The organism is Acinetobacter sp. 1542444, from assembly GCF_000581835.1.
Lineage (GTDB): Bacteria > Pseudomonadota > Gammaproteobacteria > Pseudomonadales > Moraxellaceae > Acinetobacter > Acinetobacter pittii.
The window spans coordinates 1-57,671 of sequence record NZ_JEYA01000006.1; the positions used below are offsets into that span (position 1 = coordinate 1).

Annotated in this window: 51 protein-coding genes (1 of these 51 running past the window's edge); 20 read left to right on the forward strand and 31 right to left on the reverse strand. The window is 39.5% G+C overall.

What is annotated here, in order from left to right:
- From J580_RS23335 to J580_RS19200, 4 genes are all read right to left on the reverse strand, one after another.
- On the reverse strand, window positions 1–4,142 hold a 4,142-nt coding region (locus J580_RS23335; protein ID WP_032005334.1), incomplete at its 3' end, for an Ig-like domain-containing protein.
- 457 nt (window positions 4,143–4,599) lie between these two features.
- Entirely contained in the window at window positions 4,600–6,102 is a 1,503-nt protein-coding gene (locus J580_RS19190; RefSeq protein ID WP_002116022.1) for a cation:proton antiporter, read from the reverse strand.
- Window positions 6,103–6,340: 238 nt separating this feature from the next.
- Window positions 6,341–7,240, reverse strand: a complete 900-nt coding sequence (locus tag J580_RS19195; RefSeq protein ID WP_032005336.1) for a neutral zinc metallopeptidase — start codon at window positions 7,238–7,240, stop codon at window positions 6,341–6,343.
- A gap of 27 nt (window positions 7,241–7,267) precedes the next feature.
- Window positions 7,268–8,197, reverse strand: coding sequence for a DUF808 domain-containing protein (locus J580_RS19200; RefSeq protein WP_005072929.1), 930 nt, complete (start codon window positions 8,195–8,197; stop codon window positions 7,268–7,270).
- A 208-nt stretch (window positions 8,198–8,405) separates the two neighbouring features.
- Between J580_RS19200 and trpS the strand changes: the two genes are divergently transcribed.
- Window positions 8,406–9,419, forward strand: coding sequence for a tryptophan--tRNA ligase (trpS, locus tag J580_RS19205; protein WP_002116097.1), 1,014 nt, complete (start codon window positions 8,406–8,408; stop codon window positions 9,417–9,419).
- A 410-nt stretch (window positions 9,420–9,829) separates the two neighbouring features.
- On the opposite strand, the gene sucD is transcribed toward trpS, so the two are convergent.
- From sucD to sdhC, 10 genes are all read right to left on the reverse strand, one after another.
- Entirely contained in the window at window positions 9,830–10,720 is an 891-nt protein-coding gene (gene sucD, locus J580_RS19210; RefSeq protein ID WP_000114637.1) for a succinate--CoA ligase subunit alpha, read from the reverse strand.
- A 14-nt stretch (window positions 10,721–10,734) separates the two neighbouring features.
- Window positions 10,735–11,901, reverse strand: a complete 1,167-nt coding sequence (gene sucC, locus J580_RS19215) for an ADP-forming succinate--CoA ligase subunit beta (RefSeq protein WP_001048573.1) — start codon at window positions 11,899–11,901, stop codon at window positions 10,735–10,737.
- A gap of 148 nt (window positions 11,902–12,049) precedes the next feature.
- Complete coding sequence (gene lpdA / locus J580_RS19220) at window positions 12,050–13,483, reverse strand: dihydrolipoyl dehydrogenase (protein WP_017386755.1); 1,434 nt, start codon at window positions 13,481–13,483, stop codon at window positions 12,050–12,052.
- A 61-nt stretch (window positions 13,484–13,544) separates the two neighbouring features.
- Window positions 13,545–14,741 carry a 2-oxoglutarate dehydrogenase complex dihydrolipoyllysine-residue succinyltransferase gene (odhB, locus tag J580_RS19225; RefSeq protein WP_005064561.1) on the reverse strand — a complete coding sequence of 399 codons (1,197 nt, stop codon included), beginning with the start codon at window positions 14,739–14,741 and terminating at the stop codon, window positions 13,545–13,547.
- Window positions 14,741–17,581, reverse strand: coding sequence for a 2-oxoglutarate dehydrogenase E1 component (locus tag J580_RS19230; protein WP_025466613.1), 2,841 nt, complete (start codon window positions 17,579–17,581; stop codon window positions 14,741–14,743). Before J580_RS19230 ends, odhB begins: the two co-directional genes overlap by 1 nt.
- A 157-nt stretch (window positions 17,582–17,738) precedes the next feature.
- The gene (locus tag J580_RS0104445) at window positions 17,739–17,867 is read right to left on the reverse strand and encodes a hypothetical protein (RefSeq protein ID WP_002116082.1); all 129 of its coding nucleotides are present in this window, start codon (window positions 17,865–17,867) and stop codon (window positions 17,739–17,741) included.
- A 283-nt stretch (window positions 17,868–18,150) separates the two neighbouring features.
- On the reverse strand, window positions 18,151–18,861 hold the full coding sequence (locus J580_RS19235; protein WP_002116292.1) for a succinate dehydrogenase iron-sulfur subunit: 711 nt from the start codon (window positions 18,859–18,861) through the stop codon (window positions 18,151–18,153).
- 14 nt (window positions 18,862–18,875) lie between these two features.
- A complete protein-coding gene (gene sdhA / locus J580_RS19240; RefSeq protein ID WP_002116225.1) occupies window positions 18,876–20,711 on the reverse strand; it encodes a succinate dehydrogenase flavoprotein subunit in 1,836 nt (611 codons plus the stop codon).
- A 12-nt stretch (window positions 20,712–20,723) separates the two neighbouring features.
- Entirely contained in the window at window positions 20,724–21,089 is a 366-nt protein-coding gene (gene sdhD / locus J580_RS19245) for a succinate dehydrogenase, hydrophobic membrane anchor protein (RefSeq protein ID WP_000833672.1), read from the reverse strand.
- Window positions 21,089–21,490, reverse strand: a complete 402-nt coding sequence (gene sdhC, locus J580_RS19250; protein ID WP_075384165.1) for a succinate dehydrogenase, cytochrome b556 subunit — start codon at window positions 21,488–21,490, stop codon at window positions 21,089–21,091. Before sdhC ends, sdhD begins: the two co-directional genes overlap by 1 nt.
- A gap of 474 nt (window positions 21,491–21,964) precedes the next feature.
- Between sdhC and J580_RS23345 the strand changes: the two genes are divergently transcribed.
- Together J580_RS23345 and gltA are read left to right on the forward strand one after the other, a co-directional pair.
- Window positions 21,965–22,090, forward strand: a complete 126-nt coding sequence (locus tag J580_RS23345) for a hypothetical protein (RefSeq protein ID WP_014207478.1) — start codon at window positions 21,965–21,967, stop codon at window positions 22,088–22,090.
- A 343-nt stretch (window positions 22,091–22,433) separates the two neighbouring features.
- A complete protein-coding gene (gene gltA / locus J580_RS19255; RefSeq protein WP_002116327.1) occupies window positions 22,434–23,708 on the forward strand; it encodes a citrate synthase in 1,275 nt (424 codons plus the stop codon).
- Window positions 23,709–23,782: 74 nt separating this feature from the next.
- On the opposite strand, the gene J580_RS19260 is transcribed toward gltA, so the two are convergent.
- Window positions 23,783–24,268: a DUF1289 domain-containing protein gene (locus tag J580_RS19260; RefSeq protein ID WP_032005338.1), complete on the reverse strand. Its 486-nt coding sequence runs from the start codon at window positions 24,266–24,268 to the stop codon at window positions 23,783–23,785.
- Window positions 24,269–24,379: 111 nt separating this feature from the next.
- On the opposite strand from J580_RS19260, the gene J580_RS19265 reads away from it, so the two are divergent.
- A complete protein-coding gene (locus J580_RS19265) occupies window positions 24,380–25,312 on the forward strand; it encodes a rhodanese-related sulfurtransferase (RefSeq protein WP_002116523.1) in 933 nt (310 codons plus the stop codon).
- Window positions 25,313–25,435: 123 nt separating this feature from the next.
- On the opposite strand, the gene J580_RS19270 is transcribed toward J580_RS19265, so the two are convergent.
- On the reverse strand, window positions 25,436–25,960 hold the full coding sequence (locus J580_RS19270) for a YecA family protein (RefSeq protein ID WP_002116105.1): 525 nt from the start codon (window positions 25,958–25,960) through the stop codon (window positions 25,436–25,438).
- Window positions 25,961–26,034: 74 nt separating this feature from the next.
- Window positions 26,035–26,241 (reverse strand): PA3496 family putative envelope integrity protein, encoded by a 207-nt coding sequence (locus tag J580_RS19275; RefSeq protein ID WP_002116495.1) that lies wholly within the window; start codon window positions 26,239–26,241, stop codon window positions 26,035–26,037.
- A 358-nt stretch (window positions 26,242–26,599) separates the two neighbouring features.
- Here J580_RS19275 and rpoD point away from each other — a divergent pair, with 358 nt between their 5' ends.
- The 6 genes from rpoD to J580_RS19305 all read left to right on the forward strand — a co-directional run bounded on the left by rpoD (window position 26,600) and on the right by J580_RS19305 (window position 33,180).
- The gene (rpoD, locus tag J580_RS19280; protein ID WP_002116414.1) at window positions 26,600–28,486 is read left to right on the forward strand and encodes an RNA polymerase sigma factor RpoD; all 1,887 of its coding nucleotides are present in this window, start codon (window positions 26,600–26,602) and stop codon (window positions 28,484–28,486) included.
- A gap of 97 nt (window positions 28,487–28,583) precedes the next feature.
- Window positions 28,584–28,871 carry a YbeD family protein gene (locus J580_RS19285; RefSeq protein ID WP_002116017.1) on the forward strand — a complete coding sequence of 96 codons (288 nt, stop codon included), beginning with the start codon at window positions 28,584–28,586 and terminating at the stop codon, window positions 28,869–28,871.
- A gap of 203 nt (window positions 28,872–29,074) precedes the next feature.
- The gene (gene lipB, locus J580_RS19290) at window positions 29,075–29,728 is read left to right on the forward strand and encodes a lipoyl(octanoyl) transferase LipB (protein ID WP_032005340.1); all 654 of its coding nucleotides are present in this window, start codon (window positions 29,075–29,077) and stop codon (window positions 29,726–29,728) included.
- An 81-nt stretch (window positions 29,729–29,809) separates the two neighbouring features.
- Window positions 29,810–30,343 carry a hypothetical protein gene (locus J580_RS19295; RefSeq protein ID WP_005072911.1) on the forward strand — a complete coding sequence of 178 codons (534 nt, stop codon included), beginning with the start codon at window positions 29,810–29,812 and terminating at the stop codon, window positions 30,341–30,343.
- A 1-nt stretch (window position 30,344) separates the two neighbouring features.
- Window positions 30,345–31,529, forward strand: a complete 1,185-nt coding sequence (locus tag J580_RS19300) for an iron-containing alcohol dehydrogenase (protein ID WP_002116403.1) — start codon at window positions 30,345–30,347, stop codon at window positions 31,527–31,529.
- Window positions 31,530–31,794: 265 nt separating this feature from the next.
- Window positions 31,795–33,180: an APC family permease gene (locus J580_RS19305; RefSeq protein WP_014207482.1), complete on the forward strand. Its 1,386-nt coding sequence runs from the start codon at window positions 31,795–31,797 to the stop codon at window positions 33,178–33,180.
- A 37-nt stretch (window positions 33,181–33,217) separates the two neighbouring features.
- Here J580_RS19305 and J580_RS19310 read toward each other — a convergent pair whose 3' ends face one another.
- Window positions 33,218–33,778, reverse strand: a complete 561-nt coding sequence (locus tag J580_RS19310; protein ID WP_017386746.1) for a flavodoxin family protein — start codon at window positions 33,776–33,778, stop codon at window positions 33,218–33,220.
- Window positions 33,779–33,894: 116 nt separating this feature from the next.
- Here J580_RS19310 and J580_RS19315 point away from each other — a divergent pair, with 116 nt between their 5' ends.
- The gene (locus J580_RS19315; protein ID WP_002116344.1) at window positions 33,895–34,275 is read left to right on the forward strand and encodes a winged helix-turn-helix transcriptional regulator; all 381 of its coding nucleotides are present in this window, start codon (window positions 33,895–33,897) and stop codon (window positions 34,273–34,275) included.
- Window positions 34,276–34,318: 43 nt separating this feature from the next.
- Here J580_RS19315 and J580_RS19320 read toward each other — a convergent pair whose 3' ends face one another.
- From J580_RS19320 to J580_RS19330, 3 genes are all read right to left on the reverse strand, one after another.
- Window positions 34,319–34,951 carry a hypothetical protein gene (locus J580_RS19320; RefSeq protein WP_080759725.1) on the reverse strand — a complete coding sequence of 211 codons (633 nt, stop codon included), beginning with the start codon at window positions 34,949–34,951 and terminating at the stop codon, window positions 34,319–34,321.
- A 16-nt stretch (window positions 34,952–34,967) separates the two neighbouring features.
- Window positions 34,968–35,777: a DUF6502 family protein gene (locus tag J580_RS19325; RefSeq protein ID WP_016806290.1), complete on the reverse strand. Its 810-nt coding sequence runs from the start codon at window positions 35,775–35,777 to the stop codon at window positions 34,968–34,970.
- 85 nt (window positions 35,778–35,862) lie between these two features.
- Window positions 35,863–37,053: a cupin-like domain-containing protein gene (locus J580_RS19330; RefSeq protein WP_032005347.1), complete on the reverse strand. Its 1,191-nt coding sequence runs from the start codon at window positions 37,051–37,053 to the stop codon at window positions 35,863–35,865.
- Between the two features lie 101 nt (window positions 37,054–37,154).
- Here J580_RS19330 and J580_RS19335 point away from each other — a divergent pair, with 101 nt between their 5' ends.
- Window positions 37,155–38,738, forward strand: coding sequence for a PT dipeptide repeat lipoprotein (locus J580_RS19335; RefSeq protein WP_032005349.1), 1,584 nt, complete (start codon window positions 37,155–37,157; stop codon window positions 38,736–38,738).
- Between the two features lie 61 nt (window positions 38,739–38,799).
- Here J580_RS19335 and J580_RS19340 read toward each other — a convergent pair whose 3' ends face one another.
- The 7 genes from J580_RS19340 to rplU all read right to left on the reverse strand — a co-directional run bounded on the left by J580_RS19340 (window position 38,800) and on the right by rplU (window position 44,586).
- The gene (locus J580_RS19340) at window positions 38,800–39,273 is read right to left on the reverse strand and encodes a tRNA (cytidine(34)-2'-O)-methyltransferase (protein WP_002116042.1); all 474 of its coding nucleotides are present in this window, start codon (window positions 39,271–39,273) and stop codon (window positions 38,800–38,802) included.
- 43 nt (window positions 39,274–39,316) lie between these two features.
- The gene (gene cysG, locus J580_RS19345; RefSeq protein WP_005072889.1) at window positions 39,317–40,690 is read right to left on the reverse strand and encodes a siroheme synthase CysG; all 1,374 of its coding nucleotides are present in this window, start codon (window positions 40,688–40,690) and stop codon (window positions 39,317–39,319) included.
- 67 nt (window positions 40,691–40,757) lie between these two features.
- Window positions 40,758–42,029, reverse strand: a complete 1,272-nt coding sequence (gene serS / locus J580_RS19350; protein ID WP_005072887.1) for a serine--tRNA ligase — start codon at window positions 42,027–42,029, stop codon at window positions 40,758–40,760.
- Window positions 42,030–42,147: 118 nt separating this feature from the next.
- Window positions 42,148–42,948: an RsiV family protein gene (locus J580_RS19355; protein WP_032005351.1), complete on the reverse strand. Its 801-nt coding sequence runs from the start codon at window positions 42,946–42,948 to the stop codon at window positions 42,148–42,150.
- A 115-nt stretch (window positions 42,949–43,063) separates the two neighbouring features.
- Window positions 43,064–43,759 carry an outer membrane lipoprotein chaperone LolA gene (gene lolA / locus J580_RS19360; RefSeq protein WP_004789378.1) on the reverse strand — a complete coding sequence of 232 codons (696 nt, stop codon included), beginning with the start codon at window positions 43,757–43,759 and terminating at the stop codon, window positions 43,064–43,066.
- A 239-nt stretch (window positions 43,760–43,998) separates the two neighbouring features.
- On the reverse strand, window positions 43,999–44,256 hold the full coding sequence (gene rpmA / locus J580_RS19365; RefSeq protein ID WP_002116037.1) for a 50S ribosomal protein L27: 258 nt from the start codon (window positions 44,254–44,256) through the stop codon (window positions 43,999–44,001).
- 18 nt (window positions 44,257–44,274) lie between these two features.
- Window positions 44,275–44,586 (reverse strand): 50S ribosomal protein L21, encoded by a 312-nt coding sequence (rplU, locus tag J580_RS19370; protein WP_000271409.1) that lies wholly within the window; start codon window positions 44,584–44,586, stop codon window positions 44,275–44,277.
- Between the two features lie 441 nt (window positions 44,587–45,027).
- On the opposite strand from rplU, the gene sdsA reads away from it, so the two are divergent.
- From sdsA to J580_RS19410, 8 genes are all read left to right on the forward strand, one after another.
- Window positions 45,028–46,005, forward strand: coding sequence for an All-trans-nonaprenyl-diphosphate synthase (sdsA, locus tag J580_RS19375; protein ID WP_002116233.1), 978 nt, complete (start codon window positions 45,028–45,030; stop codon window positions 46,003–46,005).
- Between the two features lie 14 nt (window positions 46,006–46,019).
- On the forward strand, window positions 46,020–48,080 hold the full coding sequence (locus J580_RS19380) for a site-specific recombinase (RefSeq protein ID WP_032005353.1): 2,061 nt from the start codon (window positions 46,020–46,022) through the stop codon (window positions 48,078–48,080).
- Window positions 48,081–48,263: 183 nt separating this feature from the next.
- The gene (locus tag J580_RS19385) at window positions 48,264–48,890 is read left to right on the forward strand and encodes a phosphatase PAP2 family protein (protein ID WP_005064516.1); all 627 of its coding nucleotides are present in this window, start codon (window positions 48,264–48,266) and stop codon (window positions 48,888–48,890) included.
- A gap of 24 nt (window positions 48,891–48,914) precedes the next feature.
- Window positions 48,915–50,162, forward strand: a complete 1,248-nt coding sequence (gene adeI, locus J580_RS19390) for a multidrug efflux RND transporter periplasmic adaptor subunit AdeI (RefSeq protein ID WP_032005355.1) — start codon at window positions 48,915–48,917, stop codon at window positions 50,160–50,162.
- 12 nt (window positions 50,163–50,174) lie between these two features.
- Window positions 50,175–53,351, forward strand: a complete 3,177-nt coding sequence (gene adeJ, locus J580_RS19395; RefSeq protein WP_002116419.1) for a multidrug efflux RND transporter permease subunit AdeJ — start codon at window positions 50,175–50,177, stop codon at window positions 53,349–53,351.
- Complete coding sequence (gene adeK, locus J580_RS19400) at window positions 53,351–54,802, forward strand: multidrug efflux RND transporter outer membrane channel subunit AdeK (RefSeq protein ID WP_002116015.1); 1,452 nt, start codon at window positions 53,351–53,353, stop codon at window positions 54,800–54,802. The genes adeJ and adeK overlap by 1 nt, the downstream gene beginning before the upstream one ends.
- A 108-nt stretch (window positions 54,803–54,910) precedes the next feature.
- A complete protein-coding gene (locus J580_RS19405) occupies window positions 54,911–55,261 on the forward strand; it encodes a YbjQ family protein (RefSeq protein WP_032005357.1) in 351 nt (116 codons plus the stop codon).
- A gap of 7 nt (window positions 55,262–55,268) precedes the next feature.
- The gene (locus J580_RS19410; protein ID WP_032005359.1) at window positions 55,269–55,703 is read left to right on the forward strand and encodes a YbjQ family protein; all 435 of its coding nucleotides are present in this window, start codon (window positions 55,269–55,271) and stop codon (window positions 55,701–55,703) included.
- Here J580_RS19410 and J580_RS19415 read toward each other — a convergent pair.
- The 3 genes in view from J580_RS19415 to J580_RS19425 are tightly spaced (at most 53 nt apart) and all read right to left on the reverse strand, a layout consistent with a single transcriptional unit that may run on beyond the window.
- A complete protein-coding gene (locus J580_RS19415; RefSeq protein ID WP_017402613.1) occupies window positions 55,700–56,134 on the reverse strand; it encodes a nuclear transport factor 2 family protein in 435 nt (144 codons plus the stop codon). The two genes, J580_RS19410 and J580_RS19415, sit on opposite strands and share 4 nt — an antisense overlap.
- A gap of 53 nt (window positions 56,135–56,187) precedes the next feature.
- A complete protein-coding gene (locus tag J580_RS19420) occupies window positions 56,188–56,994 on the reverse strand; it encodes an SDR family NAD(P)-dependent oxidoreductase (protein WP_032005362.1) in 807 nt (268 codons plus the stop codon).
- Between the two features lie 25 nt (window positions 56,995–57,019).
- A protein-coding gene (locus tag J580_RS19425) for a hypothetical protein (protein ID WP_032005364.1) crosses the window boundary here: on the reverse strand, window positions 57,020–57,671 show its 3' portion. The gene runs 20 nt beyond the window's last position; only the last 652 of its 672 coding nucleotides appear in the window; its start codon lies beyond the right edge, outside the window; it ends in the stop codon at window positions 57,020–57,022.

Consider the following 57,671-nt stretch of genomic DNA (forward strand, 5'->3'; position numbering starts at 1 on the left):
CCTGGCAATGAAGTATTGCCTGCAGGGTCAGTTGCTGTTGCTGTAACCGTATCGCCATCCACCAGGTTACCCGGGTTTGGTACTGACCATGTTCCGTCTGTGCCTGCCACGACTGTTGCAGTGGTGCCATCAGGATATGTCACAGTCACTGTAGAACCAGGTTCTGCTGTACCGCTCACTGGGTCAGTTGCATTGATTGGATCAAGTACAGGTGCATTTGGTGCGGTGGTATCAATCGTCACCACTGCTGTATCGGTACCTGCATTGCCTGCTGCATCTGTTGCAGTCACGGTAATGGTGTGTGGACCATCAGTTAATGCAGGAAGTGTATTGTCTGCAAGCGTCCAGGTGCCGTCACCATTGTTCACTGCTGGATAGTCAACACCATCCACGTTCACAACCACTGTTGCTGTCGGATCGTTCACTGTACCAGTGAGTGCTGGTGTGCTGTCGTTCGTCAACACATCATCAAGTGCAACCACCGGCGGTGTGATGTCGGCAGAGACTGTGCCTGTACCTGGCAATGAAGTATTGCCTGCAGGGTCAGTGGCTGTTGCTGTAACCGTATCGCCATCCACCAGATTGCCCGGGTTTGGTACTGACCATGTTCCGTCTGTGCCTGCCACGACTGTTGCAGTGGTGCCGTCAGGATATTTCACAGTCACTGTAGAACCAGGTTCTGCTGTACCGCTCACTGGGTCAGTTGCATTGATTGGATCAAGTACAGGTGCATTTGGTGCGGTGGTATCAATTGTATAAGTTTGTGTATCATTAACAGTGCTGCTATTACCTACTGCATCAGTGAAGGTTACTTTGGCATCAATTATTTTATCTGCATCCGCTGTTAAACCGCTACCAGGCACACTTACTGTCCATGTACCTGCTGCACTGTCTACAGTTGCATTATAAGTTACCCCATTAATAACAACTGTAACGGCTGTAGTAGCCGCATCTGAAGGAACGTTTGTCAGAACACCAGTAATCGTGACATTACCCGCTGCTTCTGATGCATTAATTACATTGTCAGCTGTTACTGAATCAACTGCGAAGTTGACACCATCGGTATTTGGGCCAACTGCATCGACAATAGCTGTGCCTGGTAATGATGGGTTACCTGCTGGATCTGTAGCAATCGCTTCAACTTCATCGCCATCATTCAGGCCAGGGTTTGGCACAGTCCACGTACCGTCTGGTCCTGCTACAACACTTGCTGTACTGCCGTCAGGATAAGTCACAGTCACTGTTGAACCAGGTTCTGCTGTACCTGTAATTGGGTCTGTCCCGTTAACCGGGTTAATTACTGGAGCATCAGGTGCAGTGGTATCGATTGCATATGTTTGTGTATCGTTAACACTGCTGCTATTACCTGCTGCATCTGTAAACGTTACTTTGGCATCAATTGTTTTATCTGCATCCGCAACCAAACCGCTACCCGGCACACTTACTGTCCATGTGCCTGCTGTGCTATCTACAGTCGCAGTATACGTCTGGCCATTAATCACAACAGTGACCACTGTATTTGCTGCATCTGCCGGAACGTTTTTCAATACACCTGTAACAGTAACGTTGCCTGACGCTTCTGACGCATTAATCACATTGTCAGCTGTTACTGAATCAATCGCAAAATTTACTGACCCTGTATTCGGTGCAGCTGTATCAACTGTTACAACCCCTGTATCGGTACCCGCATTGCCTGCTGCATCTGTCGCAGTTACGGTAATAGTGTGTGGACCATCAGTTAACGCAGGAAGTGTATTGTCTGCAAGCGTCCAGGTGCCATCACCATTATTCACTGCCGGATAGTCAGTGCCATCCACATTGACAACCACAGTGGCTGTTGGATCGTTCACTGTACCGGTTAACTCAGGTGTACTGTCATTGGTCAATACATCGTTAAGCGCTACTGTCGGCGCAACCGCATCAACCACAGCTGTTGCTGGGCCTGATGTATTGCCTGCCGGATCTTCTGTTACTGCTGTTACCGTATCACCATCATTTAAGCCTGGGTTTGGCACAGTCCAAGTACCATCCGGTCCTGCTACAACACTTGCTGTACTACCGTCCGGATATGTCACAGTCACTGTTGAACCAGGTTCTGCTGTACCTGTAATCGGGTCTGTCCCGTTAACTGGGTCGATCACTGGCACTGAAGGAGCAGCTGTATCAACTGTCACAACACCCGTATCTGTACCTACGTTACCTGCTGCATCTGTTGCAGTCACGGTAATGGTGTGTGGACCATCAGTTAATGCAGGAAGTGTATTGTCTGCAAGCGTCCAGGTGCCGTCACCATTGTTCACTGCCGGATAGTCAACGCCATCAACAGTCACCACTACAGTTGCTGTCGGATCGTTCACTGTACCAGTTAACGCAGGTGTACTGTCATTCGTTAATAGATCAGTTATAACAACTGCTGGTGCAACTGCATCAACAGTAGCTGTACCTGGTAAAGATGGGTTGCCTGCTGGATCTGTAGCAATTGCCTCAACTTTATCACCATCATTCAAGCCTGGGTTCGGCACAGTCCAAGTACCATCCGGTCCTGCTACAACTGTTGCTGTGTCACCATTAGGATAGGTTACTGTTACGGTTGAACCAGGTTCTGCAGTACCTGTAATCGGGTCTGTCCCGTTAACAGGGTCAATCACTGGCGCTGAAGGAGCAGCTGTATCCAGTGTATAAGTTTGTGTATCGTTAACTGTGCTGCTATTACCTGCTGCATCAGTGAAGGTTACTTTAGCATCAATCGTTTTATCAGCATCAGCAACCAAACCGCTACCTGGTACACTTACTGTCCATGTACCTGCTGCATTGTCTACAGTTGCAGTATAAGTTACCCCATTAATAACAACTGTAACGGCTGTAGTAGCCGCATCTGAAGGAACGTTTTTCAATACACCTGTAATCGTGACATTGCCAGCCGCTTCTGATGCATTAACCACATTATCAGCTGTTACCGAATCAACAGCAAAGTTAACACCATCCGTATTTGGACCAACTGCATCAACAATAGCTGTTCCTGGTCCTGATGTATTGCCAGCAGGGTCTGTTGCTACAGCTGTAACTTCATCACCATTATTCAAACCAGGGTTTGGTACAGTCCAAGTACCATCCGGTCCTGCTACAACACTTGCCGTACTACCGTCCGGATAAGTCACAGTTACTGTTGAACCAGGTTCTGCTGTACCTGTGATCGGGTCTGTCCCGTTAACCGGGTCAATCACTGGTGCATTCGGTGCAGTCGTATCAATCGTATAAGTTTGTGTATCTTTAACAGTACTGCTATTACCTGCCGCATCTGTAAACGTTACAGTCGCATCAATGGTTTTATCTGCATCAGCTGTTAGACCACTACCAGGCACACTTACTGTCCATGTACCCGCTGTTTTGTCTACAGTTGCAGTGTATGTCTGACCATTAATAACAACTGTAACGGCCGTATTGGCCGCATCTGCTGGAATGTTTTTCAAAACACCAGTAATCGTGACATTACCTGCTGCTTCTGATGCATTAATTACGTTATCTGAAGTAACAGGATCAACAGAAAAAGTGACTCCATCTGTATTTGGTGGAGTGGTATCAGCAGGTGTTGAGTCATCATCATTATCACTATTCGATGCTGCAGCGATAATACCGCCCGCAACTAAAGGAATAGCTGCCCACAACCATGGGTTTACACCTGCATCGTGATAAAGTAATGGTTCAATTGAAGAAATAGGCTGGTAAATAACGTCAGATACCAACTCTTGTGGTGCTTCTGCCGGTAAAGCAGCAGGTAAATCCTCAGCTACCAGAGCTTGTGGTTCAACATCACTGTCTGCGTCAGCATCCGCATCGGCATCGGCGTCCGCATCATTTTCAGCATCTTTGAATTTTGCCCAAATCAACTGTCCATTTTCATCTTGAAAAACAAGACTGTTATCTTTAGGCTCAGCTGTTCCACTAAAGAAGCCTTCAATAACAATAGTCTCGCCATTTTTCAGGCGAATGACTGCATTGGTACCCTCCCTATTCACTACCAATACATCACTGGCAGCCACTTTTACCAATACGACCGACGCTTCTGAAAGCTTTGCAGAAGTTCCCTGGATTGTTGACAAGGTATCGTGACTATCCTTGGCAATAATTTGTATTTCAGGCATATCTGTATTCCTTTTATATTATTGATTTAAATGATTTTATGTATAATTCTTTTTACTTAATATTTCTAAGTTTTTGACCTACAACTTAAAAACATTAAGTAATGTGATCATTTTTACATTAAACACTTTAAAATAAAAAAAACAAATACTAAAGTACCTAAAGAAAAAATTTTAATTAATAGAAATTATATATAAGTCTTAGTTAAGTTTTTCTTATGTTAACTTAATGAAAAATCACGTTAAACGTTTTATATATAAAACAAATTTATTATTTTACTATTTACCATTTGTTGAAAAATCATTTAATTAAAATATTCATATAACAATTATTAATATCTTAATAAAATAAAATATATTATTAATGATATATATAGAAAAAAAAGGCTTTAGGTAATATTTTACTATTACACTAAAACCTCATTTTTAAATATCTTATAAATTTTAAAACTATTTATATTTAGAAATTATCTGGACTCTCAAATCTTTTTACTTCTTGTAACTTATTCGGGTCATGCATTGTCGCAATTCCATCCTCAGTTTTTTGGTCTACAAGAATATCCGGATTATAAACGGTGATTGTTTCTCTACCCAGCGCATCCTCCCCCACAATATACTGAAAACCTCTTCGGTTCATCTTATGGCACAACCTTTGATAGAAGCCTTTTAAGCCTTCAGTTTCTTCGTTGGGGTTGTAATAAAAAGCATTCATCACAGCTGGTAAGCCTAGGCCGCACACAATACCTGATAACAATACACTAATAAATGTATATCCAATCAGGATACTACTATAGGGACTTAAGGCAGGGATATTGGCTACTGCCAAAATCAATGCAAGTGAAATTCCTCCTCGTACCCCACCCCAAGATAAAATAGTCAAACTACCGTTGTAGCTTTTAGTTCTACGCATTGTGGGGAAAAAAGCGAAAGCCATAAAGTTGGCAGCAAAACGGGAAATATGAAGAATAAAGAATGCAACAATACCGCCTAAAATCAGGCTAAAGTTTAGATCAAGAATAAATAACTCTAAGCCAATTAAAGTAAATAAGAATGAGTTAATGATTCCTTCTACTGTATGCCAAAAATGATTAACTTCTTGAATCTCTCGCTCTTCTCGTATTTCTTTCCATTTGTTCCCAACAATTAAACCGCCAATTACACAAGCAATCGGTGCTGATGCATGTGCAAACAAAGCAACCAAATATGCTCCACTTGCAAGTAAAGCTGTTGTTAAAATCAGGGACTCCATTTCGTGTTTACCACGTAATAGACGCAACACCCCTACCCCAAATGCCCAACCAATCCCGACGGCGACAACAATTTCATAAAGTAGAGCTTCTAATGTCGCTACTAATGAAAAATGTTCACCCTGTAAAACATTAAGTAAAGTCATAAACAATGCAATACACATTGCATCATTAAATAATGATTCACCTTCTAACTTAACAATTAAATGATGTGGTGCTCGAATCGAACTAAGCACACCTTTAATACCAATTGGGTCTGTTGCCCCTAAAGCTGCACCTAAAAGTAATAGCACCAGAATTGGCACATGATATCCAACAAGTAATTGGAATCCGTAGAGTAAACTGCCAAACAATACGGCGCAAAGCACTAAGGCAATTGTTGCCAAAATACTAATTTGTTTCCAATAACTTTTTAGATCTGAAATTTTAAATTTGAGTGCAGAAGAAGTTAGAATAAAACAAATAACACCATTAATTAAAAAATCATAAAAATCGATATGGCGTACTGCTTCTTCAATATTATGAATGTTAATGGTAATAAACTGGTTACCATTTAGTAGGCTGGCCCCCCACTGTAGAATAAAGACAAAAATTGCTGAGACCAGAGGAACACCAATCGCCTGTGGAAAGCCTAAAATACGCTTATTAAAGATCGTGGTTGCAATTGATAGTGCAAAAACCACTGTAAATGCTTGTAATAGAAAAAAATTACCCATGAATACCCTTCTTCTGGGTCAACGACCAAATAAACTACTTTGCTAGATCGACCAAACTTAATAAAAAGCTGACATAACTATGCCATAATCAAAAAAAAACAGAAATTAGGACATAAGTTTACCGAATTGATTGAACAATCTATCAATCTGTTAAATTTCTTAACATTATTTATAGTTATGATCTAAAAAAAAGATGAGCTTATTAAATTATGTTTAACAAGACTCATCCTATAAAATTTTAAACTGGATTATTAAAAGTATCGCATTGGTTAATATCACCAGTTTTTAAACCAACCTGAAACCAATGCATGCGCTGTTCACTACTACCATGAGTAAAGCTATCCGGAACGACCTGACCTGTAGAACGCTTTTGTAAATAATCATCTCCAATTTTTTGAGCAGCATCCATCGCCTCTTCAATGTCACCTTGCTCTAAAAATTGAGTTCGCTGTTGATTATGACTCGCCCAAATCCCCGCTAAACAGTCAGCTTGTAATTCTTGACGAACAGATAATTGGTTACCTTCTCTTTGGCTGACTTGTGCATGGGCTTGCTGTACTTGTGACGAAATACCCAGCAAGGTTTGAACATGGTGCCCTACTTCATGTGCAACCACATAAGCTTGTGCGAAATCGCCAGCCTGATCTTCCCTAGAAAGTTCAGTTTGGTTCTGCTCACCAGAAATTCCCATTTGCTGACGCATATCTTTAAAGAATTCTGTATCGATATAAACCTTTTGGTCTGCAGGACAATAAAATGGCCCCATCGCAGATTGGGCAGTACCACATCCTGATTGAGCTATTCCACTAAACAAAACTAATTTAGGTGGCGTATAGCTTTTACCTAACTGTTTAAATATAGGAGTCCAGACGTCCTCTGTATCAGCCAAAACCGTTCCAACAAAATCCGAGGCTTCTTTTTGCTCGGCCGTTAAACTTTCTGGCGCAGTTGCATTTGATTGTTGTGAAGCAGTAACTTGCTGCGTTGCTTGATAAGCCTGTTGTGGATCAACACCAAAGAACTTCCACGCAACAAATGCAACAACTAAACCAATAATACTGATACCGCCAGCTCTAACACCGCCACCACCTCGACGGTCCTCAACATTACTACTAATTCGTCGACCTTTCCAGCGCATAATTTCCCTCTTCTTTTTAGAATGGCATCATGAACCCGATGCTTTTTTAGGCCACATTTTTTGTATTAAGCTCACAATTAATAGAACAATTGCACCTGCAACAAGTCCTATTCCAAAGTTAATCAATGTTGGTGTTAAAGCACCAATGATGTTACCCACTGCTGGTATTGTTTCCACATGATCCACTGTGTCTTCAGTTAAGTGATGAAGCAATGGAATCGTATGATTAATAATCCCGCCACCCACTAAAAACATTGCAATAGTGCCCACGATTGAAAGTAATTTCATCAAAATAGGAGCAAAAGCTAATAGGCCTCGACCTATAGTTTGTTTAAATGAGGTCGACTGTTCTGTTAAATATAATCCCAAATCATCAATCTTAACAATCATACCAACTAGGCCATAAACGCCAATCGTCATTACAACTGCAATAACACTTAAAACGCTTACTTTGGTCATTAAAGTAGCCGTAGCAACTGTACCGAGCGTAATCACCACGATCTCAGCCGATAAAATAAAATCAGTTCTTACTGCTCCTTTTATTTTTTCTTTTTCAAAAGTTGCTAAGTCTAATTCTTCAGTTTCAAGCTCTGCTTTTGCTTCCTCTGATGTAGAAGCTTTTTTATGCATAATTGTATGAAGAACTTTCTCTACTCCCTCATAACATAAAAATAAGCCTCCGAGCATTAATAGCGGATTAATAAGCCAAGGTGCAATCACACTAATTAACAATGCTAAAGGAACTAAAATAAGCTTATTAACAAATGAACCTTTGGCCACCTTCCAAACAATAGGTAGTTCACGATCTGCACGCACACCTGTTACTTGCTGAGCATTTAAGGCCAAATCGTCACCTAAAACTCCAGCAGTTTTCTTGGCTGCCATTTTGCTCATTAAAGCAACATCATCTAAAATTGTTGCTATATCATCTAGTAATAAAAGTAAGCCACTCGCCATTTCTTATCCAAGTTTGTATTTATTAAGGCTATTGTAAGATGATTTTTTTGAATTTCTGTAATTTTACTGAATAAATTCACAATATTATTTTAAGAAAAGTTTCCCCAATCGCTGACGAAAAAAATTTATTTCCCGTACAATAATGCCAATCTTTTATATTACAGGGCTTACTACCCCTGATTAAGCCAATACGATAGTGGAATAAATAATGAGTAATGTTGATCAGCGTCCAATTATTTTGACAGGCGACCGCCCAACCGGACAACTTCATCTTGGGCATTTTGTCGGTTCTTTGCGTTCTCGTGTAGGTTTACAGGATAGCCATCATCAACATCTCTTATTAGCAGATGCACAAGCATTAACAGATAATGCAGATAATCCAGATAAAGTTCGTCGTAATATTCTAGAAGTTGCTCTAGATTATTTAGCTGTAGGCATTGATCCAACAAAAACTACCATTTGTGTTCAGTCTTGCTTGCCAGCACTCAATGAACTCACAATGCTCTATCTTAACTTTGTGACAGTTGCGCGTTTAGAACGTAACCCGACCATTAAATCTGAAATTCAAATGCGTGGTTTCGAGCGTGACATTCCAGCTGGTTTCCTCTGCTACCCTGTTGCACAAGCGGCTGATATTACTGCTTTCAAAGCAACTGTGGTTCCAGTTGGTGAAGATCAGATTCCAATGATTGAACAAACCAATGAAATTGTACGTCGAGTAAATCGCCAAATCGGTCAAGATCTTTTGCCTGAATGTAAAGCTTTGCTTTCTAATATGGCACGTCTACCTGGTTTTGATGGTAAAGCGAAAATGTCTAAATCATTAGGCAATACCATCGTTTTAAATGCTTCTGATAAAGACATTAAAAAAGCTGTTAATGCGATGTACACCGATCCAAATCACCTTCGTATTGAAGATCCAGGTCAAGTTGAAGGCAATATTGTATTTACTTATTTAGATGCATTTGATCCAAACAAAGAAGAAGTTGAAGAGTTAAAAGCTCACTATCGTCGCGGTGGTCTTGGTGACGGTACAGTTAAAAAACGTCTTGAAGGTGTCTTAAAAGAGTTAATTACACCTATTCGTGAACGTCGCGAAGAACTTGCTAAAGATCCTGACTATATTATGGATGTTTTACGTCAAGGTACAGATAAGTGCCGTCTTATTACTCAACAGACTTTAGACGAAGTTAAAGATGGTTTAGGTTTATTTAAATTTTAATTCTCGTTAGAAATTAAAAGCCCTTCGGGGCTTTTTTTATTTATTAGATTCAATAATATTCATTTTTTAGAATTACTAATGTATTGATAGCCATTCACAGGCTTTTACCCTATTAACGTGAAGTAACACTTATTAACGCTAATAGCGATGAAGAATATCTTAACTTTATCTATTATCCTCTATGTAGGTTACATCATATGAGCCTCACGACATTTCTCCTTAAACCGAAACTGTTTTTACAGATTCGTTGTTCTACGCAATGATCACCCCAATCATTGCGTATTTTTTTGCCTAAAAATTTTATTTATGAATTAGCTATACTTATAAAAACTCTTATTTTTCTTTAATAAATAAAAAAACACCGCATCATTTTTCAGATGCGGTGCTTTTTAAGATTCAGCGTAAAGCGATTAAGCTAAACCTTTCTCTTTTAAAACTTGCAACATAGTTGAACCAAGCTCAGCTGGGCTACGAGTGTAAGCCATACCTGCTTTTTCAAATGCAGCGAATTTCTCTTCAGCAGTACCTTGACCACCAGAAATAATCGCACCAGCGTGACCCATACGCTTACCTTTAGGAGCAGTTACACCAGCAATGTAACCTACTACAGGCTTAGTCACGTTAGATTTGATGAATTCAGCAGCTTCTTCTTCCGCTGTACCACCGATCTCACCGATCATGATGATTGCATCAGTATCTGGATCATCTTGGAACAATTGAAGCGCTTCGATTTGGTTCATACCTGGGATTGGGTCACCACCGATACCGATACAAGTAGACTGACCTAAACCAAGCTTAGTTGTTTGAGCAACAGCTTCATAAGTCAATGTACCTGAACGCGAGATGATACCAATACGACCTGGTTGGTGAATATGACCAGGCATAATACCAATCTTACATTCACCCGGAGTGATCACGCCTGGACAGTTAGGACCAACTAAACGAGTACCGTTACCGTTAGTTTCTAAGTAGCGTTTTGCTTTAAGCATGTCGATTGTTGGAACACCTTCAGTGATCACAACGATTAGGCCAACACCTGAATCAACCGCTTCAACGATTGAGTCTAAAACGAATGGAGCTGGTACATAGATTACAGATGCATCTGCATTTGTTTCACGTACAGCTTCTTTCATTGTGTTGAATACTGGTAGGTCAAGGTGAGTAGTACCGCCTTTACCCGGAGTAACACCACCAACAACTTTTGTACCGTAGTCTAAAGCTTGTGCAGAGTGGAAAGTACCGTTTTTACCAGTAAAACCTTGTACCAATACTTTAGTGTCTTTATTAATTAATACGCTCATGATTGATACTCCCCTTACGCTTTAACTGCAGCTACAACTTTTTCTGCGGCATCAGACAAGCCGTTTGCAGAAATTAATTTCAAACCAGATTCATCAAGTAATTTAGCACCTAACTCAGCGTTGTTACCTTCTAAACGAACAACAACTGGAACAGTTACGTTTACTTCTTGAACCGCTGCAATAATCGCTTCAGCAATCATGTCACAACGTACGATACCACCAAAGATGTTGATTAAAACACCTTGTACAGATGTATCAGCAAGGATGATTTTAAACGCTTCGATTACGCGCTCTTTAGTTGCGCCGCCACCAACGTCAAGGAAGTTTGCAGGCTGACCACCATAAAGTTTAATGATGTCCATAGTTGCCATTGCAAGACCAGCACCGTTAACCATACAACCGATGTTACCTTCTAAAGCAACATAGTTAAGATCAAATTCAGATGCTTTTAATTCACGCTCATTCTCTTGAGATTTGTCACGTAAAGCAGCAACTTTAGGTAAACGGTAAAGCGCGTTAGAATCGATACCTACTTTCGCGTCTACACATAAAATTTCGCCATTTTCACGAACTGAAAGTGGGTTAATTTCAAATAAAGCAAAATCATTTTCAACAAATGCTTGGTAAGCAGCTGTCATGATTTTTACGAATTGACCGATTTGTTTGTCTTTCAAACCTAAAGCAAACGCAACTTCACGTGCTTGGAATGGTTGTAAGCCAACTAATGGATCAACTTCAACTTTGATAATTTTTTCTGGAGTTTCTTCAGCAACTTTCTCGATTTCTACACCACCTTCTGTAGAAGCCATGAAAGTAATACGACGGCTAGAACGGTCTACAACCGCACCTAAGTAAAGCTCACGCTCAACTGGGTATACGTCTTCAGCAACAATAATGCTGTTTACTGGTTGACCATTTGCATCTGTTTGATACGTTACAAGACGAGTACCAATGATATTGTTTGCAAATTCGATAACGTCTTCTTTAGATTTTGCAACTTTAACGCCACCAGCCTTACCACGACCACCAGCATGAACTTGCGCTTTCATTACCGCGAATTTACCACCAAGCTGTTCAAATGCAGCAACTGCTTCGTCTGCATTGGTAGCCAAGATACCTTCTTGTACTGGCATACCATATTCTTTCAATAACGCTTTAGCTTGATACTCATGTAAGTTCATTTAGTTACCTACTTAACTTTGTTTGTTGTCTTCAATTTGCGCAACATTCTCATGTTACATATGCAAATTGCTGTCTACGTCTTTCACCTTGATGCTTTTTTAATCACACCATCGAATGTGAAAAAGAGCGGAGAACCCGCTCTTTATTTTATTTACGCTTACGTTGAATCGCGTGAATTGCACGACCATCTACAGCAAGTGCAGCTTCATGAACAACTTCAGAGAATGTTGGGTGACCAAAAGTCATCAACTGAAGATCTTCAACTGAAGATACAAATTCAAGAGCGATCATACCTTGGTGTACGATATCAGATGCAGCAGGTCCAATAACATGCATACCTAATAAACGGTCAGTTTTTGCATCAGCAACAAACTTAACAAAACCAGCACCTTCACCCGCTGCTAAAGCACGACCATTTACAGCAAAACCGAATTGACCAGTTTTAACTTCATGACCTTTTTCTTTAGCTTGTTCTTCAGTTAAACCAACCCATGCCGCTTCCGGATGTGTATAGATAACAGAAATGATTGTGTCATAGTTCACTTGAGCTGCGTGACCGTGGATACGCTCAACAGCCATTACACCTTCTTCCATTGCTTTATGAGCAAGCATTGGACCGCGAACCAAGTCACCAATCGCATATACACCTTCTACAGAAGTTGCACAGTGATCGTTTACTTCCACTAGACCACGTTCAGTCAATTTAATGCCTGAATCTTCAGCCAATAAACCTTCAGCATAAGCTTTACGGCCAACACAAACGATTAACTTGTCAAAAGTTTGAGTTTTTTCTTCGCCGCCTTGAGTGTATTTAACAGTCACTTCACGACCATTAATTTCAGTACCAGAAACTTTAGCACCGATACGAATATCAAGACCTTGCTTAGTTAAAAGTTTTTGGTAGTCTTTTGCCAAAGCTTTATCAGCCATTGGTAAGAATGCATCCATTGCTTCAAAAACAACAACTTCAGCACCAAGACGACGCCAAACAGAACCAAGCTCTAAACCGATTACGCCTGCACCAATTACACCTAAACGCTTAGGTACTTCTGGGAAGTTCAATGCACCAGTTGAATCAACAATAATATCTTGATCTACAGGAGCTACTGGAATATTTACAGGCACAGAACCAGACGCAAGAATAACGTATTTAGGTTCTAAAACTTGAGTTTCACCTTCATGAGAAACGAACTCAACTTTTTTACCAGCAAGTAATTTACCAGTACCTTTTAACCATTCAATGCCATTGCCTTTAAGCAATTGATCAATACCACCAGTTAATTGGTCAACAATTTTGTCTTTACGAGCAAGAAGCTTAGCAAGATCAAAATTCACTTCACCTGTAGTGATACCGTGATCAGCTAAGTGATGTACTGTATCTTCGTAACGATGAGAAGAGTCAAGTAATGCTTTAGAAGGAATACAACCTACGTTTAAGCATGTACCACCTAAAGATGGCTTACCGTTGTGAATACGTTTTTCGATACAAGCGACTTTAAAACCTAGTTGAGCAGCGCGAATCGCAGCTTCATAACCACCAGGACCACCGCCAATAACAACAAGATCAAATTGTTGAGACATTGTTTATCTCCATGGTCCGAGATAGAGGATCACTCTACCTCGGTAATATTATTCGAAGAAATTAAAGATCAAGGATGAGTTTAGCTGGCTCTTCTAACAATTCTTTGATTGCCACCAAGAAACCTACAGCTTCTTTACCATCGATCATACGGTGGTCATAAGAAAGTGCTAAATACATCATTGGCAAGATTTCAACTTGACCATTTACAGCCATAGGACGCTCTTGGATTTTGTGCATACCCAAGATACCAGTTTGTGGCTGATTCAAAATTGGAGTTGAAAGTAATGAACCGAAAGTACCACCGTTAGTGATTGTGAAAGTACCACCAGTCATTTCTTCGATAGATAATTTACCATCACGTGCTTTAGCAGCATATGCACCAATACCAGATTCAACTTCTGCATAGCTCATACGATCAGTATCACGTAATACTGGTACAACAAGACCACGATCAGAAGATACTGCAACACCGATGTCGTAGTAACCGTGATAAACGATATCGTCGCCATCAATTGAAGCGTTTACAGCTGGGTAGCGTTTAAGCGCTTCAGTTGCTGCTTTAACGAAGAATGACATGAAACCTAAACGAGCGCCATGACGTTTTTCAAAAGCATCTTTATATTGCTTACGCAATTCCATGATTGGCTTCATGTTAACTTCGTTGAATGTAGTTAACATTGCTGTTTCTTGAGTTGCAGCAAGAAGACGCTCAGCTACACGCTTACGTAAACGAGTCATTGGAACGCGTTTTTCGATACGCTCACCAACAGCCACACTTAACGGAGTAACGTTAGCAGCTGGTTTAGCTTGATGGTTTGCAACATCTTCTTTAGTGATACGACCACCACGACCAGTACCTTGTACGTCAGCAGCAGCAATACCAGATTCAGTTAATGCTTTACGAACTGCAGGAGCTTGATCAGATACAGTTTCTGTACGCTCAACAACAGGCGCTGCACCAGCTTGAGTTTGAGCAACTGCTTGCTCTACTGCTGCAGGAGCAGCCGCTGCTGCACCAGCACCAGCTTCAAATTGAGCAATAACTTCGTCAGAAAGAACTGTATCGCCTTCATCTTTAATGATTGCAACTAAGCTACCATCAGCAGGAGCAACAACTTCTAAAACAACTTTGTCGGTTTCAATATCACAGATTACTTCATCACGTGATACAGGTTCACCCACCTTTTTGTGCCAAGTTGCGATGGTGCCATCTGCAACAGACTCTGGGAATACCGGTGCTTTAATTTCGGTTGCCATTATTGAGAATCTCCTGATTGTTCAGCTTCGATTGCCAATGCATCATTAATTAGCTGAGCTTGTTGTTTTGCATGCAAGTACGGTGAGCCACAAGCTGGTGCAGCAGAAGCTTCACGACCTGCAAAACTGATACGGATTTGTTTGCCAGATTTTAAGATATCGTCATATAAACGCGGTGCAATAAATAACCATGCGCCTTGGTTCTTCGGCTCTTCTTGTGCCCAAACGAGTTCTTTCACATTTGGATAAGCAGCCAAGATTTCCGCAAGACGTTGCTCTGGGTATGGATACAACTGTTCAATACGTACGATTGCAACATTAGTTAAGTTTTGTTCACGACGTTTTTCAAGTAAGTCGTAATAAACTTTACCGCCACAAAGTACAAGACGAGTTACATCTGACTTGTTAATTTGATCGATTTCATCAATTACAGTTTGGAATGAACCATTTGCAAGCTCTTCTAAAGTAGAAGTCGCAAGTTTATGACGAAGTAAAGATTTCGGTGACATTACAATCAATGGCTTACGAATTGGGCGTACAGCTTGACGACGTAATGCATGGAAAATCTGTGCAGGTGTCGTTGGAGTGATCACTTGCATGTTGTCTTCAGCACATAACTGTAAGAAACGTTCTAAACGAGCTGATGAGTGTTCTGGGCCTTGACCTTCGAAACCGTGTGGTAACAACATTGTTAAACCACAAACACGTTCCCACTTAGTCTCACCAGAAGCAATAAACTGGTCAATCACAACTTGAGCACAGTTTACGAAGTCACCAAATTGTGCTTCCCAAATAATCAAGCTCTTAGGAATTGTAGTTGCGTAACCATATTCGAATGCAAGAACTGCTTCTTCAGATAAAAGAGAGTCATAAATCGCAAAACGTGGTTGGTTCTCTTTCACATGACAAAGTGGAATGTAAGTTGAACCATCAGCTTGGTTATGCAATTTCGCATGACGGTGTGAGAAGGTACCACGACCCACGTCTTCACCAGTAATACGAACTAGATAATCTTCATCTAATAAAGTTGCATAAGCTAAAGTTTCTGCTGCACCCCAGTTTAATGGAGTTTCACCAGTTTGCATTTTTACGCGGTCTTCAATTACTTTTTGAACCTGACGCTGCATTACAAACCCTTCAGGAAGTTTGCTCATGCCCTCGCCTAATTCTTTTAAGCGATTTAAGTCAAATGAAGTATCCCAATCGTCTGTGTAGTCATGGCCCAAATATGGAGTCCAATCAACAAACATTTTGGTATTTGGTTCAAGAATCAATGCATTTGCTACATGATTACCCGCTTCTAGATCAGAACGGTAATCTTCAACCATTTGGTCTGCTTCAGCACGATCAAGTACTTTCTCTTGAACAAGTTGATCAGCATAAAGTGTACGAGTAGTCGCTTTCTTCGCAATTACTTGATACATCAATGGTTGTGTACCAGATGGCTCATCTGCTTCGTTATGGCCACGACGACGATAACAGAACAAATCGATAACAACATCTTTACGGAATTCGTGACGGAAATCATGTGCTAATTGAGTAGCAAAGATAACAGCTTCAGGATCATCGCCATTTACATGGAAAATTGGCGCCTGAATCATTTTAGCAACGTCTGTACAGTATTCTGTAGAACGTGCGTCACGAGGATCAGAAGTTGTGAAACCTACTTGGTTGTTCACAATAATATGAACTGTACCACCAACCGTATAGCCACGAGTTTGTGACATCTGGAAGGTTTCCATGTTCACGCCCTGACCTGCAAATGCCGCATCACCATGAACAATAACTGGTAAAACGTCATCACCGCCAATGTCTCTACGACGTACTTGACGTGCACGTACAGAACCTTCAACTACAGGACCAACAATTTCCAAGTGAGATGGGTTAAATGCTAATGCCAAGTGAACTTCGCCACCTGGAGTCATTACATTACTTGAGAAACCTTGGTGGTATTTAACGTCGCCAGAACCTTTTTTATGAATTGATTTACCTTCGAACTCACCAAATAAGTCCGCAGGGTTTTTACCCATAATATTCACAAGAAGGTTTAAACGGCCACGGTGTGGCATACCAATAACAACTTCTTTACAACCTACAGCACCAGCACGCTGAATAATCTCGTTTACCATCGGAATAAAAGATTCGCCGCCTTCAACACCAAAGCGTTTAGCACCGACGTATTTATTACCAAGATATTTTTCAAGACCTTCCGCAGCAGTTAAACGCTCTAAGAAGCCTTTCTTTTGATCATTTGTGTAATTGAATTTACCACGGGCACTTTCAAGACGCTGTTGAATCCAACGTTTTTCTTTTGTGTCCACGATATGCATGTATTCAACACCGATCGAACCACAATAGATTGATTCCATTGCTTCAATCATTTCAGCAAGCGTTGCTTCGCTTTTGCCAATTTCAAGATTGCCGGTATTGAATACAGTGTCTAAATCTGATTTGGTTAAACCGTGAGCTGAAAGATCTAAATCTGGAATCTCTTCACGCTTAGCAAGACCTAATGGATCTAATTTAGCTTTTTGATGTCCGCGATTACGATAAGCAGCAATAAGTTGTAAAACGCCAATTTGACGACGCTCATGCTCAGTACTTACAGTACTTTGTACAACAGGTTGAACACGGTTAGCATTACGTCCTAGTAATAGGAATTGCTCACGCACAGCGCTGTGTGGTTGGTCACCCTTTGGATATTTATCGAAATATTGGCGCCAGTCCTCAGCTACAGAGGTTGGGGAAGTCAGGTACTGCTCGTAAAGTTCTTCAATATACGCTGCACTATCAGCGGAAAGTTCAGTGTCAAGACGCAATGCGTCAGCAACTTCTTGCATTTGTGGACCCATTTCCTATTGCAAAAAATATTACAGGCTGCCTTTTAAGCACACCCATGATGCATAATGCCAAATTGGTAAAAAAGGCATTACTTACCCAACAGGTCTCTAAGACCATGGGGCGTCATACTACCTAGAGAGAAAACTCCATAGGTAATTAATGAATCACAACGCCCTCAATGGCATCATCACTCACCTTATACTCGATTAAAACCGAGCAATTTTTTGCAAATCTTTTTAGAAAAATTAACTTTAAAATTAACTTTTCTAAAATGACTTTAACCATAAAAATTAAGCACAGATCTAAGATCGTGCTACTTAAATTAATTTCACTAGTATACGCTTTTTTCACCTATAACTTTGTGGCAAATCGTATCATGTTCTTAAACAACGATTGATTTTTTTGACACATACCACCTATAAATTGGCGAAATACATAAGCGATTTTATCTTTTAATATATGGTGCAATATATAAAATCCTCGCTCTTTTCGACCAAAGTCTAAAGTTTACATTATAAAATTAAAAAAAAACGCACATCAAGGATGCGCGTTTTCTATTTGTGCAGAATTAACCCGCTTGATCTAATAGCATGTTACGGATGTGACCGATTGCTTTAGTAGGGTTTAGACCTTTAGGACATACTGACACACAGTTCATAATACCTTTACAACGGAACAAACTGAATGGATCGTCAAGACGAGCCAAACGGTCTGCAGTAGCAGTATCACGAGAGTCGATAATAAAACGGTATGCATTCAACAATGCTGAAGGACCTAAGAATTTATCAGGGTTCCACCAGAATGATGGGCATGAAGTTGAACAACATGCACAAAGAATACATTCATACAAACCATTTAAGTGTTCACGCTCTTCAGGAGACTGTAAACGCTCTTTAGGTGGAGCTGGCTGGTTATTGATCAAGAATGGCTGAATTTTGTCATATTGATCATAGAATTGGTTCATATCAACAACCAAATCTTTAACAACCGGCAAACCTGGTAATGGACGAATTACAATTTTCTCAGGCAGGTCGTTTAAATTCCATAAACAAGCCAAACCATTTTTACCATTAATGTTTACACCATCCGAACCACAAATACCTTCACGGCATGAACGACGGAACGTTAATGATTCATCTTGAACCTTCAAAGCAAGTAATGCATCAAGCAACATACGGTGCTTATCAGTCAATTCAAGCTTGAAAGTTTGCATGTACGGCGCTTTATCCTTATCAGGATCATAGCGGTAGATTTCGAATGTACGAGTACCTCTACTCATCTTTATACTCCCGATTAGAATGTACGTGGTGCTGGTGGAATTGCATCAACAGTCAACGGTTTGAAGCGCACAGGCTTATATTCCAAACGATTGTCTGATGAATACCATAAAGTATGCTTCATCCACTCATCATCACGGCGACCGTATGAATAAGTTGGGTGATCAGCTGGCAATTCATAATCAACTACAGTATGCGCACCACGACACTCTTTACGCGCAGCAGCTGAAATTAATGTAGCTTTTGCAACTTCATATAAGTTTTCAACTTCAAGCGCTTCAACACGTGCAGTGTTAAATACTTTAGATTTATCTTTCAAGTGAATGTTGCGCACACGTGGTTCAAGAGCAAGAATCTCTTTAACACCTTTATCAAGCAAAGCTTGAGTACGGAATACACCAGCGTGATCTTGAACGATATCACGAATCGCATCAGCAACTTCTTGTGCATTTTCACCAGAAGTTGATTCATCCAACTTACGTACGCGATCTAAAGTTTGCTCTAATACGTTTGTTGGAAGTGGTGCATATTCATCACCATGATGCTTAGTTACGTAGTCGATAATGTGCTCACCAGCAGCTTTACCAAATACAACCAGGTCAAGAAGTGAGTTAGTACCTAAACGGTTTGCACCATGTACTGATACACAAGAACATTCCCCAATTGCATAGAAACCTTTTACAGGTTTAGTGTAGTTGTCTGTACCTGCTTCAGGTAAGCACACTTGACCATGCATATTTGTAGGAATACCACCCATTTGATAATGGATTGTTGGTACTACAGGAATTGGTTCTTTAGTAATGTCAACGTTCGCGAATTTTTTACCAATCTCAAATACAGATGGTAAACGCTTCATGATTGTGTCAGCGCCCAAGTGAGTCATATCTAGTAAGATATAATCACCTTTTGGACCACAACCACGACCTTCTTTAATTTCTTGGTCCATAGAACGTGATACGAAGTCACGTGGAGCCAAGTCTTTTAAAGTTGGTGCATAACGTTCCATGAACGGTTCGCCGTCTTTGTTACGAAGGATTGCACCTTCACCACGACAACCTTCAGTTAACAATACGCCTGCGCCCGCAACACCCGTAGGGTGGAATTGCCAGAATTCCATATCTTGTAATGGAATACCAGCACGAGCAGCCATACCAAGACCGTCACCAGTGTTGATATAAGCATTTGTTGATGCACGGTAAACACGACCAGCACCACCTGTCGCAAACAATGTCGCTTTTGCTTGGAATACTGCGATATTACCAGTTTCTTGGTCAATCGCTGTTACACCAAGAACATCACCTGCTTCGTTACGGATCAAATCAAGCGCGATCCATTCAACGAAGAACTGAGTACCCATTTTCACGTTGCTTTGATAAAGCGTGTGTAATAATGCGTGACCAGTACGGTCAGCAGCAGCACAAGCACGTGGAACTGGTTTATCACCATAGTTCGCAGAGTGGCCACCGAACGGACGTTGGTAAATTGTACCATCAGCGTTACGGTCAAACGGCATACCCATGTGTTCAAGTTCATACACAACTTTTGGTGCTTCACGACACATAAATTCGATTGCGTCTTGGTCACCTAACCAGTCAGAACCTTTTACTGTATCGTAAAAGTGGAAATGCCAGTTATCTTCTTGCATGTTACCTAACGACGCACCGATACCGCCTTGAGCAGCAACTGTATGTGAACGTGTTGGGAAAACTTTAGTAAGTACTGCAACTTTCAAACCTGCTTGAGCAAGTTGGTAAGATGCACGCATACCAGAACCACCACCACCAACGATAACTGCATCGAAAGTGAGGTTTTGAATATTTGAATAATCTTCTTTAGGGGTTATCGCGCCCATGATATCTTCCTATCAATTCGCCCAGAAAATCTGGATACCCCAGATTGCGTACACAAACACTGCAATAATGACAGCCGTCGTCAGTACAAGGCGTAAACCTTTCGCTGAAGGACCCATTTGACGAGTAGTGACATAGTCAGTGAAAACTTGCCACATACCAATCCATGCGTGTGCGATAAGCGATAAAATTGCCAATAAAGAAAAAATCTTCATTGGTAATGTCATCATGAAACCAGCCCACTGTTGATAGTCAAATCCACCTTTGCAGAGAATCCAACCAAAAAGAACAACAGTATAAGCTGCTAATACAACCGCACTTACACGCTGGATAAACCAATCACGAGAACCTGAACCAGTTAAACCTGTAGCACTTTTCATTAGAACATAATCCATACAAAGGCTGCGATAATGGCTACCACAGATAAGATCAATGAAATTGTCGCTGCAATACGACCACTTTGCAGTTCTTCAGCAAAACCTAAATCTGCAAGTAAGTGCTTAACTCCAGCAATAAAGTGGAATATTAAGCCGGCTGCAAATACCCAAACAACAAAACGTACAAGGATATTTCCAAAAACGACATTTTTAACGTAGTCAAATCCTTCTGGTGAAGATAATGATTTATCTAGAATCCATAAGAGAACTGGTACTAATAAGAAAACGATGACACCTGATAAACGGTGTAAAATTGATGCAATAGCCACGGGTGAGCGTAAATTTACCGCTAACACCTGACCCATGGACAAATTGACAGGTCTGTTGCTTTTCACAGCGGGCATCCTGTAGGTAGAAACTCCGACCGGAGTTTGTTGAATTAATTCCAAGGAAAGCTGGCATTGTTAGGCAAGCACAGCTCATGCCTAACCTATAAACGACACTGAATTATAAAACGCGAAGTATCAAAATACAAACAATCCACTTTGCCATTTCAGCAAAAAACCATTAAATAAGAATCATTCAAAACAATATTACATTATTAGGTCAATAAAAAAACTACACCTACATACATCATGTCCTTGTTTAAAATAACTTTTTATTTAATTTCATTTTTTCTGAAATTTCTTTTAAATAAGCCGATTTTAGACTAAAGATAAAGTTATAAATTCCTCATATCAATAGAAAAATGATCGCAATACCCTCCTATTTTCAATGTGAGCCACATTTCAAATAAGTGAACAGACTTATATTTCAGATAGATATTAAGCGATCTATACTAATTTTTCGAAAGTGAATTTCATTAAAAAACAGTTCTTATGATTTTAAAGTCGTCTGATGAGCTATTTTTTATACAATTAAACTTAAAAAAAGAACAATATTCTTTGTTACAACTAAATAAAAATACAATTTTTTTTGAGTATAAATTTGAAATTACACCATGAGTTTTATGATTTTTTTAAGCAGATTGGCATTTTCTACCGCCTTATTATTCTAAATTGCAATTTATAAATTTGCTTACAATTGTACTCATCCTTCATTTTTTTTCTGCACGTTCTTGTTGAATTGACTTATTATACCATCCCGATGCAGTGATTTTACTGACTTTTTTGCTCGGGTCTTGATGACTAACTCTCTGTGGGAACGTCATTTTTTATCCATAAGTATAATTGACAAAATTTCAGTACTCACTAATCTTATAGCAAATTTTGACACCGTCTGATTCGCACATGAGAACATTAGGATTTCGAGTCAGATCAACATTCACCAGGACAGGAGATCTATTGAATGTCTGAAGCAAATGGCAAAAAAGCCGTATTACATCTTGATGGCAAAGAAATTGGATTACCAATCTACAGTGGCACTTTAGGTCCAGATGTAATTGATGTCAGCAGCATACTGAAAGAAGGTCATTTTACTTTCGATCCTGGTTTTATGGCGACAGCCGCATGCGAATCTAAAATTACTTTCATTGATGGTGACAAAGGTATTTTATTACACCGCGGTTACCCAATTGACCAGTTAGCAACTCAAGCAGACTATCTTGAAACTTGTTATTTATTATTAAATGGCGAGCTCCCAACTGCTGAGCAAAAAGTTGAGTTTGATACGAAAGTTCGTGCTCACACTATGGTTCATGATCAAGTTAGCCGTTTCTTCAATGGTTTCCGTCGTGACGCTCACCCAATGGCAATCATGGTTGGTGTTGTAGGTGCATTATCTGCGTTCTATCATAACAACCTAGATATTGAAGACATCAATCACCGTGAAATCACTGCAATTCGCTTAATTGCAAAAATTCCAACGCTTGCTGCTTGGAGTTACAAATACACAGTAGGTCAACCATTCATCTATCCACGTAACGATTTAAGTTATGCGGAAAACTTCTTGCACATGATGTTTGCTACTCCTGCTGACCGTGATTACAAAGTTAATCCTGTTCTTGCTCGCGCAATGGATCGTATTTTCACGCTTCATGCTGACCATGAGCAAAATGCTTCTACATCTACAGTACGTCTTGCTGGTTCTACTGGTGCAAACCCGTATGCATGTATCTCAGCTGGTATCTCTGCACTTTGGGGCCCTGCTCACGGTGGTGCAAACGAAGCAGTTCTTAAGATGCTTGATGAAATCGGTAGCGTTGAAAACGTTGCAGAGTTCATGGAAAAAGTTAAACGCAAAGAAGTTAAGCTTATGGGCTTCGGTCACCGCGTTTACAAAAACTTCGACCCACGCGCTAAAGTAATGAAGCAAACTTGTGACGAAGTTCTTGAAGCTTTAGGTATCAACGATCCTCAATTAGCACTTGCTATGGAACTTGAGCGTATCGCATTGAACGACCCGTACTTCGTTGAGCGTAAACTTTACCCTAACGTAGACTTCTACTCAGGTATCATCCTTAAAGCGATTGGTATCCCAACAGAAATGTTTACTGTAATCTTCGCTCTTGCTCGTACAGTTGGTTGGATCAGCCACTGGTTAGAAATGCACAGCGGTCCTTACAAAATCGGTCGTCCTCGTCAGCTTTATACTGGTGAAACTCAACGCGACATCAAACGTTAATATTCGAAAGAAAATTAATGAAAAAAAGCTGCCAAAAGGCAGCTTTTTTATTTACGTCTTTTTCTACTCTAGACTTATTCTTCTTCATACATAGTTAACAAGTGATGACTAATTCCATCTGCTCGCAACCAAGCCAACTCATAGCTCGCTTTAGCCAACGCTAAAACACGTCTTTCAAACTCAACCCATATTGTTTTGACTTGGGACTCCGGAATGCCCAAACCACTCTCGTGTGCTAAATGTTTATTTTTTTCACATATTTTTAAGGCGTGATAAAGCTTACGGCCTTGGCTCGCCCCTTCCATTAATCGAACACGCTTACTTAAAATAAATCCCTCAACATGCTGTAAGTCTGCATGAGGCAGCATCGGTACTAAGATTTGATTCAATTGATCATCTAAACGCTTCCATACAGCCAAACGCTGCTCTGCCGTATAAGTGTTCCATTGAATCACCTCGTGGTTAAAACGGCGACAACCACGACAAACCTGATCACCAAAAACTGTTGAACAACGCCCTGCACATGGGGTGAGAGAGAGCGTTCGATGATCATTACTCAAAACAAACTCCTTAAATAAACCATATACTTTTTATGGTTTTCTCGCTTATTACAAATTTTCGCGCTAAAATATGCGCCTTAAATTTCTATCTTAATACATTTGGAGTTTTCCATGAACGCTACTGTAGAACAGCTTGCACCTGTAGAACAGCAAGCGACCGCAGGTTGGGTTGTTGCAGCACTATATCAATTTAAAGAAGTTCAAGATCCTGCCGATCTTCAACAACGTTTATTAGACTTAGTGAAAACAATTAACCTCTGTGGAACTCTGATTGTAGCAGGTGAAGGAATTAATGGTACTGTTGCTGGTGATCGCTTAGCAATTGATACACTACATCAATTTTTGCTCAATGAAGGCTTTGGCGCTATGGAATACAAAGAATCCCATAGTTCTGACAAACCTTTCCGCAAAATGAAAATTAAACTTAAAGAAGAAATTGTGACTTTAGGTGTTGAGGTTAAACCTCGTGACTTAGTCGGTCACTACCTTGATCCTAAAGAGTGGAATGATTTAATCGCACGTGATGATGTAATTTTAATCGACACACGTAATGATTACGAATATAAAGCGGGTACATTTAAGGGCGCAATTGACCCTAAAACTGAAACATTCCGTGAGTTTCCAGAATACGTCAAGAAAGAATTAGAGCAACATAAAGACAAAAAAATTGCGATGTTCTGTACTGGTGGTATTCGCTGTGAAAAATCAACTTCTCTACTTCTTCAAGAAGGATTTAAAGAGGTTTACCATCTTAAAGGCGGTATCCTTAAGTACCTAGAAGAAACCCCTGCTGATGAAAGCTTATGGGAAGGTGAATGTTTCGTATTTGACGGACGCACTGCTGTAACTCATGGTGTAGAGGAAGGCGTGAATATTAAATGTCATGCTTGCGGCTGGCCTTTAACTCCTGAAGAGTCTGCTCTACCAAGTTACGAACACGGTGTTTCTTGCGTTTATTGCATCGACAAAACCACTGAAAAGCAAAAAGCTGGTTTCCGTATGCGCCAGTCACAAATTGCTGCTGCAAAGCGTAAACGCCTATAAAACTATAATATAGTTTTTAAAGGGCATTTAGATTTCTAACTGCCCTTTTTTATTTATACCACTAATTTTTTTACAATAAAAAACGCCCTAGAAAGGACGTTATTTATTATTTCTTCTAATAAGTTAATTTGGCGTATGATACATCAAGTATAATTCATTCAAATTATCTGGGATTTCTTCTGCCAGTTCATCCATTAACTGTCCATTACGACGGAAAGATTCCATCTGTGGATCTTCTTCATCAATTCCACTAAATACCATCATTGGTAAAGTTAAATCAATTAATTGTTCTTCATATTCAGGTGCAAACCATGCATCTTCATTTAAGAACATCGCATCAACAAATCCAACACTCCAGTCGCCTAAGCTAGACTCAACATCAGCTTCTTCAATTTCAAACGGAAATTCAATTCCATTTTCATTTGCTAAGTCTTGTCGAATTGATTCTAACCACGCTTTGATCTGCTGAATAATTTCGGCAGGAACTTTCTTATGGTTATTATCGAATAATTCATCTAACCAACGATCAAACTGAGGGCCTACTGCAATTGCACACAGAAAACCATGAGTTGCAGCGAAATCCAGACCATACTCATTGTGGTCTCCATCTAGATATTCACTTAATTGGTCTAAATCTAACGCACTCATTGTGTTACCTGACTATAAAAAAGAAATCTACGATAGCATAGCATCTAAGCTGACGATGCCCTATTCAGATTTGATTAGTCTTCATCATCAAGATCATCATCGTCTAAATCGTAATCAAAATCTTTTAACTCACGCTCTAAACGGCGTTGAGCCAATAGATCATCAATTAATCTACGTTTTTCTAATGATTCTTTCGCAGTGATTTTGCCTGATGACTCATCAAAACCGACATCATCATCATCACCGTAGTTATCATCTAATTCAAAATCTGTAGAAGACACTAAAACTACCTCTAATGAAAAAATGTGAATGGGTCTAGCCGCTATTTATCTTGGTTATTAAATCGTGTCAAGTTTTATTTATATTTTTTTCATTAAACTGCATATTTGTACTTTTTTTCGCCCAAAAAATTGTGTATTTATAAAGCTGAACTATTTTTTTGATCAAAAAAAAATTCTATGATTTTTTCGATGATTTAAGCTTGAAAAAAATGATTTTATCCCAATATTCAAAAAACAGACGTGAATTCAAAGATATTTTTTATTTAACGGTTACTGATCAAAGCCAAAACATTTCAAGCAAATTGTGCTATCATGCACGGTTTTTCACTGCCACAGATTCAACAAAGAGTAAGCAAAGATGAGCGATATGCATTCCCCTACTTCTCAAGTAGCGGCTCTGATTAGCCGAGGCAAAGAACAAGGTTACTTAACTTACGCTGAGGTTAACGATCATCTGCCGGACTCGATTACTGAAAGCGAACAGATTGAAGACATTATTCAAATGCTTCAAGACGTTGGTATTCCTGTACACGAGCGTGCACCTGAATCTGACGATACCATGTTCGGTGAGTCGGCTGACGCAACTGATGAGGTTGCTGAAGAAGAAGCTGCTGCCGTACTTGCATCGGTTGAAAATGAGCCTGGGCGTACGACAGATCCTGTACGTATGTACATGCGTGAAATGGGTACAGTTGAACTGTTAACCCGTGAAGGTGAAATCAGCATTGCCAAACGTATTGAAGAAGGTATCCGTGATGTCCTTAATTCAATTGCTTACTGGCCAAATGCTGTTGAAGTTGTATTAAAAGAATATAATGATTTTTTAACTGGCGAACGCCGTCTTGCAGATATTTTATCAGGCTACCTCGATCCTGAAACTGATGAAGATATTCCAGAAGTTTTAGAAGAAGTTGAAGAACTTGAAGAAGAAGACGAATCATCTTCAAAATCAACGAAAGAAGTTAAGCTTGATGATGACGATGAAGAAGAAGAGTCTGAAGGTGATGATGACTCTGAAGGTGATTCAGGTCCAGACCCTGAAGTTGCAAAAGTTCGTTTTACTGAACTAGAAGCTGCTTGGGCTAAAACAAAAGCTGTTGTTGAAAAACATGGTCGTAACAGTCCAGAGGCTGAAGAAGCTTTAGAAGCTTTAGCTACTGTATTCATGATGTTTAAATTTACACCACGTTTATTTGACATCATCTCTGAAATGATTCGTGGTACCCATGAGCAAATTCGTGCCAATGAACGTGAAATCATGCGTTATGCAGTACGTCGTGGCCGTATGGACCGTACTCAATTCCGTACATCTTTCCCTAAACAAGAATCTAATCCAGCTTGGTTAGATGAACAAATTGCTAAAGCACCTGCTGAAATCAAGGCGCATTTAGAAAAAGTTCGTCCAGATGTTTTAGCATTCCAACAAAAGATTGCAGATATTGAGAAAGAGCTTAGTTTAAGCGTTGCTGAAATTAAAGATATCTCTAAACGTATGGCGATTGGCGAAGCGAAAGCACGTCGCGCTAAGAAAGAAATGGTAGAAGCCAACCTCCGTTTGGTAATCTCGATTGCGAAAAAATATACTAACCGTGGTTTACAGTTCCTTGACTTGATTCAAGAAGGGAACATTGGTTTGATGAAAGCTGTAGACAAGTTTGAATACCGTCGTGGTTATAAATTCTCGACTTATGCAACTTGGTGGATTCGTCAGGCGATTACTCGTTCGATTGCCGATCAGGCTCGTACAATCCGTATTCCAGTACACATGATTGAAACGATTAACAAGATCAACCGTGTATCTCGTCAATTGTTACAAGAAATGGGCCGTGAACCAACACCTGAAGAATTAGGTGAACGTTTAGAAATGGATGAAGTTAAGGTTCGTAAAGTACTTAAAATTGCTAAAGAACCGATTTCGATGGAAACACCTATTGGTGATGATGAAGATTCACATCTTGGGGATTTCATTGAAGATCAAAACATCACTTCTCCAATTGATGCTGCGACTTCAGAAGGCTTAAAAGAAGCAACTCGTGAAGTATTGGAAAACTTAACTGAACGTGAAGCAAAAGTATTGAAGATGCGTTTTGGTATTGATATGCCAACCGATCATACACTTGAAGAAGTTGGTAAACAATTTGACGTAACACGTGAGCGTATCCGTCAGATTGAAGCGAAAGCATTACGTAAATTACGCCACCCTTCTCGTTCTGAACATTTACGTTCTTTCTTGGAAAATGACTAAGTTTTGAAAGCTTGAAATTTCAAAACCAAGCCCCATTTAATAGAAAGAGCTATAAACGCCTGCGATAATGCAGGCGTTTCAAATCATGAGGTAACTTATGTTAGACCGCACTCCATCTCGCGAACTACAAGAACATCTTTGGGTATTTCCGATGGATTATCCAATTAAACTTATTGGCGATGCGGGTGAAGAATTACGTGTTGCTGTAGTCGATATTTTGGTAAAACATTTCCCAGACTTCGACCACTCAACATTAAAAGTTCAAGAATCTCGCACCGGCAAGTATCATTCTTTAACAGCACAATTGCGCTTTGAAGAATTGGAACAAGTTCATGCACTTTATGCTGACTTGGCTGCTTGCCCGCAGATTAGAACTGCGCTTTAATTTTAAGTTCTTCAATCAATACCACAGTCAGGCATTCTTACTGTGGTATTTTTTTGGAAATTTTAAAAACCTCCCTACCACGAAAAACCTTACAAATATTTAGAATTCCTTTTATAAAATCCTTTAAAATTACAAGGTTTTCGGCTTTTATCTAGTAGATATTAACTGGGCGCCGCATAAACTAATTATAGGAAGAGATTGTGATGAGCCTTGATAAACCTAACTTAATCATTCGGCAATGGAACGATTTACAAGATTATCAAAGCAAGTTTGAAACCATGAAACTCTTAACAAATGAGCGAGATCAAGATACGCCTGATGAGTTATGGTTACTTCAACATCATAATATTTTAACTCAAGGTCAAGCTGGTAAACCTGAACACATCCTAATTTCATCAGATATTCCTGTAGTGCAAACTGACCGTGGTGGACAAGTGACTTGGCATGGACCCGGTCAACTTGTGGCTTACTTCATGTTTGATCTTAATCGTCTAAAATGGAACGTGCGTACATTGGTCAGTTTTGCTGAACAATTCATGATAGATGTTTTAAAAAAATACGGAATTGAAGCGTATGCTAAGCCTGATGCACCTGGAGTATATGTAGATGGCCGTAAGATTGGATCCCTAGGCTTTAAAATTCGTCGTGGCCGTAGTTACCATGGGTTAGCGCTAAATCTGAACTGTGCCCTAGATGGGTTCCAGACGATCAATCCTTGTGGCTACGCAGGTTTAGAAATGGTGCGTATACAAGATTTGGTGACTCCTTATCCGTCATTCACTCAACTTTGCCAAGACTTTATTGAGTATATTAAGAACACGGGGTACTTTAATGACCCAGAAGTCAAAACCGAATAAATCGCTTTGCGATGAAATAAAAATGGATTAGAGTAATTACTCTAAATTTGCTTTTGCATAATTTTAACAAGGGATACGCGAGTGATTTCGACAAAAGCTGTAAAGCCTACTCTGCAACTTGCCTACGTTAAGCTCATGATGGATGTTGTTGGTCGTGGCTTAGTCATGGCAAGTCAAGTGGACACTGAAATACAAGAGGAAGTATCTAAATTTCCTGTTCACTTTGTACTTTCAATGAATGTTTTCCCAAATGGACCAGCATTTTTTGCTCGAGTCACAGAAGACAAACAGTTAGAGCTACTCAAAAGAGCTGAAAGAAAGCCAGACTTAACTATTACATTCAAACATGTAACTCATGCCTTTTTAGTATTTTCTTTTCAAGAAAGTACTGCCCAAGCATTTGCTAATGACCGAATGATTGCTGATGGTGATGTATCTGCTGCCATTCGCTTAGTACGCTGTCTAAATAAAATGGAATCTCTTATTTTACCTAAATTGGTTGCATCTCTTGCAGTCAAAGAATATCCAACCGAACTTACCCTAAAAGAAAAATTCAACGAAGCTGCAAATATTTACTTAAAAGTAGCTAAGTCCTATTTCAAGCGGAGCGCATAACATGGCTAAACCATATTACGAATTCTTTTGTCCTGTAAAAGTCATTGCTGGTAATGCTGCGTTAGAACATATTCCGTTTGAACTTGCGACTTTAGGTGCAAAACGCCCGCTCATCATTACAGATAAAGGTGTGCGCGCAAATGGTCTACTCAACCCGATTGAAGCTGCGTTCAGTACGACTGATGCTGTCATTGGTCATGTGTTTGATGATGTTCCACCAGACTCAAGTTTAGAAGTCGTTCGTCTTGCCGCAGAAGCTTATCGCAAGAATAAATGCGATGCGATTATTGCTGTAGGTGGTGGTTCAGTTATCGATACTTCTAAAGCAACTAACATTTTAGTATCTGAAGGTGGAGATGACTTACTTCAATATTCTGGTGCACACAACCTACCAAAACCATTAAAACCATTTTTCGTAATTCCGACTACATCAGGTACGGGATCTGAAGTGACTATGGTTGCCGTGGTTTCAGATACGCAAAAGAATGTTAAATTGGCATTTGCCTCTTATTACTTAATGCCACATGCAGCGATTTTAGATCCACGCATGACACTTACATTGCCACCTCATTTAACTGCAATGACAGGTATGGATGCCTTAACACATTGTGTTGAAGCATATACATGTATGGCTGCCAACCCACTTAGCGATGCTTATGCAAGTGCTGGAATTAAAAAGATTAGTGAAAACCTATTTAATGTCCTAGAAAATCCAAACGACTCACAAGGTCGATTAGAACTAGCACAAGCCTCTACAATGGCAGGTATTGCGTTCTCTAACTCAATGGTAGGCCTTGTACATTCCTTAGGTCATGCTTTAGGTGCTGTTGCTCACCTGCCCCACGGTTTATGCATGAATTTATTCTTACCGTATGTACTTGAATATAATAAGCAGGTAAATGGCCAGAAAATTGGTGAATTACTATTGCCGTTAGCTGGTGCTGATATCTATGCACAAACTCCAGCAACTCAACGTGCAGACAGAGCGATTGCAACAATTTTGGCAATGCGTGATCGTTTATTTACCTTAACCAAGTTACCACGTACTTTACGTGAAACTGGCAAAGTAACTGAAGCACAGCTCGATGAAGTTGCAGAAAAAGCACTAAATGACGGCTCAATTATTTACAATCCTAAAGAAGCAAGCCTAAAAGATATCCGCGATATTTTACAAAAGGCATGGTAATTCGATAGGTTAAACTCGAGACTTAAATCTAAAGACCTGATTTTTATATAAAATCAGGTCTTTTTTATCACTGTGAATTTTTATTCATCTTTTTATTTGGAAATATGGCAAAAAATTTGCTAAAAAATCGATGAAAGTACTGACAATTTGCATCAATTTAGGATAGATTGGCGCACTTTATCTTTTTCTGTAGGGGGGATCGTTCGTCTCAAACGATCCTTAACACCAAGCTGATCCTTGATCAACGATTATGAGGATAACGCCGTTGACAAATTTATCTGGGACTAAACCAACAGCTAAACTTCAAAAGAATCTTGTGCTTTGGCACATTATTATTATTGGTTTAGCTTATATTCAGCCATTAACGTTATTCGATACTTTTGGTTTAGTATCAGAGCGAAGTGGCGGTCATGTACCAACTTCCTACATCTTTGCATTAGTCGCAATCTTATTAACATCGATCAGTTATGGACATATGATTAAACGCTACCCTTCTTCTGGGTCAGCTTATACGTATGCTCAAAAATCAATTCACCCTAATGTTGGTTTTATGGTGGGTTGGTCTTCTTGGTTAGACTATTTACTGTCACCGCTTGTTAATATTATTTTGGCAGATATTTATCTAAGAGCTCTTTTTCCAGAGGTAAATAACTGGTTATGGGTGATTGGTTTAACCACCCTAATGACTGTTATTAACCTATTTGGTGCACGATTTGTCGCACGCTTTAACAGTACGATCGTTATTATTCAGCTTGGCGTAATTTTTTATTTCGTTTATCAGGTATACATTTTACTTACTCAAGGTGTATATGCAGATGGAACTTTAAATCCAGATAAAGCTGCCTTGTGGTCATTAACTCCTTTTTGGAACGACATGACATCTGTAAGTGCTTTAATTGCTGGTGCAACTGTACTCTGCTTCTCTTTCACAGGATTTGATGCCTTATCTTCTCTTGCTGAAGAAACAAAAGATGCAGAGAAAACGCTTCCAAAAGCTATTTTTACGACAGCATTACTTGCAGGTATTATTTTCATTGTAAGTACTTACTTCATCCAATTATATTTCCCTAGTAACCCAAATACTTATTTTAATCCTCTCGATGAATCACAGCCTGTGATGGTTGCTGCGATTGGTAGTATTGCGTTTAAAACTTTGGTTTTATATTTTGCTGTAGTTGCTGTTATGGCATCAGGTATTTCTGCTCATGCTGGTGTATCTCGTTTAATGTATGTAATGGGACGTGACGGCGTAATCAATAAGAAATTATTTGGTCATATTAGTCCAAAATTGCATACTCCAACTTACAACATTCTTATTGTAGGTGTAGTTGCTTTATCTGCTGGTTTCTTAGATCTTGAGCATATTGTCAACTTGATTAGTTTTGGTGCTTTAACCGCTTTTAGTTTTGTTAACTTCTCTGTTATTTCTCGCTATGCATTAAGAGATGGCAAAAACAAAACGTTTAAAGACATCATCAACTATATTGTTATACCAACACTTGGTTTTGCCAGTGTGTTTATGATGTGGCTAGAAATTGATAAGCTTGCCTTACAAATTGGCTTAGCTTGGGCCGTTATCGGTGTAGGTTATTTGGCCTACAAAACCAAAGGTTTCAAATATAATGCTCCACAGCATAATGAACACGAATAATAAAAAAGGCGCTTAAAGCGCCTTTTTTATGGTCAAATTAACCAAAAATTTTGTTCACAATATTTTGTACACGTTGAGCATAGAGTTTCGCTGTTTCAAGGTCTCCAACAGGAACTTCCTCTACACTTGCATCAGAAGGCGATTGAACTAAAAGTCCAACTGAACCACCTAAGTTATTTACATCTTCACGTGTTGCATCTTTTGTATTCGCTGGTAATAAACCAAGGCTTACCCAAATTCCACCATGTTGCGATGCTAAAGTCTGTAATTGAATAAGAGTAACCTGCTTATCCCCATTTAAGCTCGCGCTGTTTGTGAAGCCTGCAAATACTTTATCTTGCCACCCACGTGTAAACCAAACTTTTGAAGTTGCATCAGCAAACTTTTTAAATTGCCATGGTGCTGTACCCATATAAGTCGGAGCACCAAAAACAATCCCCTTCGCATCATTTAATGTCTGCCAATCTTGCTCAGTAATATTACCTTCTTGATCAATTTGGATGAGCTGAGCATTAATTTCGTTTGCAAAAGTTTCAGCCACTACTTTAGTGTGGCCATAACCAGAGAAATATACAACCGCGATATTAGAGTTAGACATGGGAGCAAACCTTTGTTTTATTAAATTCCACTTTATGATATATTTTAGAAACTAGGTGTCAATTAGTTACTAACTGGTAACTATGGTAATTTTTAAGAAATTAGCAGGTAAATAGTATGAATGAATGTCTAAAATATAATGTTTTTCAACAACATTGCCCTGCTCGTTTATTTTTTGAAAAAATTGCAGATAAGTGGGTTTTATTAATTTTAAATGTGCTTGAAGAGGAAACTCAGCACTTCAACTTGCTAAAAAAGAATATTCAAGGTATTTCGCCTAAAGTCTTATCACAAAAGTTAAAAATGCTGGAAAGAGACGGTTTTATTGAGCGTAAAATTCAGAATACTTCTCCTATTCGTGTTGATTACTCACTCACTTCTCTGGGGCAAAATGTCGCTTCAATGGCGTTCCAATTAAAGGAATGGGCCGAAACCAATATTGAACAGGTTTTAGCAGCCCAAATGACTTATGATGAAAAAGTGCTAGAGCAAGCTTAACTCATACTTCCTTTAAAATTTTATCGCTCATGAGTGGCTAAACTTAATTAATTTTAATCGGCTCAGGTGGTGCACTTATTTTAAAATGGATAGTTAAAGGTTCACATTGCTTTAACTCTTGATCATTCTTCAAATAAGTGCTTTCTAGACCATATTTCCAAGTACCATTCATGACGTCAAATGCTGGATAATTGACAATAAAAGTTTTGGTTTCATCTGGTAGATATTCGTAAGTTTGAATCTCTTTACACTCATTTTCTGGATAGGAGCGCTTCGTGTTTCCAAGTAAATAGAGTTCTAAAGGTACATAACACGCAGGTTGTTTTTCTTGTATTTTCTCTAATCCCTTATTAGTTTGAGTAATCTTCAAAGCAATTGTGCCGTTTAGAGTTAACTGCTGTGCATATTTAAAAACAGTTTCTTTTTCTATGGGTTCACGCGTTACATTATTGAGAAACTGTAGTTTGCGATGTAAGCCATTACAGTCATCTTCAACAGGTGCAGGCAACCAAATTTCATTATCTTTTGAGTCTCCTTTCTCTCCATCGGCCGGTGTTTCAAAATCACCCGGTTTACCAGGTTTAGTCGGATATCCTGATCCACCTAAACTTGCACCACCTGCAAATAAATCCTCTCCACAAGCGGTTAAAAGACCACTTGTCAAAATGAAGCTCATGGATATAATTAATTTTTTATAGGTTGTTTTCGTCATATTGATAAGCTCCGAAACGGAAAGTTTTAGTTGCACCCTCTTTTCCTTCATCTAGTGCACAACGTTCAATAGCTAATTTAAGTACTTGTAGTGATAAATCTTCCCATAAGCGCAAACTTGCTTCTTTGAGTAAAGTAATCGATTCATCTGTTAGTTCATCAGCAAAAATTGCTTGTTCTAAATAGGGTTCTTTTTCTGGCTGAAATAAATTATGAACTCCTGCAGCCAAATGTGCTTCTAAATTACTCGTTAATAATTTTCGAACCTCGAATTGCTCAACATCAGGCATAAAACTACGCTGCTGTAACACCACAAGGCCATCTTCTTCTTTCACAATATTTAGGCGTTCGAGTTCATTCAAAATAGATCTTGGATGCTTTTCAGTTGAAACTTTCTTTACTAAATTTTCAAAACTAATCTGATCATTACTCACAAATGGAATTTTTTCTGCCAATCCCTCTGCAAGCCACAAACCAATCACCCGAGCAGGAACACTTACTGGCTCTGCTACTTTTGCCTCTGTTAAAGGCTGACCAGCCTGCATTGCCTTTTTAAATGCATTCACATCTTTGCGATGTAACCCTGAAAGTAAACTGACCGCTGAATCAGTTGGCTTTTGCTCTATACGCTCTAGCTCACTTAAAGCCTGTTGATAAAAAACAGGTTTTAAAGCAGTTACAAAGTCGTTATATCCAACTCCCGAACGAATTAACCATTGCGTCAGGTATTCCATTAACATTAATACCTGCTTCTGATTAAGTTCTGCATTGTTCGTTTGGAGTGTGGTCATAGAGTAACAATTTTCCTTCATATTTGAAAAACAGTATGGGCCGAGCAATTGTCACACTGAACGGTTTAAGATGCAATTTTCATTCTTAGAACTCTTTGGGAAACCGATCAATATAATGATTTGGTGCATTAAAATGGGTAAAAGAAATACTAATTGAGACATCCAAACTTTCTACGCTATGCCACCAACCAATCGGGATGAATAGAGCGTCCCCAGCATTCAAAATACATTCAACAGGAGTAATTGATTTTGCTAAAGGATATTTTTTTAAATCAATTTTATTTGTATTACTCAATTCACTAAATACCCAATGATCGTTATATAGATGAGGAACTTGCAATGCAGGAATTAAAGTTACTTTTTTGCTTCCATAAATTTGAACTAACATATTATTCGTTAAATCATGATGTAAGGGCGTAAATGTTCCTTTAGGTCCAAACCATAAAAAACTACTGTCATCCTTTAAAGCCAAATCACAGTAACCATCTGCAAAATCATCTATATCTGAAAATAATTCTTGAAGCATGTGATGACTATTTGATGCATTATTTGCAGTCATATAAAAATCGTTACTAGCATCAACTGACATAACTTTTGATACAAACTCTGACATCTTCATTTTCTGCTTTAATGATGGAGAATGTCTTTCAAACTGTTCATCTAAATTTCTATTCATCTGAACTTCAACTAAATGATGACCAAATTTAGAAGCAAAATATTGCGGAGACCATTTGTGCAAAGCTGGCCAATGTTCTATTCCTTTTTTTAAAATCACAGGGCGATGTTGACTATAGTAACCCTTCACAAAATCAGAAAAATTTGGAGCAGTAATAGAAGGAATTTTTTTACTATAGTCAGAGTTTAGCTGTGCCAATTGATCTACAGTTTCTATTAACCATTCACGTTTTTTAAGCTGATGATGCTTTTTCTTCAAAATTTTATATAACTTATTATTTTCTAAATTATTTAAATATTCTTTTACTTTTAAACCATCATGCCCCAGCTCTATTAATATTTTTATAATTTCCGAAGACGTTACCTCATTTAAAACTTGTTCAATTATCCACTCTTGATCATGATCCAATAAAGTCTGAAATTTCAAATCATTCATTTCAAACTTTGGTTCAAATCCATTTGCTTTTAATACATCGACTAATTGTTCAACTCCACACCCTTTTTCTAAGTTTTCTTCAAGCCAGTTTTTCCACTCTAATGGCAACTGGTCAAACCATTTTTGGCTTTGTTCGAATATTTCAATTTGATTATAAGCTGCCATGTTGAACCTTTTTTCAAATTTGATCTTTACAACTGCATTATAATTGATCTATTTTAAAAATGTTAAATTTTCACATTTTTAATAAAAAAAGGGTTCATGTGATGAATAACATACTAAAAGGAAGCAGCATTGCTTTGATTTTTATAGCTTTAAGTGGTTGCGGATCTGATGATAACGATTCGGAACCGACACCAACACCGACACCAACACCGACACCAACACCAACACCAACACCAACACCAACACCAACACCAACACCAACACCAACACCAACACCAACACCAACACCAACACCAACACCAACACCAACACCAACAAGTGTAGCGGATCGCTTTGTTGGAAGTTGGTTAGCAGGCAAAGGAGGTTGTATTAACGGCTCTGCTCTAAAAATGAATGTCATTAAGGTTTCTGATAACAGCGTTCGATTTGCCAGTGAAACAGTACGTTATGAGAATGAATCGAACTGTACAGGTAACATTGTTGCAAGTTACCGCCAAGCTGAAGATTTTAGTCTGGTTTCAAATATTGGAGCACCTCAGACAATACAAACCTCAAGCTATAACAAAGTAGATTGGCAGCTTGTAGTAGCAGGAAAGCTAACGCAGAAACAGCCAGCTATTCTAGGGTTTAAAAATGCAAACCAATTCTGTCTAGTTCCTACAGATGAACCAAATGCGATACATAATTATTTGCAGCAAGCAAACTTTGATCTCATAAATACGTGCTTCACAAAAACAACCCCACCAGCAAGCATACAAAAGCCAACTCAAGTATTGGCAACAGCAAGTTTTAGACTAGGAGATAATAAGGAATCTTGGGCAGATCTATTAACCCAACTTAATGACCAAGGACGCCAAGGCTACGCTCTTCTCACACCATCTGTAAGATTAGATAATCCGGATGGAAGCTTTGCGCTGTATAAAAATTTATATGTTAAAAACAATAAATCCACTGATACATACACCTATAAAACAGTTGATGTTAAAACTAATTCAGTAGCAAACCGTTATTTACTATGGGTGAATGAGTTAAATAAACAAGGTAGCTTAGGCTATATATATAAGCTTTCATTTGGTGAGGTTACATCTGATACAGATAAATATTTATTTGTGAAAAATGATAAGAAACCTGCAACCTATTCGTATTCTAATCGCTTCTTAACCAACACTTCTCGCACAAGTATTCTAAATGCCTTCAATGAACTTGGTGCACAAGGTTGTAAGCTAATTTACGCAAACTCAGAATTCACTAATAATGGCACAACGAATGGAACCTTCTATGTACCTACTTGCGTAAATAGCAGTACCCATAACGGAACCTATGCATATCGTTATTTTGAAGTTCCACAACATATTCCTTTCAACAAGGATGATGCAATTAAACTTGAAAAACTTCTTAAAGAACAAGCGGCTGAAGGTTATAGGTTAGTCGACGCGAACAATAACCTAGGCTTCTTTAATATTGATGGTTATCTATTTGAGCGCGACAGTGAAAATACAGGACCTATTGAATATAAAGTATTTATTGAAGATGCTGCATCCGAAACAGATGAGCCTTATATCTTTGAAAATCGGATTCAAGACCAAGGTACATTAGGCTGGTTCTTTGCAGTTCGACTTGGATCGGTCTATACCAACTCACCAACAAATTATGATTTAGCAAGTGGTGTTGTTTTCCCTAAATAAGACATCTAAAAAACAAATAAGGCCACAACTGTGGCCTTATTTTTATTTAAAAACTATTAACTTATCCTAAGTTTTTAAAACCCTGCTGACGCCATGCTTCATAAACAATCACAGCTGTTGCATTAGATAAATTTAAACTTCTTGAGTTTTCAGCCATTGGCAAACGAATCCACTGTTCTTGTGGGAACATCAAGCGAACATGCTCAGGCAAACCGCGTGTTTCTGGTCCCATCAGTAAAGCCACAGGTCGATTCAAATCAACTGTATGCGGAGTTGCAGAACCTTTAGTGGTGAGTGGAAAAACATGCTCAACCCCTTTAGCTTTCAGGTCAGCAAGGCAAAGTTCTATGTTGTCCCAAATTTGCATACGTGCCCATTCATGATAATCAAGACCTGCTCGTTTGAGCTTTTTATCATCCAGCTCGAAACCCAAAGGCTTGACTAGATGTAACTGTGCACCAGTATTAGCACATAAACGAATGATATTGCCTGTATTGGCAGGAATTTCAGGCTCGTATAGGACAACATGAATCACAAATTTTCTCGACTTTAATAACCAGCAATAAACTCAAATGAACTTATTGCCATTTTAACTGTTCACGTAAATTCACCACTTCACCAATAATGGTTAAAGTCGGTGCTACGATATGATGTTCAGACACTTTTGTTGCGATATCAGCTAATGTTCCAACTACAACTTTCTGGTCTGGTGTGGTTCCTTTAGAGATTAAAGCTACCGGCATATCAGCACGTTGACCATGAGCAATAAGTTGCTCACAAATGCGTTCTAAACCAACTAGCCCCATATATAAAACCAAAGTTTGATTTTCATAAACCAACTCATTCCAAGGAAGTTCAGGTGAACCTTCCTTTAAATGCCCAGTCAAGAAACGAACACTTTGTGCATAATCACGATGTGTTAATGGGATACCCGCATAAGCTGAACAGCCTGATGCTGCTGTTATACCTGGTACAACTTGGAAAGTGACATTCGCCTCAACGAGCTCTTGAATCTCTTCACCACCACGTCCAAAGATAAATGGATCACCACCCTTTAAACGACAAACACGCTTTCCTTTTTGAGCATACTCAACCAGTAAAGCATTGATGCCATCTTGGGGAACGGAGTGATTTGAACGCGCTTTACCGACATAAATTTTAGTCGCATCACGACGGCAAAGCTCTAAAATGGGTGCAGAAACAAGACGATCATAAATCACAACATCAGCTTGCTGCATAAGACGTAATGCTTTTAGTGTCAGTAACTCTGGATCACCTGGTCCAGCGCCCACTAAATAAACTTCACCTTTAGGTGCAGTCCATTCTGTTAAGGCTTGCTGAATCAAACCATTTGCAACTTCTAAATTGTCATTGAAAACTTGTTCTTTCAATGGGCTAGCATAGAGGTTTTCCCAAAAAATCCGACGCTCATCTGGATTGGGAATTTTTTCTTTTACCTGCTTACGCCATTGACCAGAAAACTCAGCCAACTTACCCATGCCATGCGGAACAATTGTTTCTATTTGAGTACGAAGTTGTCTTGATAAAACTGGAGATGCACCATTTGAAGCGACAGAAATAATTAACGGAGAACGATCAATAATAGCTGGAACCATAAAGCGACAATGTGGAATATCATCAACACTATTGACCAATAAATTACGCGCTTCACATTGTTCAAAAACAGCTTTATTCACTTGCGCATCATTAGTTGCAGCAATCACTAATCGATATGGTGTATTTAATATTTTTTCAGCAAAGGACTCGGCAAAATACTCTCCGCCTGTCGTTTTGACTAACTGTAAAAGCTGCTCTTCAATTGCAGGAGCAATAATATCGATTACTGCTCCCGCTTTGGCTAAAAGGTTTGCTTTGCGCAATGCAATATGCCCACCACCTACAATCAGACAATGTTGCTGTTGCAACTTTAAAGAGATTGGAAAAATATCCACCTTAAACCTCTACATTAATCATCTGATTTGGGTTAAGCAAAAACCGTGCACAATTTAGATGCAAAGCTTAGTCAATAAACGTTGCACCACCCATATATGGGCGTAATACTTCTGGAATCTCGATAGAACCGTCTTCACGTTGGTAATTTTCCATTACAGCAAGCAAAGTACGTCCAACTGCCAGACCTGAACCATTTAGTGTGTGCACCAATTCGGTCTTCTTTTGATCCATTCTGTAGCGTGCTTTCATGCGGCGTGCCTGAAAATCACCCATATTAGAGCAGCTAGAGATTTCACGATAAGTATTTTGGCTTGGAACCCAAACTTCTAAGTCGTAAGTCTTAGTTGCACCAAAGCCCATGTCACCACCACAAAGCAAAATTTTGCGGTATGGCAAACCTAGTGCCTGCAAAATGCCCTCAGCATGTGCAGTAAGCTCTTCAAGTGCTTGCATAGATGTTTCAGGTTTAACGATTTGCACCATCTCAACTTTATCAAATTGATGCTGACGAATTAAACCACGGGTATCACGACCATAAGAACCAGCTTCACTACGGAAACATGGCGTATGCGCTGCATATTTTAAAGGCAAACGTTCGGTATCAATAATCTCATCACGAACGAAGTTAGTAACTGGAACTTCTGCTGTAGGGATGAGGTAATATTCTTTTTCACCTTGAAGTTTGAATAAATCTTCTTCAAATTTTGGCAACTGACCAGTACCACGAAGTGAATCAGCATTTACCAAATAAGGCACGTAAGCTTCTGTATAGCCATTCTTTAAAGTATGGGTATCAAGCATAAACTGCGTTAATGCACGTTGTAGGCGTGCTAAAGAACCTTTCAGTACGCTAAAACGTGAACCAGTCAATTTAGTAGCTGTTTCAAACTCTAAACCACCCATCCACTCACCTAGGTCAGTATGATCTTTGATTTCAAAATCAAACTGACGAGGTGTACCCCATTTTGAGATTTCAACGTTATCATCTTCATCTTTACCAGCAGGAACAGACTCATCTGGTAAGTTAGGAATACTCAACGCTTTTTGTTCAATCTCGTTTTGTAACTCTGACAAAGCAACTTCAGCAGCTTTAATTTCGTCGCCAATGGCTTGCATACGCGCCATGATTTCAGAAGCATCACCACCGGATTTTTTAATCTGACCCACTTGTTTTGCACCGGCATTACGTTCTGCCTGCAATTTTTCAGTTTTTGATTGCAAATCTTTACGGCGAGTTTCTAAAGAAGCCCATTCTTGAACATCTAATTGAACACCGCGTTTTGCCAAAGCCGCATTAACGGCTTCAATATTATTTCTGAGTAACTTAGGGTCGATCATAATCAATCATAATATGGGTAAAAAACTGGCTATAGTGTAAGGCCTTAACACTAAAAAATATAGTGATCATATTCATAACGAATAGCTTTCACACAATTCTTAGAATAGATCACTTATTTTAAAAGTTATAGTTTGGCACACTTGGCAAATACTCAGGTTTAATGAACTTACCCGCTTCAAAATATGGCAGCGTTAATTCAGACATTCCCTCTGCATATGAAGCCAGCTCATAAATTGGATAGACAAATACAATGCCATTAGCACCATAGTAAAAATTATCGCTTAGCTGAAGTTTTTCACGGCTAATATTGTGCGCTTGAAGCCAATTTGTATTTGCTTCAAAAAGTGCATCAACCAACTGTTTTTCAACATCTGGCTTAATAAGCTCTTCAACAGTAATGTGCTTTTTATTTAACAAATCAAAATTTACAAATTCTTGATGAGACATGCCGTGTGCAGCACCAGCTGAGTACGAATAAGTCTGTAATGCAAAGGTTGCAAGATTATAGTTTTGCCCTAAATAGCGAACATAAATTGCACTCTGACTTGAACTTGGTTCACCTTCAGGTACTTCAACTGGTTGATCGGCTAAATTTGCAAAAGCATTCGGATCTGCTTTCTTTATACGATTGGTGAAGTAATCATTAATCCATTTTTGATTGGTCTGTACTGTTTGAAAATCATACTCAGTACAACCATCTTCTAAGCAAACTTTTGATTTTGGCAATTTTACTGGGATTACTTTTGCTTGAATTACAGGAACACCAGCCTCTTTCGTTTCTTTAACTTTTGCAGTCGAAGCAGCCTGCTCTTCTTTGGCTGCTGACTTTGGTTGGCAACCCGTCACCATTGCCATTGCAGCCATTAATGGAAGAATACAAATAATTTTCTTATCGTAAAGTCGCATAATAATCCCCATGAATTTACCTCTAACACTATACAAAGCGTAAGAATAAGACGGGGTTAAAAAATGTATCTGTTTCTCTTATATAAAAAAAGCTACCGTTAAAGTAGCTTTTTTGAAGAGGCTTTAATTATTGGTCAATAACATCCGTACCTTTTGGCGGCGTAAAGTTAAAGACTGATGCCGGAATTGAAGCATTTACTTTAACATTCTTAAAGCGTACATAGGTGGTTTGACCTAATGAGTCTTGTAATACCATAAGTGTAGGCGCTTTATTTGCTCCGAAGCTAATTGTTAAGCTTTGGAATGCCCCATCTTCTTTTTTAGGGAATAAGGTGAAATAAAGTTTAGATTTATCGGGTTGTGTTACACGATAAGACTTCATGATTTGGTTGGTATTACCAGAGAGTAATAATGCTGGTGTATCTGCAACCTGATCATCTAAGCTTTGGCGGACCGCTTGTTGTAAATCCGGATCATAGATCCAAACTGTTTTTCCACTCGTTACAATAGTTTGTTTAGCAGGACTTACTGTTTCCCAATAAAATTTCCCCGGACGCTCAACTTTCATTGAGCCTTTAAATGTCTGGTTCATATGCTGTGCACTTAAACTCTTTTTCTGTGCCACAGTTTTTGTATTGGCTTTAGTTGTTTGTTCAAAGTCGGCAGTCAAACGCTGTAAACCTGATAACTGATTAACCAGGTTCCCAATTGCCTGTTGCTCCGGTGCTGCTACAGGCGCAGCAAACACTGTAGTACTCATTACAGGAGCAAGCACTGACGCGCTAAGTGTAATAGCACACATAGTTTTACGAAGCATATTCATGTCATCACCTTTTTAGTTGCTGTAAGACAACTTACTCTCTTTCAAAGTTATGAAACTGAGTAAGCTCTTAATTCAAGACTCATATTAACCGACAAACTCTGTGCTAATCATTGAGAAAATAAGATATTTTGTTATGTTATTCATGTTGTTTGTAGAATTTCATTCATCATGATGAAGATGGGTAAAAATAAATGCCATAAAAAAAGCCCACAAAATGTGGGCTTTTTTCGAGCTAAAACTTATACAGTTTCAACTTTTACGTAGCGACGGCCAAATTGACCTTTCACTTCGAATTTTACTACGCCGTCAGCAGTAGCAAATAAAGTATGGTCACGGCCCATACCAACATTTGCACCAGCGTGGAACTCTGTACCACGTTGACGAACGATGATGTTACCAGCAGTTACAGCTTGACCGCCGTAAACTTTAACACCTAACATTTTTGGGTTTGAATCACGACCGTTCTTCGTCGATCCACCGGCTTTTTTAGTTGCCATGTCTCTTACTCCTCGTGATTAGCCTGAAATACCAGTAATTTTCAACTCAGTGAACCATTGACGGTGACCTTGTTGTTTACGGTAGTGTTTACGACGACGCATTTTGATGATGCGGATTTTGTCGTGACGACCATGACCAATCACTTCTGCAGTTACTTTAGCGCCAGCTACAACTGGAGCACCGATTTGAATGTTGTCACCGTTTACAACCATTAATACATCATCAAATGTAATAGTCGCACCAGATTCAGCTTTCAATAATTCAACTTTAAGGGTTTCGCCCTCAACTACACGGTGCTGTTTACCACCGCTTTGGATTACTGCGTACATAATGTACTCCAATCAGCCCGTGTCGTCGTGTCGATAAAGGGATATATCGATCTTAAAACGATCGCCACTGGGGTTATACAAGGCGACAGATTTTAAGTGAAATTTGATCAAACGACAAGTATTTTCTATCTATCAGTAAAGCATGATCCCCTATTCTTACAAAATCAAACAGCTTGGACTGGAATTTAGCAGTTTTCATTGATTCTGAATGAAAATTAAAATACAGTTCCAAACACAAATTGCGTCAAGAACAAGTTGTATTAATGCTGATGTCATTAAATTTATTGTTTTGCCGAAAACATCGTATTTTGCTTAAATAAAGAACAAAAAACGCTTAAAAACAATAGAAATGATTAATATCAGCCACTTGTTAACCTGTGCAACACATCTTTAATTGATACACTAACGCCACTTATCTACCAATACGGGGTTTTTCTTCATATGGTCATCGATTTCAAGCAAGACATTCTTGCGCCTGTTGCTTCAGACTTCGCTGCGATGGATCACTTGATTAATGAAGGAATTAGCTCAAAAGTCGGTTTAGTCATGTCTGTCAGCAAACATGTCGTTGAAGCTGGCGGAAAGCGTATGCGTCCAATCATGTGTTTACTTGCAGCACGTGCTTGTGGTTTAGATAACATGGCAAATGCACAGCGTTTAGCTGCAATCATTGAAATGTTACATACCGCGACACTAGTCCATGATGATGTGGTAGATGAATCTGGGCTTCGTCGTGGTCGCCCTACAGCAAATGCAACATGGAACAATCAAACAGCCGTTTTAGTTGGCGACTTCCTGATTGCTCGTGCTTTCGATTTACTGGTCGATTTAAACAACATGACTTTATTGAAAGACTTTTCAACAGGTACATGTGAAATTGCTGAAGGTGAAGTATTACAACTTCAATCGCAGCATCAACCAGATACAACTGAAGAAACTTATTTAAAAATTATTCATGGTAAAACGTCTCGCCTGTTTGAGCTGGCTACAGAAGGTGCTGCTATTTTGGCGGGACAAGAAGCGTACCGTGAGCCATTAAGATTGTTTGCTGGTCATTTTGGTAATGCATTCCAAATTATTGATGATATTTTAGACTACACCTCTGATGCTGAAACATTAGGTAAAAATATTGGTGATGATTTAATGGAAGGTAAGCCAACTTTACCGTTAATTTCTGCATTAGCACGCTCAACAGGTGAAGAGCATGCGATTATTCGTCGCAGTATCGCAACCGGTGGAGTAGACCAACTATCTCAGGTCATCGAAATTGTACAGAAGTCTGGTGCTTTAGATTATTGCAACCAACGTGCCCAAGAAGAAACAGAAGCAGCACTGCAAGCTTTATCAAACCTACCCGATACACCGTATCGTCAGGCTTTGATTAACTTAACTCAGCTTGCGTTACATCGAATACAATAGATATTATTTTGCCTATGCATATAAATTTTTCAGATCTTTTTTTAAAAATAGAGAAACAGCTTGAGGATCCTCGAGCTGTCATTGATGAAAATCTACTGATTGAACTCGTCAATGTCATCCGGCCATCCAACCCACAAGATACGGATGAAATTAAGAAAAAAATACAGGCTTTTATTGAAAGTCTTTTGCGCACACCTACAGCGCCCTTCTTACTACAAACTTTTTTATTACGTTTAATTAATCACTATAAGCAAGTTAGTTTATATGCCGATAGCGGAATCTTGTCTTTAGATGGTTTCTGGAACCAGCTTGGGCAAAGACTCGGAGCACATTTTTTACCGTTAATCGAAGACTCTAGCCAACTCAAAATATTAATTGGAAAAATTTTCTATCTAGAGAGTGACAAAATCTGGCTCAATAATATTGATGATGAAGATTGGGCAAATTTATTTAGTCTTATTGGGCAAAGCCAGAGTAATGTCGATGAGAAGTTAGTTATTCAAAGTGAAATGATTAAAGCCATTACAGTCCTATCCTATCGAATTAGTGGAATTGGTCTTTATCCCGAATTTATTAACGCTCAGCCAGAATTAACAGAATATGAGTCGCCGTTTTTAGTTCAGAACCGTGAAATTATTGAGTTTATTGAAAAGTATAAAAAACAAGAAATTTCTGAACATGAAATTGCAGTTATTTCCCCGCCCGATGCATCACAAGCATTTGTTATGTTGGAACAATGCCGAGATGTGGTTTTAAAGATTCGCCGTGCGACCAAAAGAATTGGTGTCAGCTTAAGTTTGACTTACTTACTGTCATTACTTGAGCAATGTCTTGATCGAATTGAGTTATTACTTTATCTGGTCGTAGATAACACTAAAGGAAAATATGTTTCTTTAGGACATCTGATTTCCGATTTAACCAAGGCACATTACAGCGAAAAAAGTGTACGCTCATTACTCAGTACGACTAGTGAACTCATTGCCTTTCAGGTTACAGAAAATGCTAGCCGAACAGGTGAACATTACGTAAGTACAGATACCAAAGGCTTTTGGGGAATGTATAAAGCTGCCGCTGGTGCAGGTGTCATTATTGCCTTTATGGCATCTTTAAAAATTCTTGCTGCAAGAATGACAATGGCCCCGCTCATGCAAGCCTTTACTTTCAGTATGAATTATTCCCTAGGTTTCATTCTGATTCATGTTCTGCATTTTACAGTCGCGACCAAGCAACCTGCTATGACGGCAGCTGCTCTTGCTGCAACAGTACAGCAACGTAAAGGCTCTAAAACGGCTCAAATTGCGGAATTAGCGGCGCTTATTATTAATATTATCCGAACGCAATTTATTGCTATTTTAGGCAATATTTCAATTGCAATTCCTACTGCTGCACTCATCACTTTTGCTTGGCAGTTTTACCTTGATGAACCGTTATTAACCCATACTAAAGCAACTTATCTTCTACACAGTCTAAACCCCTTTACGTCATTAGCCGTGCCACATGCCGCAATTGCTGGAGTATGTCTGTTTTTGTCAGGTCTCATTGCAGGATACTTTGACAACATGGCTGTTTACCGAAAAGTCGGCCCGCGTCTAAGAGCACATCGCCGTTTAGCTAGCTGGTTTGGGCAAGATCGCCTTAACCGTTTTGCTGAATATATTGAACGTAATTTAGGTGCATTAGCCGGTAACTTCTTATTCGGTATTATGCTAGGAAGTATGGGGACCATAGGCTTTATCCTAGGTCTACCTTTAGATATCCGCCATATTGCCTTTGCATCCGCTAACTTTATTCAAGGTTTAATGACTATTAACGGCAGCCCAGATATCGGACTGATTATCGTGTCCTTTCTTGGTGTGCTATGCATTGGTCTCACCAACTTATTTGTGAGTTTCACCTTAACGATTATTGTGGCATTACGAGCGCGTCGAGTCCGCTTTGAACAATGGAAACCTTTAGCCAAATTGGTCATGACTCATTTTTTAACTCGTCCAAGCGATTTTTTCTGGCCACCAAAACAACCATTAGAACTTGAAGAAAACACTTCATCAAATAACGGAAAAAAAGCAGACCACTAAGAATTTTGCTTTGTACACAAAATGTGATTTTCGTCAATTTTGTTGTGATTGTTTTTCCAAATGTTAAAAAATTTTCAAAATGAATTTACGATGATCTATCAGGCTTGAAAAAAAGTGTACTGGCAAGTACACTTTTAACGGCTTTCAGTAGTAGACACTGCTTGAACAAGCAAAGGTATATACATGCCCTATTTATTGCTTTTTATTGGTTGTATTTTTTTAGGATTAGGTGTTCTTGGTCTTTTTGTACCAAGACTTCAATCTTTGGATCTTCTCACCGTTCAAATATTGAGTGAAAATCGATCAGATTATCTTAACTCTATTACGACTTTTCTAGCACGTGTAGGTGGTATGCCTTTTGTATGTTTTTTATCCTTATTGGTGTGTATATATCAAGCATGGTATAAAAAATATATTACTGTTATTTTCATTAGCGTGGGTGTTCTTGGCAGTATCATCACGGGTTGGCTGCTCAAGTGGTGTGTTGACCGTCCAAGACCTCCACAGGTATATCATATTGTCGAAAGTTATGGTGCATCGTTCCCAAGTGCACATAGTGTTTATGCATCAACACTGGCTTGTATGGCAATGATAATGTTATGCCATAAGCCCAACACTAACTCTCCTTATATCATTTTGATTTCCTGTCTTTGGTTTATCTGCATGGGGCTTTCAAGAATATATGCTGGAGTTCATTTTCCAACAGATGTACTCGCCGGTTGGGGCATAGGTTTTATTTGGATTGCACTGCTTTGGCTCTGGTTATTACAAACACAAAGTAGGTTAAGTAGAAAACAAATATATTTTTAGATTTTATCTAAACGAGGTGGAACAATGATGTCGGCTAAGCTTTGGGCTCCTGCCCTTACTGCTTGCGCATTAGCAACAAGTATCGCACTTGTTGGTTGTAGCAAAGGCTCCGATGAGAAACAGCAAGCTGCTGCTGCTCAGAAAATGCCGCCTGCAGAAGTAGGTGTTATTGTTGCTCAACCACAAAGTGTTGAACAAAGCGTTGAACTCTCCGGCCGTACTTCAGCATATCAAATTTCTGAAGTTCGCCCTCAAACAAGTGGCGTGATTTTAAAACGCTTGTTTGCTGAAGGAAGTTACGTTCGTGAAGGACAGGCTCTATATGAACTGGATTCTCGAACTAACCGTGCAACGCTTGAAAATGCAAAAGCTACCCTTTTACAACAACAGGCAAATCTAGCTTCACTACGTACTAAGTTAAACCGTTATAAGCAACTTGTTTCAAGTAACGCTGTATCTAAACAAGAATATGACGACTTACTTGGTCAGGTTAATGTTGCCGAAGCACAAGTTTCTGCTGCAAAAGCTCAAGTAACGAATGCAAATGTTGATCTTGGCTACTCTACAATTCGCTCACCAATTTCTGGTCAGTCTGGACGTTCTTCTGTAACAGCAGGTGCTTTAGTCACTGCTAACCAAACTGAACCTTTAGTGACGATTCAACAGTTAGATCCGATCTATGTTGACATTAACCAGTCTAGTGCCGAGTTATTACGTTTACGTCAACAACTTAGCAAAGGCAGTTTAAACAATAGTAACAACACGAAAGTGAAATTGAAGCTCGAAGATGGTTCAACTTACCCAATCGAAGGACAACTTGCTTTCTCTGATGCTTCTGTAAATCAGGATACAGGAACGATTACTTTACGTGCCGTATTCTCAAACCCGAATCATCTGTTACTTCCAGGCATGTATACTACTGCACAGATTGTTCAAGGTGTAGTTCCTAATGCTTACCTGATTCCTCAAGCTGCAATTACACGTTTACCTACAGGTCAAGCTGTAGCAATGCTTGTTAATGCCAAAGGTGCTGTTGAGAGTCGTCCTGTTGAAACCTCTGGTGTTCAAGGACAAAACTGGATTGTGACTAACGGTCTTAAAGCTGGTGATAAAGTGATTGTTGACGGTGTTGCCAAAGTTAAAGAAGGGCAAGAAGTTTCATCAAAACCTTACCAAGCTCAACCAGCGAATCCACAAGGTGCAGCTCCAAATGCGACAAAACCGGCTCAATCAGGTAAACCTCAAGCAGAACAGAAAGCATCTAATGCATAAGGGGTAGATTGAATGGCACAATTTTTTATTCATCGCCCCATTTTTGCGTGGGTGATTGCATTAGTCATTATGTTGGCGGGTATTCTCACGCTAACAAAAATGCCTATTGCACAGTATCCGACGATTGCACCACCGACAGTTACAATTGCTGCAACTTATCCTGGTGCATCTGCTGAGACTGTTGAAAACACTGTAACCCAGATCATTGAACAACAAATGAATGGTCTAGATGGTTTACGCTACATTTCATCTAACAGTGCTGGTAACGGTCAGGCCTCTATTCAATTAAACTTTGAACAAGGTATTGATCCAGATATTGCACAGGTTCAGGTTCAAAACAAATTGCAATCTGCAACTGCGCTTTTACCTGAAGATGTACAGCGTCAAGGTGTAACAGTAACTAAATCTGGTGCAAGCTTCTTGCAAGTTATTGCATTCTACTCACCAGATAACAGCCTTTCTGACTCGGACATTAAAGACTACGTAAACTCATCAATTAAAGAACCACTTAGCCGTGTTGCTGGTGTGGGTGAGGTACAGGTCTTTGGTGGTTCATACGCAATGCGTATTTGGCTTGATCCAGCTAAGTTAACCAGTTATCAACTAACTCCTAGTGATATTGCGACAGCTTTACAAGCGCAAAACTCACAAGTAGCAGTAGGTCAATTAGGTGGTGCACCAGCTGTACAAGGTCAAGTGCTTAACGCAACAGTGAATGCACAAAGTTTGCTGCAAACACCTGAACAGTTTAAAAATATCTTCTTAAAAAACACAGCATCTGGTGCTGAGGTTCGTTTAAAAGATGTTGCACGTGTAGAGTTAGGCTCTGATAACTATCAGTTTGACTCGAAGTTTAATGGTAAACCTGCTGGTGGTCTTGCAATTAAAATTGCAACTGGTGCCAACGCACTTGATACCGCAGAAGCTGTTGAACATCGTTTATCTGAATTACGTAAGAACTATCCAACAGGTCTTGCAGATAAACTGGCTTATGACACGACTCCATTTATTCGTCTTTCAATTGAAAGTGTTGTACACACATTAATTGAAGCAGTAGTTTTAGTATTCATTGTGATGTTCTTGTTCTTACAGAACTGGCGCGCAACGATTATTCCAACACTTGCTGTACCTGTTGTTGTGTTAGGTACATTCGCTGTTATTAATATCTTTGGCTTCTCAATTAACACCTTAACCATGTTCGCTATGGTATTGGCAATTGGTCTTCTGGTCGATGACGCCATCGTTGTGGTCGAAAACGTCGAACGTGTTATGAGTGAAGAGCATACCGATCCAGTCACGGCGACGTCACGATCAATGCAACAGATTTCTGGCGCGTTAATTGGTATTACAAGCGTATTAACAGCGGTATTCGTACCAATGGCATTCTTTGGTGGTACAACTGGTGTAATTTACCGTCAGTTCTCGATTACCCTTGTAACAGCAATGGTTCTATCGTTAATTGTAGCGTTAACATTTACACCGGCACTTTGTGCAACCATTTTAAAACAGCATGATCCGAACAAAGCACCAAGCAATAATATTTTTGCTCGTTTCTTTAGAGGCTTTAACAATGGTTTTGACCGCATGTCGCATAGCTACCAAAATGGTGTTAACCGCATGCTTAAGGGCAAAATCTTCTCTGGCGTGCTTTATGCTGTAGTTATTGCTTTATTAGTGTTCTTGTTCCAAAAACTCCCATCTTCATTCTTACCAGAAGAAGATCAGGGTGTGGTAATGACGCTTGTTCAATTACCGCCAAATGCAACGCTTGACCGTACAGGTAAAGTGATTGACACCATGACAAATTTCTTCATGAATGAAAAAGATACTGTGGAATCGATTTTCACCGTTTCGGGCTTCTCATTCACAGGTGTTGGTCAAAATGCTGGTATCGGCTTCGTTAAATTGAAAGACTGGAGTGAACGTACTTCACCAGAAACTCAAATTGGCGCATTGATTCAGCGTGGTATGGCATTGAACATGATCGTTAAAGACGCATCTTACATCATGCCTTTACAGCTTCCAGCAATGCCTGAACTCGGTGTAACAGCCGGATTCAACTTGCAACTTAAAGATTCAAGTGGTCAAGGCCATGAGAAACTTATTGCTGCACGTAATACGATCTTAGGTTTGGCTGCACAAGATAAACGTCTTGTGGGTGTTCGCCCTAATGGTCAAGAAGATACACCTCAGTATCAAATTAATGTAGACCAAGCTCAAGCTGGTGCCATGGGTGTGAGTATTGCCGAAATTAACAATACAATGCGTATTGCATGGGGTGGCTCATACATTAACGACTTCGTTGACCGTGGCCGTGTGAAAAAAGTTTATGTTCAAGGTGATGCGGGTAGCCGTATGATGCCTGAAGACTTAAACAAGTGGTATGTACGTAATAACAAAGGCGAAATGGTACCGTTCTCTGCATTTGCTACTGGCGAATGGACATATGGTTCTCCACGTCTTGAACGTTATAACGGCGTGTCATCGGTTAACATTCAAGGTACACCTGCACCTGGCGTGAGCTCTGGTGACTCGATGAAAGCGATGGAAGAAATTATTGCTAAGTTACCATCTATGGGCTTACAAGGTTTCGACTATGAATGGACAGGTTTATCACTTGAAGAACGTGAGTCTGGTGCTCAAGCTCCATTCTTATATGCGCTTTCATTGTTAATCGTTTTCCTTTGCTTGGCTGCATTGTATGAAAGCTGGTCTATTCCGTTCTCGGTTTTACTTGTAGTACCACTCGGTATTATTGGTGCAATCGTATTAACTTACTTGGGTATGATTATTAAAGGAGATCCAAATCTCTCAAATAACATTTACTTCCAGGTAGCGATGATCGCGGTAATCGGTCTTTCTGCAAAAAATGCGATCTTGATTGTTGAGTTCGCAAAAGAGCTGCAGGAAAAAGGTGAAGACCTGATTGAAGCAACTTTACATGCTGCAAAAATGCGTTTACGTCCAATCATCATGACTACCCTTGCCTTCGGTTTCGGTGTACTTCCGCTTGCCCTTTCAACAGGCGCAGGTGCAGGAAGTCAGCACTCTGTTGGTTACGGTGTACTCGGTGGCGTACTCAGTGCAACGTTCTTAGGTATCTTCTTTATCCCTGTATTCTATGTGTGGATTCGTAGTATCTTTAAGTACAAACCAAAAACCATAAACACTCAGGAGCATAAATCGTGATGCAAAACGTATGGTCTATTTCAGGTCGTAGCATTGCGGTATCTGCACTTGCGCTTGCTTTGGCAGCTTGTCAAAGCATGCGCGGCCCAGAACCAGTCGTGAAAACCGATATTCCACAAAGCTATGCATATAGCGCTTCTGGTACGTCTATTGCTGAACAAGGTTACAAACAGTTCTTTGCTGACCCTCGTTTGCTCGGAGTGATTGATTTGGCACTTGCCAACAACCGCGACTTACGTACAGCAACGCTCAATATCGAACGTGCTCAACAGCAATATCGAATTACACAGAACAATCAGCTTCCAACAATCGGAGCAAGTGGTAGTGCAATTCGTCAGGTTTCTCAAAGCCGTGATCCGAATAACCCCTACTCTACTTATCAAGTAGGTCTGGGTGTAACTGCCTATGAGCTTGATTTTTGGGGCCGCGTACGTAGCTTAAAAGATGCTGCGTTAGATAGTTATCTTTCAACGCAAAGCGCACGTGATTCGACTCAAATCAGTCTAATCAGTCAAGTGGCTCAAGCATGGTTGAACTATTCTTTCGCAACAGCGAATTTAAGACTTGCAGAGCAAACACTTAAAGCACAGCAAGATTCTTACAATCTCAACAAAAAACGTTTTGATGTGGGCATCGATAGTGAAGTTCCACTACGTCAGGCACAGATTTCTGTAGAAACTGCGCGTAATGATGTAGCGAACTACAAAACACAGATTGCTCAAGCGCAAAACTTGTTGAACTTGTTAGTTGGCCAATCAGTTCCACAAAACTTGTTGCCAACCCAACCTGTAAAACGCATTACGCAACAAAATGTATTTACAGCGGGTTTACCAAGCGACTTGCTTAACAACCGTCCAGATGTAAAAGCTGCTGAATATAACTTAAGCGCTGCTGGTGCGAATATCGGTGCTGCAAAAGCACGTTTATTCCCAACCATTAGCTTAACGGGTTCTGCAGGTTACGCATCAACTGACTTAAGTGATCTATTTAAGTCAGGTGGTTTTGTATGGTCAATTGGACCAAGCTTAGACTTACCAATCTTTGACTGGGGCACTCGTCGTGCCAATGTAAAAATTTCTGAAACTGATCAGAAAATTGCATTATCTGATTATGAAAAATCAGTTCAGTCTGCGTTCCGCGAAGTTAATGACGCGCTTGCAACTCGTGCCAACATTGGTGAGCGTTTAACAGCTCAACAACGTCTAGTAGAAGCAACTAACCGCAACTACACACTTTCAAATGCCCGCTTCCGTGCCGGTATTGATAGTTACTTGACGGTTCTTGATGCACAGCGTTCATCTTATTCAGCAGAACAAGGTTTGTTATTGCTTCAACAAGCAAACTTAAACAACCAAATCGAGTTATACAAAACTCTAGGTGGTGGTTTAAAAGCAAATACTTCAGATACAGTGGTTAATCAACCATCTAGTGCTGAACTTAAAAAGCAATAAGTTTTAAATAACTTATTCACAAAAGCTCACTTCGGTGGGCTTTTTTATTGCAACTCATCTGAATATTTTTTATCTTGAAACCTTAAGAATTTAGATTGATAAAAAACAATGTTATTAAGTAATTTAGAAAGTGTTCCAGGCCACCAAATTTTAAAGCAGCTGGATGTTGTTTACGGAAGTACTGTTCGTAGTAAGCATGTTGGCCGTGACTTGATGGCAAGTTTAAAAAATATTGTGGGTGGCGAACTGACGGGTTATACCGAATTATTAGAAGAATCTCGCCAAGAAGCCATGCAGCGTATGATTATAAAAGCCCAACAGCTTGGTGCGAATGCGATTGTGGGTATTCGCTTTTCAACTTCCAATATTGCACAAGGTGCTTCTGAGTTATTTGTGTATGGCACAGCAGTGGTTGTGCAGCCTCAAGCACCTCATCTACCCGATCCATTTAATGCATAGGTAGAAAATGGATAATCTTATTTTTCAGCTTGTTATTTTTCTCATTCTTTTCAGTATTGGTTGGGCCTTTGGCCGCCATATTGAACGAAAACATTTGAATGAACTTCTAGAAAAAGAGCAACAATTTGCCCATATCAGAATTGATACCAATCGTTTTGCAACAAGTGATCAACTAGGCCTCTTTATTAGCAGTAATGTTGTGATTTCTCATGATTACTTTAAATATGTATTGGCATCTATAAAAAATGTTTTAGGTGGAAGACTAACCAGTTATGAAAGTATTGTTGAACGCGCTCGCCGAGAGGCGATTGTACGTTTAAAACAACAAGCTCAAAGTGTCGGTGCTACTCATATTATGGGAGTTCGGCTGAGTACAACCGAACTCGGAATGCAAGGCGGAATGGTCGAAGTTTTTGCTTATGGAACAGCAGTTAAAGATTAATACTGCCCAACCTCAGAAAAATGAATGCGCGGATTGCCAATATTTTTAGTTAAGTGTTGGCAAATTCGGGTAATTTTCCAACGGTCTTGTTGTTTCGCCAACGTAAAATAATAACGACCAAAAGAATGAAAATAATCATTTTCTGAAAAACGATAAATTTGATAATTACATTCTAACCAAGCTTGATCTTGTTCAATCCGAATTAGAGGATTGCTCAAATTGTGCTGTAGTCGCAAATGGGATAAGGCTTGCTGCCGAGAACCTTTATATTCATGACAAGATACGACACATAAAGGCTCTCCTCTAAATTGGAAATAGTCCACCTCAAGTTGATCTGCCAACAACTCATCAAAAGCATCCCAATTTTTCTGATCAAAGACCAATTGAAAACGCGTGACGACTTCTAAAATACGGTGATAATCCTGATCCATGGTGAACCTTCTATGCGGGTTTTTCACCAATTTAGCACGGCGAAATCACTTTTTTATTTTACTTTTGTTTTCCGAATCATTTTATAAAGAAGTTTTGGTGATATCCGAGAAACCATCACACCCAGTTTTTCTTTAGCCCCACCCACAACAATATATTCTTGCCCCTGTACTAACGCTTTTACAGCTTGCGCTGCAAAAACATCTGCTTCTAAACCATTTTCAATTGCTTCATCTTGATGGCCTTGAGGTTCCCCTGCACCATTGAGTGCATTGAAAGAAACATTAGTTTTTACAAAACCAGGGAAAATAACCGAAACTTCGACACCTTGATCTGAGACCTCAGCACGTAAACTATTTGCCCACATGTGAATCGCTGCTTTAGCAGCCGAGTAGCTTGCACGGTACTGTGTACCCAATAAACCCGCTACACTCGACACAAATACAACTCGGCCAGACTTTTGTTTTAGCATGGTCGGTAGGACGGTTTTAGTTAACGCAACTTGTGAGAAATAATCGACTTCCATGATGGCGCGTTCGGTTGCCATTGTCGTGTCTTTAATTAAAGCACGTTGACTCAAACCTGCATTATTGATGAGCCAGTCAATACGGCCTTTCGCCTTTAAAATCTGCTTGTAAGCCTCTTGAACCTGCTTTTCATCAGTAATATCTGCGACCACAGACAAATGATGATCGGGATTTAATAAGCCAACCCGAACCTCTTCTAATTCTTCAAAACGACGCGAAGTCAAAATCAGCTTTGCGCCTTGTAAAGCCAATTCCCCTGCTAAGGCCTTACCCAAACCAGAAGATGCGCCCGTAATCCATACCACTTTATTTTGCAAAGTATCAAGTTTGGCCATGTGATGTTCCTATTATCTTTTTAAATTATGCTGCTTGATGCATGAAGGCCAAAAAGTGATTGATATAATGAGTTGCTGTGGTCTGATCGACCTGTGTCCCTAACTTTTCCAAACGTTTATAGCCCAAATGCGTCGTCATGTTGATGACTCCGTTAAGAGTTTTATCGACAACCAAATTAAATTTTAAACGCTTTTTAGGTTCACGTACTAGGCTTGTTACGCCTAAATCCACAATTTGTATGAGCGTTTCAAATGCAGCCGTAATGCTTTGCATATTACCGTCACGAATTTGCTGGGTAAGAGTTTCGGCTTGTTGCACGAGTTGAAGTGTGACCGGATAGGTAATATAAACTTGCTGCCCTTGCTCTTTCATGAGAGATGTCATGTAGTCAACTAAGGGTAAAAGACGTTCATTTCCAAAGAATGAAACTGACCAAGGCATGTATTTTCGAAAAGTCTCTAAAACTTGCTGAATAACTTTTTCAGACTCAGCTTGTTGTTTTGGAGACATGCTTGCATTTCCTGACTGTAAAAGCACAGAAAAAACCTGCTCAATAATTTCACAAGAAAGATCAGAGAGTACATCGCCTAAAGGTTTTGCCTGACTTTGGCTTACCCCATCATGTAGTTTTTGCCGAATAGCCTCGAATTGTGTATAAGTCGAATCGGAAATTTTC

Coding starts and splice junctions, on each gene's coding strand:
- lipB (WP_032005340.1), top strand. CDS start 29,075: ATGAGCCTTGATAAACCTAACTTAATCATTCGGCAATGGAACGATTTA.
- J580_RS19270 (WP_002116105.1), bottom strand. CDS start 25,960: ATGAGTGCGTTAGATTTAGACCAATTAAGTGAATATCTAGATGGAGAC.
- adeJ (WP_002116419.1), top strand. CDS start 50,175: ATGGCACAATTTTTTATTCATCGCCCCATTTTTGCGTGGGTGATTGCA.
- J580_RS19380 (WP_032005353.1), top strand. CDS start 46,020: ATGCATATAAATTTTTCAGATCTTTTTTTAAAAATAGAGAAACAGCTT.
- rpmA (WP_002116037.1), bottom strand. CDS start 44,256: ATGGCAACTAAAAAAGCCGGTGGATCGACGAAGAACGGTCGTGATTCA.
- odhB (WP_005064561.1), bottom strand. CDS start 14,741: ATGGCAACCGAAATTAAAGCACCGGTATTCCCAGAGTCTGTTGCAGAT.
- J580_RS19235 (WP_002116292.1), bottom strand. CDS start 18,861: ATGAGTAGAGGTACTCGTACATTCGAAATCTACCGCTATGATCCTGAT.
- sdhD (WP_000833672.1), bottom strand. CDS start 21,089: ATGAAAAGTGCTACAGGTTTAACTGGTTCAGGTTCTCGTGATTGGTTT.
- lpdA (WP_017386755.1), bottom strand. CDS start 13,483: ATGTCTCAACAATTTGATCTTGTTGTTATTGGCGGTGGTCCTGGTGGT.
- J580_RS19355 (WP_032005351.1), bottom strand. CDS start 42,948: ATGGGGATTATTATGCGACTTTACGATAAGAAAATTATTTGTATTCTT.
- J580_RS19200 (WP_005072929.1), bottom strand. CDS start 8,197: ATGGCGAGTGGCTTACTTTTATTACTAGATGATATAGCAACAATTTTA.
- sdhA (WP_002116225.1), bottom strand. CDS start 20,711: ATGGGCGCGATAACCCCTAAAGAAGATTATTCAAATATTCAAAACCTC.
- J580_RS19195 (WP_032005336.1), bottom strand. CDS start 7,240: ATGCGCTGGAAAGGTCGACGAATTAGTAGTAATGTTGAGGACCGTCGA.
- serS (WP_005072887.1), bottom strand. CDS start 42,029: ATGATCGACCCTAAGTTACTCAGAAATAATATTGAAGCCGTTAATGCG.
- J580_RS19325 (WP_016806290.1), bottom strand. CDS start 35,777: ATGACCACACTCCAAACGAACAATGCAGAACTTAATCAGAAGCAGGTA.
- J580_RS19415 (WP_017402613.1), bottom strand. CDS start 56,134: ATGGATCAGGATTATCACCGTATTTTAGAAGTCGTCACGCGTTTTCAA.
- J580_RS19320 (WP_080759725.1), bottom strand. CDS start 34,951: ATGAGCTTCATTTTGACAAGTGGTCTTTTAACCGCTTGTGGAGAGGAT.
- sucD (WP_000114637.1), bottom strand. CDS start 10,720: ATGAGCGTATTAATTAATAAAGACACTAAAGTATTGGTACAAGGTTTT.
- J580_RS19335 (WP_032005349.1), top strand. CDS start 37,155: ATGAATAACATACTAAAAGGAAGCAGCATTGCTTTGATTTTTATAGCT.
- J580_RS19230 (WP_025466613.1), bottom strand. CDS start 17,581: ATGCAAGAAGTTGCTGACGCATTGCGTCTTGACACTGAACTTTCCGCT.
- adeK (WP_002116015.1), top strand. CDS start 53,351: ATGCAAAACGTATGGTCTATTTCAGGTCGTAGCATTGCGGTATCTGCA.
- J580_RS19410 (WP_032005359.1), top strand. CDS start 55,269: ATGGATAATCTTATTTTTCAGCTTGTTATTTTTCTCATTCTTTTCAGT.
- J580_RS23345 (WP_014207478.1), top strand. CDS start 21,965: ATGATTTTAAAGTCGTCTGATGAGCTATTTTTTATACAATTAAACTTA.
- J580_RS19405 (WP_032005357.1), top strand. CDS start 54,911: ATGTTATTAAGTAATTTAGAAAGTGTTCCAGGCCACCAAATTTTAAAG.
- J580_RS19300 (WP_002116403.1), top strand. CDS start 30,345: ATGGCTAAACCATATTACGAATTCTTTTGTCCTGTAAAAGTCATTGCT.
- trpS (WP_002116097.1), top strand. CDS start 8,406: ATGAGTAATGTTGATCAGCGTCCAATTATTTTGACAGGCGACCGCCCA.
- J580_RS0104445 (WP_002116082.1), bottom strand. CDS start 17,867: ATGGTTAAAGTCATTTTAGAAAAGTTAATTTTAAAGTTAATTTTTCTA.
- lolA (WP_004789378.1), bottom strand. CDS start 43,759: ATGAATATGCTTCGTAAAACTATGTGTGCTATTACACTTAGCGCGTCA.
- J580_RS19420 (WP_032005362.1), bottom strand. CDS start 56,994: ATGGCCAAACTTGATACTTTGCAAAATAAAGTGGTATGGATTACGGGC.
- sdsA (WP_002116233.1), top strand. CDS start 45,028: ATGGTCATCGATTTCAAGCAAGACATTCTTGCGCCTGTTGCTTCAGAC.
- rpoD (WP_002116414.1), top strand. CDS start 26,600: ATGAGCGATATGCATTCCCCTACTTCTCAAGTAGCGGCTCTGATTAGC.
- sucC (WP_001048573.1), bottom strand. CDS start 11,901: ATGAACTTACATGAGTATCAAGCTAAAGCGTTATTGAAAGAATATGGT.
- gltA (WP_002116327.1), top strand. CDS start 22,434: ATGTCTGAAGCAAATGGCAAAAAAGCCGTATTACATCTTGATGGCAAA.
- J580_RS19310 (WP_017386746.1), bottom strand. CDS start 33,778: ATGTCTAACTCTAATATCGCGGTTGTATATTTCTCTGGTTATGGCCAC.
- J580_RS19190 (WP_002116022.1), bottom strand. CDS start 6,102: ATGGGTAATTTTTTTCTATTACAAGCATTTACAGTGGTTTTTGCACTA.
- adeI (WP_032005355.1), top strand. CDS start 48,915: ATGATGTCGGCTAAGCTTTGGGCTCCTGCCCTTACTGCTTGCGCATTA.
- J580_RS19330 (WP_032005347.1), bottom strand. CDS start 37,053: ATGGCAGCTTATAATCAAATTGAAATATTCGAACAAAGCCAAAAATGG.
- rplU (WP_000271409.1), bottom strand. CDS start 44,586: ATGTACGCAGTAATCCAAAGCGGTGGTAAACAGCACCGTGTAGTTGAG.
- J580_RS19385 (WP_005064516.1), top strand. CDS start 48,264: ATGCCCTATTTATTGCTTTTTATTGGTTGTATTTTTTTAGGATTAGGT.
- J580_RS19315 (WP_002116344.1), top strand. CDS start 33,895: ATGAATGAATGTCTAAAATATAATGTTTTTCAACAACATTGCCCTGCT.
- J580_RS19285 (WP_002116017.1), top strand. CDS start 28,584: ATGTTAGACCGCACTCCATCTCGCGAACTACAAGAACATCTTTGGGTA.
- sdhC (WP_075384165.1), bottom strand. CDS start 21,490: ATGCCCGCTGTGAAAAGCAACAGACCTGTCAATTTGTCCATGGGTCAG.
- J580_RS19265 (WP_002116523.1), top strand. CDS start 24,380: ATGAACGCTACTGTAGAACAGCTTGCACCTGTAGAACAGCAAGCGACC.